General features: G+C 68.2%; 52 protein-coding genes, 1 tRNA gene, 1 pseudogene and 1 riboswitch (1 of these 55 cut by a window edge). Of the genes and pseudogenes, 38 read left to right on the top strand and 16 right to left on the bottom strand.

Features of this window, described 5'->3' with window-relative positions; translation table 11 throughout:
- Positions 1-744, top strand: partial view of a S1C family serine protease gene (locus tag MFF55_RS19085; RefSeq protein WP_238245689.1) — the 3' portion only. Its footprint begins 387 nt before the window's first position; the window shows 744 of its 1,131 coding nt (coding positions 388-1,131); the start codon falls outside the window, past its left edge; it ends in the stop codon at positions 742-744.
- 34 nt (positions 745-778) lie between these two features.
- The gene (locus tag MFF55_RS19080; protein WP_238245688.1) at positions 779-1,489 is read left to right on the top strand and encodes a J domain-containing protein; all 711 of its coding nucleotides are present in this window, start codon (positions 779-781) and stop codon (positions 1,487-1,489) included.
- Positions 1,490-1,582: 93 nt separating this feature from the next.
- On the opposite strand, the gene MFF55_RS19075 is transcribed toward MFF55_RS19080, so the two are convergent.
- Positions 1,583-3,061 (bottom strand): serine hydrolase, encoded by a 1,479-nt coding sequence (locus MFF55_RS19075; protein WP_238245687.1) that lies wholly within the window; start codon positions 3,059-3,061, stop codon positions 1,583-1,585.
- 274 nt (positions 3,062-3,335) lie between these two features.
- Here MFF55_RS19075 and MFF55_RS19070 point away from each other — a divergent pair, with 274 nt between their 5' ends.
- The 4 genes from MFF55_RS19070 (at position 3,336) to MFF55_RS19055 (ending at position 7,171) form a co-directional block, all read left to right on the top strand.
- A complete protein-coding gene (locus MFF55_RS19070; protein ID WP_238245686.1) occupies positions 3,336-3,689 on the top strand; it encodes a phasin family protein in 354 nt (117 codons plus the stop codon).
- 247 nt (positions 3,690-3,936) lie between these two features.
- The gene (gene clpS / locus MFF55_RS19065; RefSeq protein WP_373874837.1) at positions 3,937-4,311 is read left to right on the top strand and encodes an ATP-dependent Clp protease adapter ClpS; all 375 of its coding nucleotides are present in this window, start codon (positions 3,937-3,939) and stop codon (positions 4,309-4,311) included.
- Between the two features lie 23 nt (positions 4,312-4,334).
- A complete protein-coding gene (gene clpA, locus MFF55_RS19060; RefSeq protein WP_238245685.1) occupies positions 4,335-6,800 on the top strand; it encodes an ATP-dependent Clp protease ATP-binding subunit ClpA in 2,466 nt (821 codons plus the stop codon).
- A gap of 110 nt (positions 6,801-6,910) precedes the next feature.
- Positions 6,911-7,171, top strand: coding sequence for a hypothetical protein (locus MFF55_RS19055; protein ID WP_238245684.1), 261 nt, complete (start codon positions 6,911-6,913; stop codon positions 7,169-7,171).
- 220 nt (positions 7,172-7,391) lie between these two features.
- Here the strand turns inward: MFF55_RS19055 and trpE are convergent, their stop codons facing one another.
- Both trpE and MFF55_RS19045 read right to left on the bottom strand, forming a co-directional pair.
- A complete protein-coding gene (trpE, locus tag MFF55_RS19050) occupies positions 7,392-8,909 on the bottom strand; it encodes an anthranilate synthase component I (RefSeq protein ID WP_238245683.1) in 1,518 nt (505 codons plus the stop codon).
- A 7-nt stretch (positions 8,910-8,916) separates the two neighbouring features.
- Entirely contained in the window at positions 8,917-10,818 is a 1,902-nt protein-coding gene (locus MFF55_RS19045; protein ID WP_238245682.1) for a peptidylprolyl isomerase, read from the bottom strand.
- Positions 10,819-11,006: 188 nt separating this feature from the next.
- Between MFF55_RS19045 and tpiA the strand changes: the two genes are divergently transcribed.
- The 8 genes from tpiA to MFF55_RS19005 all read left to right on the top strand — a co-directional run bounded on the left by tpiA (position 11,007) and on the right by MFF55_RS19005 (position 18,899).
- On the top strand, positions 11,007-11,771 hold the full coding sequence (tpiA, locus tag MFF55_RS19040) for a triose-phosphate isomerase (RefSeq protein WP_238245681.1): 765 nt from the start codon (positions 11,007-11,009) through the stop codon (positions 11,769-11,771).
- A 116-nt stretch (positions 11,772-11,887) separates the two neighbouring features.
- Positions 11,888-12,307, top strand: coding sequence for a preprotein translocase subunit SecG (secG, locus tag MFF55_RS19035; protein ID WP_238245680.1), 420 nt, complete (start codon positions 11,888-11,890; stop codon positions 12,305-12,307).
- 151 nt (positions 12,308-12,458) lie between these two features.
- Positions 12,459-14,087, top strand: a complete 1,629-nt coding sequence (gene pyrG / locus MFF55_RS19030; RefSeq protein ID WP_238245679.1) for a CTP synthase — start codon at positions 12,459-12,461, stop codon at positions 14,085-14,087.
- 14 nt (positions 14,088-14,101) lie between these two features.
- Positions 14,102-14,500 (top strand): DUF350 domain-containing protein, encoded by a 399-nt coding sequence (locus MFF55_RS19025; RefSeq protein ID WP_238245678.1) that lies wholly within the window; start codon positions 14,102-14,104, stop codon positions 14,498-14,500.
- Between the two features lie 76 nt (positions 14,501-14,576).
- On the top strand, positions 14,577-15,191 hold the full coding sequence (locus MFF55_RS19020; RefSeq protein WP_238245677.1) for a DUF1190 domain-containing protein: 615 nt from the start codon (positions 14,577-14,579) through the stop codon (positions 15,189-15,191).
- A 399-nt stretch (positions 15,192-15,590) separates the two neighbouring features.
- Positions 15,591-16,763 carry a glutathionylspermidine synthase family protein gene (locus MFF55_RS19015; RefSeq protein ID WP_238245676.1) on the top strand — a complete coding sequence of 391 codons (1,173 nt, stop codon included), beginning with the start codon at positions 15,591-15,593 and terminating at the stop codon, positions 16,761-16,763.
- A gap of 56 nt (positions 16,764-16,819) precedes the next feature.
- The gene (locus MFF55_RS19010; RefSeq protein WP_238245675.1) at positions 16,820-17,272 is read left to right on the top strand and encodes a DNA polymerase III subunit chi; all 453 of its coding nucleotides are present in this window, start codon (positions 16,820-16,822) and stop codon (positions 17,270-17,272) included.
- Positions 17,273-17,321: 49 nt separating this feature from the next.
- Entirely contained in the window at positions 17,322-18,899 is a 1,578-nt protein-coding gene (locus tag MFF55_RS19005) for a S10 family peptidase (RefSeq protein ID WP_238245674.1), read from the top strand.
- Positions 18,900-18,910: 11 nt separating this feature from the next.
- Here the strand turns inward: MFF55_RS19005 and MFF55_RS19000 are convergent, their stop codons facing one another.
- Together MFF55_RS19000 and MFF55_RS18995 are read right to left on the bottom strand one after the other, a co-directional pair.
- A complete protein-coding gene (locus MFF55_RS19000) occupies positions 18,911-19,819 on the bottom strand; it encodes an alpha/beta fold hydrolase (RefSeq protein WP_238245673.1) in 909 nt (302 codons plus the stop codon).
- Between the two features lies 1 nt (position 19,820).
- Positions 19,821-20,837, bottom strand: coding sequence for an SDR family oxidoreductase (locus MFF55_RS18995; protein ID WP_238245707.1), 1,017 nt, complete (start codon positions 20,835-20,837; stop codon positions 19,821-19,823).
- 235 nt (positions 20,838-21,072) lie between these two features.
- On the opposite strand from MFF55_RS18995, the gene MFF55_RS18990 reads away from it, so the two are divergent.
- The 5 genes from MFF55_RS18990 (at position 21,073) to MFF55_RS18970 (ending at position 26,070) form a co-directional block, all read left to right on the top strand.
- Positions 21,073-22,170, top strand: coding sequence for an OpgC family protein (locus MFF55_RS18990; protein WP_238245672.1), 1,098 nt, complete (start codon positions 21,073-21,075; stop codon positions 22,168-22,170).
- Complete coding sequence (locus MFF55_RS18985; protein ID WP_238245671.1) at positions 22,131-23,018, top strand: SGNH/GDSL hydrolase family protein; 888 nt, start codon at positions 22,131-22,133, stop codon at positions 23,016-23,018. Before MFF55_RS18990 ends, MFF55_RS18985 begins: the two co-directional genes overlap by 40 nt.
- 67 nt (positions 23,019-23,085) lie before the next feature.
- Positions 23,086-24,438, top strand: a complete 1,353-nt coding sequence (locus tag MFF55_RS18980) for a lipopolysaccharide biosynthesis protein (RefSeq protein WP_238245670.1) — start codon at positions 23,086-23,088, stop codon at positions 24,436-24,438.
- Entirely contained in the window at positions 24,435-25,583 is a 1,149-nt protein-coding gene (locus tag MFF55_RS18975; protein ID WP_238245669.1) for a GNAT family N-acetyltransferase, read from the top strand. Before MFF55_RS18980 ends, MFF55_RS18975 begins: the two co-directional genes overlap by 4 nt.
- A gap of 67 nt (positions 25,584-25,650) precedes the next feature.
- Positions 25,651-26,070: an FKBP-type peptidyl-prolyl cis-trans isomerase gene (locus MFF55_RS18970; RefSeq protein WP_238245668.1), complete on the top strand. Its 420-nt coding sequence runs from the start codon at positions 25,651-25,653 to the stop codon at positions 26,068-26,070.
- A 149-nt stretch (positions 26,071-26,219) separates the two neighbouring features.
- On the opposite strand, the gene MFF55_RS18965 is transcribed toward MFF55_RS18970, so the two are convergent.
- The 4 genes from MFF55_RS18965 to carA all read right to left on the bottom strand — a co-directional run bounded on the left by MFF55_RS18965 (position 26,220) and on the right by carA (position 30,375).
- The gene (locus MFF55_RS18965; RefSeq protein WP_238245667.1) at positions 26,220-27,695 is read right to left on the bottom strand and encodes an amino acid permease; all 1,476 of its coding nucleotides are present in this window, start codon (positions 27,693-27,695) and stop codon (positions 26,220-26,222) included.
- Positions 27,696-27,788: 93 nt separating this feature from the next.
- A complete protein-coding gene (locus tag MFF55_RS18960; protein ID WP_238245706.1) occupies positions 27,789-28,451 on the bottom strand; it encodes a DJ-1/PfpI family protein in 663 nt (220 codons plus the stop codon).
- Between the two features lie 213 nt (positions 28,452-28,664).
- A complete protein-coding gene (locus MFF55_RS18955; protein ID WP_238245666.1) occupies positions 28,665-29,042 on the bottom strand; it encodes a hypothetical protein in 378 nt (125 codons plus the stop codon).
- A gap of 103 nt (positions 29,043-29,145) precedes the next feature.
- Positions 29,146-30,375: a glutamine-hydrolyzing carbamoyl-phosphate synthase small subunit gene (gene carA, locus MFF55_RS18950; RefSeq protein WP_238245665.1), complete on the bottom strand. Its 1,230-nt coding sequence runs from the start codon at positions 30,373-30,375 to the stop codon at positions 29,146-29,148.
- A 170-nt stretch (positions 30,376-30,545) separates the two neighbouring features.
- Between carA and MFF55_RS18945 the strand changes: the two genes are divergently transcribed.
- From MFF55_RS18945 to MFF55_RS18910, 8 genes are all read left to right on the top strand, one after another.
- A complete protein-coding gene (locus tag MFF55_RS18945; RefSeq protein WP_238245664.1) occupies positions 30,546-31,007 on the top strand; it encodes a GatB/YqeY domain-containing protein in 462 nt (153 codons plus the stop codon).
- Between the two features lie 116 nt (positions 31,008-31,123).
- On the top strand, positions 31,124-33,037 hold the full coding sequence (dnaG, locus tag MFF55_RS18940; protein ID WP_238245663.1) for a DNA primase: 1,914 nt from the start codon (positions 31,124-31,126) through the stop codon (positions 33,035-33,037).
- Positions 33,038-33,231: 194 nt separating this feature from the next.
- On the top strand, positions 33,232-35,229 hold the full coding sequence (gene rpoD, locus MFF55_RS18935) for an RNA polymerase sigma factor RpoD (RefSeq protein ID WP_238245662.1): 1,998 nt from the start codon (positions 33,232-33,234) through the stop codon (positions 35,227-35,229).
- 117 nt (positions 35,230-35,346) lie between these two features.
- Entirely contained in the window at positions 35,347-36,606 is a 1,260-nt protein-coding gene (locus MFF55_RS18930; protein ID WP_238245661.1) for an adenylate/guanylate cyclase domain-containing protein, read from the top strand.
- A 27-nt stretch (positions 36,607-36,633) separates the two neighbouring features.
- Positions 36,634-36,762: riboswitch (TPP riboswitch) on the top strand.
- A 74-nt stretch (positions 36,763-36,836) separates the two neighbouring features.
- Complete coding sequence (thiO, locus tag MFF55_RS18925; RefSeq protein WP_373874836.1) at positions 36,837-38,051, top strand: glycine oxidase ThiO; 1,215 nt, start codon at positions 36,837-36,839, stop codon at positions 38,049-38,051.
- On the top strand, positions 38,048-38,260 hold the full coding sequence (thiS, locus tag MFF55_RS18920) for a sulfur carrier protein ThiS (protein ID WP_238245660.1): 213 nt from the start codon (positions 38,048-38,050) through the stop codon (positions 38,258-38,260). The genes thiO and thiS overlap by 4 nt, the downstream gene beginning before the upstream one ends.
- A 3-nt stretch (positions 38,261-38,263) precedes the next feature.
- A complete protein-coding gene (locus MFF55_RS18915; protein WP_238245659.1) occupies positions 38,264-39,049 on the top strand; it encodes a thiazole synthase in 786 nt (261 codons plus the stop codon).
- A 149-nt stretch (positions 39,050-39,198) separates the two neighbouring features.
- Entirely contained in the window at positions 39,199-39,846 is a 648-nt protein-coding gene (locus MFF55_RS18910) for a thiamine phosphate synthase (protein ID WP_373874840.1), read from the top strand.
- Here the strand turns inward: MFF55_RS18910 and MFF55_RS18905 are convergent.
- The 6 genes and pseudogenes from MFF55_RS18905 to map all read right to left on the bottom strand — a co-directional run bounded on the left by MFF55_RS18905 (position 39,825) and on the right by map (position 45,725).
- Complete coding sequence (locus MFF55_RS18905; protein ID WP_238245658.1) at positions 39,825-40,574, bottom strand: proteasome-type protease; 750 nt, start codon at positions 40,572-40,574, stop codon at positions 39,825-39,827. The two genes, MFF55_RS18910 and MFF55_RS18905, sit on opposite strands and share 22 nt — an antisense overlap.
- Before the next feature lie 126 nt (positions 40,575-40,700).
- The gene (locus tag MFF55_RS18900) at positions 40,701-41,528 is read right to left on the bottom strand and encodes a transglutaminase family protein (protein ID WP_238245657.1); all 828 of its coding nucleotides are present in this window, start codon (positions 41,526-41,528) and stop codon (positions 40,701-40,703) included.
- 35 nt (positions 41,529-41,563) lie between these two features.
- Positions 41,564-42,507 (bottom strand): annotated as a pseudogene (locus MFF55_RS18895) (alpha-E domain-containing protein).
- 72 nt (positions 42,508-42,579) lie between these two features.
- Positions 42,580-44,019 (bottom strand): circularly permuted type 2 ATP-grasp protein, encoded by a 1,440-nt coding sequence (locus MFF55_RS18890; protein WP_238245656.1) that lies wholly within the window; start codon positions 44,017-44,019, stop codon positions 42,580-42,582.
- Positions 44,020-44,134: 115 nt separating this feature from the next.
- Complete coding sequence (radC, locus tag MFF55_RS18885; RefSeq protein ID WP_238245655.1) at positions 44,135-44,884, bottom strand: RadC family protein; 750 nt, start codon at positions 44,882-44,884, stop codon at positions 44,135-44,137.
- A 10-nt stretch (positions 44,885-44,894) separates the two neighbouring features.
- Complete coding sequence (gene map, locus MFF55_RS18880; RefSeq protein ID WP_238245654.1) at positions 44,895-45,725, bottom strand: type I methionyl aminopeptidase; 831 nt, start codon at positions 45,723-45,725, stop codon at positions 44,895-44,897.
- 181 nt (positions 45,726-45,906) lie between these two features.
- On the opposite strand from map, the gene MFF55_RS18875 reads away from it, so the two are divergent.
- From MFF55_RS18875 to MFF55_RS27200, 11 genes are all read left to right on the top strand, one after another.
- Positions 45,907-46,164: a zinc-finger domain-containing protein gene (locus MFF55_RS18875; protein WP_238245653.1), complete on the top strand. Its 258-nt coding sequence runs from the start codon at positions 45,907-45,909 to the stop codon at positions 46,162-46,164.
- A gap of 14 nt (positions 46,165-46,178) precedes the next feature.
- On the top strand, positions 46,179-47,360 hold the full coding sequence (locus MFF55_RS18870; RefSeq protein WP_373874839.1) for an FAD-dependent monooxygenase: 1,182 nt from the start codon (positions 46,179-46,181) through the stop codon (positions 47,358-47,360).
- Between the two features lie 209 nt (positions 47,361-47,569).
- Positions 47,570-47,645 (top strand) — tRNA-Glu (locus MFF55_RS18865).
- A gap of 79 nt (positions 47,646-47,724) precedes the next feature.
- Complete coding sequence (locus MFF55_RS18860) at positions 47,725-48,144, top strand: hypothetical protein (RefSeq protein ID WP_238245651.1); 420 nt, start codon at positions 47,725-47,727, stop codon at positions 48,142-48,144.
- Between the two features lie 35 nt (positions 48,145-48,179).
- A complete protein-coding gene (locus MFF55_RS18855; RefSeq protein ID WP_306421461.1) occupies positions 48,180-48,440 on the top strand; it encodes a helix-turn-helix domain-containing protein in 261 nt (86 codons plus the stop codon).
- On the top strand, positions 48,440-49,210 hold the full coding sequence (locus tag MFF55_RS18850; RefSeq protein ID WP_238245649.1) for a hypothetical protein: 771 nt from the start codon (positions 48,440-48,442) through the stop codon (positions 49,208-49,210). Before MFF55_RS18855 ends, MFF55_RS18850 begins: the two co-directional genes overlap by 1 nt.
- Before the next feature lie 102 nt (positions 49,211-49,312).
- Positions 49,313-49,594 (top strand): hypothetical protein, encoded by a 282-nt coding sequence (locus MFF55_RS18845; RefSeq protein WP_238245648.1) that lies wholly within the window; start codon positions 49,313-49,315, stop codon positions 49,592-49,594.
- 48 nt (positions 49,595-49,642) lie between these two features.
- Entirely contained in the window at positions 49,643-52,189 is a 2,547-nt protein-coding gene (locus tag MFF55_RS18840) for an AAA family ATPase (RefSeq protein ID WP_238245647.1), read from the top strand.
- Between the two features lie 225 nt (positions 52,190-52,414).
- Entirely contained in the window at positions 52,415-53,026 is a 612-nt protein-coding gene (locus tag MFF55_RS18835; protein WP_238245646.1) for an HGGxSTG domain-containing protein, read from the top strand.
- Positions 53,023-53,337, top strand: coding sequence for a hypothetical protein (locus tag MFF55_RS18830; RefSeq protein ID WP_238245645.1), 315 nt, complete (start codon positions 53,023-53,025; stop codon positions 53,335-53,337). The genes MFF55_RS18835 and MFF55_RS18830 overlap by 4 nt, the downstream gene beginning before the upstream one ends.
- Positions 53,338-54,365: 1,028 nt before the next feature.
- Positions 54,366-54,779, top strand: coding sequence for a ComEA family DNA-binding protein (locus MFF55_RS27200; RefSeq protein WP_373874838.1), 414 nt, complete (start codon positions 54,366-54,368; stop codon positions 54,777-54,779).
- Positions 54,780-54,865: 86 nt separating this feature from the next.
- On the opposite strand, the gene MFF55_RS18825 is transcribed toward MFF55_RS27200, so the two are convergent.
- Positions 54,866-55,990 (bottom strand): 2OG-Fe(II) oxygenase, encoded by a 1,125-nt coding sequence (locus tag MFF55_RS18825; RefSeq protein WP_238245644.1) that lies wholly within the window; start codon positions 55,988-55,990, stop codon positions 54,866-54,868.
- Positions 55,991-56,131: the final 141 nt, after the last annotated feature.

The raw sequence follows: 56,131 nt of genomic DNA, 5'->3' as shown, positions 1-56,131 counted from the left end.
GTGGTGACCGCCACCGTCGTCGGCACGGCACAGAGCTACGACCTCGCCGTGCTCCGTCTCGGACGGGGCGCAGCCATCCCGCCGCCCCTCGCGATCGGCACCTCCGCCGACCTCAAGGTCGGCCAGTCGACCTTCGCCATCGGCAATCCGTTCGGCCTCGACCACACCCTCACGACAGGCGTGATCAGCGCGCTGCAGCGCCGCCTGCCCACGGGGGAGGGACGCGAGCTCTCCGGCGTCATCCAGACCGACGCGGCGATCAATCCGGGCAATTCCGGCGGTCCGCTCCTCGATTCCGCGGGCCGCCTCATCGGGGTGAACACCGCGATCTTCTCACCCTCGGGGGCGAGCGCCGGCATCGGCTTCGCCATTCCGGTCGACGTCGTGAACCGGGTGGTGCCGGAGCTGATCCGCAACGGGCGCATGCGCAACCCCGGCATCGGCATCATCGCCGGCCAGGAAGCCACGGCCGCCCGGCTCGGCATCGACGGTGTCGTGGTGCTGCGGGTCCTGCCGGACTCGCCGGCCGCCCGGGCGGGCCTGCGCGGCGTCGATCCCCAGACCGGCGTCATCGGCGACGTCATCGTCGGGGCGGGAAACCGCACCGTTCACCGCCTGTCGGACCTCACCGCCGTCATCGCGGCGGCGGGCCTCGATCAAGCGATTGAGCTGACCGTGGAGCGGGACGGACGGGTCCGAAAGGTTCGGATCACGACGGCGGACGTGGCCGAGGCCCGGCTTTGACCCTACTCTCCTCGGCGCCCGATGGTGCGAACTCGTGACCCTTCTCCTTGGGGGGCTGGCGATCCTCGCCCTGTGGTGGCTCGGCCGCAACGCCTCGCGGATCAATCCGGCCCTGACCGCGCGCGTGCTCAAGCGGTTCGGCAGCTTCGCCGCGACGGGGCTCGCCCTGCTCTTCGCCCTGCGCGGCCGCATCGATCTCGCATTGCTCTTCGGCTTCGCCGGGATCTGGCTGCTCGAAGGAGCGGTCGGCGTGACGGGGCGCCTGCGTCGTCTGTTCCGCCGTCCCGGCGCGGGCCCGAGCCGATACCGCTCGGCCACGATTGCGCTGTCCTTCGACGCGGAGGGGCGGGTTCGCGACGGAATGGTGATGATCCCGCCCTTCGACGGCCGGGCGCTGTCGAGCCTTCCGCAAGAGGCTCTGCTCCAGCTCCTCGCGGCCTGCCGGTCGCGCGACCCCGGCGGCGCGCAACTCCTAGAGCTGTATCTCGACAGCCGGCACCCCGGCTGGCGTGTAGACACTCAAGGAAACTCCAACCCGGGGCCGCGCCGTCCGCCGAACCCAGGGGCGATGACGCAGGAGGAGGCGTACAAGATCCTGGGGCTTCAGCGCGGGGCGACCCTGGAGCAGGTCCGCGCGGCTCACCGCACGCTGATGAAGCGGGCTCATCCCGACCGGGGCGGAACCGTCGAGGGGGCGGCGCGCGTCAACGCGGCCAGGGACAGGCTGACGAACCGACATCGCTGATACTCCACGCGCGTTGCCAGAGAGGATTTTCGATGGTTCCGCCGCAACTCACGACGGTGGCTTCCAGGGCGCCGAGGACGGCGCCCGAAGGGGTCAGCTTCGCGTGGCGAAGCAGCTGAATCCGCTCCGCTTGAGCGCCTTGCAGGCGTCCTGCGCGTCGTCCTGCTCGGAGAAGCCGGAGAAACGCGCCCGGTAGAGGGTGGCGCCGCCGTGCTCGACCTTCACCGTGTAGGGGGCGGCCTTGCCGAGCATGCCGCCGGCCCGGGCCCGGGCTTCGGCCAGCATCGACTTCGCCTTGTCCTCGTCGTCCATGGCGCCGAGCTGGATCACCCAGGCCGTCGGCGTGATGCGGGGGGTGGCGACGGAGCGCACCGGCGCCTCGACGCGGGACGGCGCGTCCACCGAGGCGAGACGGGCCTCCGACTTGCCGCCGGCCGGGAAGCTGGGCTGGATCGCGGCGGGGGCGTAGGCCTGGGCGGAGCTCGGCAGCGGTGAAGCGGGGCGCCTCATGCCGGCACTGCCCGGTGTCGTCGTGCGGCTCGGCATGATGTCGAGGGGCTCGGAGATCGCCGTCGAAGCGGTGGTCTCGACCTCGTCGGCATCGGCGGAGGCGACCTGAGTCCGGGTCCGCGAGGCCGCGTCGGCGACGACGGCGGGACGGGCGCGCTCGGCCACTTCGACAACCGCCGGGGTCTGGCGGTTGCCGGCATAGGCACGGGGGAGGGTGGAGCGCACGAGGTCGGCCATGATCCGGTCGCGGCTGGCGCCCGACTTTCCGCCGAGCACGATCGCCACGATCTGGCGGTCGTCGAGCCTCGCGGCCGTCATCAGGTTGAAGCCGGAATCGCGGGTGTAGCCCGTCTTGATGCCGTCGACGCCCTGGACCGCGCCGAGCAGCCGATTGTGGTTGCCGATGGTGCGCCCGCGGAAGGCGAAGGAACGGGTCTGGAAGTAGCGGTAGTAGCGCGGGAAGCGGTCCTGGATGGCCCGTGCCAGGATGGTGAGGTCGCGAGCCGTCGTCACCTGATCCGCGTCCGGGAGGCCGGAAGCGTTGGCGAAGTTGGTGCGGCTCATGCCGAGCGACCGGGCCTTGCGCGTCATCATCTCGGCAAAGCGCGACTCGGAGCCGCCGATGTTCTCGCCGATCGCGCAGGCGACATCGTTGGCCGACTTCGTCACGAGCGCCTTGATCGCGTCCTCGACCTCGATGGTCGATCCAGGGCGCAGACCGAGCTTGGACGGTGACTGCGCCGCGGCGTAGGCGGAGACCGTCAGCTCGGAATCGAGCGCGAAGCGCCCGCGCTCCATCTGCTCGAACAGCATGTAGAGGGTCATCACCTTGGTGATCGAGGCGGGGTGACGCAGCGCGTCCTCGTTCACGGCGTGGAGCGTCCGGCCCGACTTCACGTCAACCACCATCGCGGCGTAGGGCGGGTTGTACCCGCCGGCCGGGCGGTGATGACCGCGGCGACGGGCGTCGGCCGGCTCGGTCAGGGCGACGGCGAAGGCCGTGGCGACGAGCGCGACGGGGAGCGCACGGGACGGCTGGAGGCGACGAAGAACGCTACGCATCACGAAAGACTGCCCTCGCCAGGCACGGCACCAGCAGGTGCGCACCGCAACATCCCTCGCGGGGCGACGGCGCCGCCGTGCCTCCGCAACATCTGTCAATGAGGCTAGGTGGACGCGGTTACGGCGGGGTTAATACAGTCCGATTGCTTTCGCGGCATGTACCGCAGCGCAGCAGCAAGCTTGACGGTCCTTGTTGCGGTGCACATGATCCGGTGTCGGGCGGATCTTCCGCTCCAGACGGCCGCCTGCCCATGCAGGCCCGGGACTTTCCGAAATGATGCAGCGCTTCGACAAGATGCCGGGCTTCGACAAGGCTCGTGAACTGGGTCAGGCCGGGACGGAGGGCATGATGAAGAGCGTCGCGGCGGTCTCGAAGACCGCCCAGACCCTCGGGATCGAGTGGAGCGACTTCGCCAAGCAATCCTACGAACAGGGCATGGCGGCGGCGCAGAAGCTTGCCCAGGCGACGTCGCCCCAAACGGCGCTGGAAATCCAGACGGAGTTCCTGAAGGCCTCCTACGAGCGTCTGGTCGTCCAGGCAAAGGTCACGGGCGAACTCTATTCCGGTCTGGCGAAGGAGATGACGCAGCCTTTCGCAGCCTTGGTGCCGAAGGCGCCTGCCGTCTGATTTTCTCCATCCACCAATCGATTCTCCCCCGGACCGTCGAGGCGCCTTCGCACAGCGGTCCGGGGAAGATCCTGCCCGCCGCGACGACGGCTTTCGGACGAAGTTCGGACAGTTGCGCGCATCCGACTGGCGAAGTCGGGTATCGCCCTATAGATTGATCCCGAAGCGAGCGCGCCTCGCCGGCGCGCCCCGCGGACCACGCAGCTTCACGAGCAGCATGCCGCCAGATGGGGTCGGTACGATTCATATGCAGGATGTCCTGATGCGGGGCGGCCGGCCAACGGTTGCGGCCTCGGACCCGCGCGAGCCGGGAGGCGGCGATGGCCGATCCGGCACGGCGATCATCACGCGGACCAAGCCGAAGACGAAGCGGCCGAGCCTCTACCGCGTGCTACTTCTCAACGACGACTACACGCCGATGGAGTTCGTCGTTCACGTCGTCGAGAAGTTCTTCAACAAGTCGCAGGAAGCTGCCTACCAGATCATGATGCACGTCCACCACAACGGCGTAGGGGAGTGCGGGATTTTCACCTACGAGGTCGCCGAAACCAAGGTGACCCAGGTGATGGACTTCGCACGCAAATACCAACATCCTCTCCAGTGCGTCATGGAAAAGAAATAGGCACCCCACACAGAGGCCCCGCTTTGCCCAGCTTCTCTCGCAGCCTAGAACAAGCACTGCACCGCGCCCTCGCGCTCGCCGGCGAGCGCCGGCACGAATATGCGACGCTAGAGCATCTCCTGCTCGCTCTCGTCGACGACCAGGACGCGGCGGCCGTCATGCGGGCCTGCAACGTCGAGGTCGACACCCTCAAGCGCAGCCTCGTCGAGTACGTCGACAACGAGCTCTCGAACCTGATCGGGGACGGTCGCCAGGACGCCAAGCCGACTGCCGGCTTCCAGCGCGTGATCCAGCGCGCGGTGATCCACGTCCAATCCTCCGGCCGCGAGGAGGTAACGGGGGCGAACGTTCTCGTCGCGATCTTCGCCGAGCGCGAGAGCCACGCCGCCTATTTCCTGCAGGAGCAGGACATGACCCGCTACGACGCGGTCAACTACATCAGCCACGGCATCGCCAAGCGCCCCGGCGCCTCCGAATCGAAGCCGGTGCGCGGCGCCGAGGAGGACAGCCCGTCCGAGCGTCCGAGCGGCGAGGAGGGCGAACGCCCGAAGAAGAAGGGCGACGCGCTCGAAGCCTATTGCATCAACCTCAACAAGAAGGCCCGGGACGGTAAGATCGACCCGCTGATCGGCCGCGAGGCGGAGGTTCAGCGCACGATCCAGATCCTGTGCCGGCGGCAGAAGAACAATCCCCTGCTGGTCGGCGAGCCGGGCGTCGGGAAGACCGCGATCGCCGAGGGGCTCGCGCGCAAGATCATCAATGGGGAAGTCCCCGAGGTGCTGGCCGACGCGACCGTCTTCTCCCTCGACATGGGGACGCTGCTCGCCGGGACCCGCTACCGCGGCGATTTCGAGGAACGCCTCAAGCAGGTGATGAAGGAGATCGAGGCGCACCCGAACGCGGTGCTCTTCATCGACGAGATCCATACGGTGATCGGCGCCGGCGCGACTTCGGGCGGGGCGATGGACGCCTCGAACCTGCTCAAGCCGGCGCTCGCCAACGGCTCGCTGCGCTGCATCGGCTCGACGACCTACAAGGAGTACCGCCAGTACTTCGAGAAGGACCGCGCCCTCGTGCGCCGCTTCCAGAAGATCGACGTCAACGAGCCGTCGATCCCGGACGCCATCGAGATCGTGAAGGGGTTGAAGCCGTACTTCGAGGAGTTCCACAAGCTCAAGTACACGACCGAAGCCGTGAAGGCGGCGGTCGAGCTCTCGGCTCGCTACATCAACGACCGCAAGCTGCCGGACAAGGCGATCGACGTCATCGACGAGACCGGCGCCTCTCAGATGCTCGTGCCAGAGGCGCGCCGCAAGCGCACCATCGGCATCAAGGAGATCGAGGCGACGATCGCCACGATGGCCCGCATCCCGCCAAAGACCGTGTCGAAGGATGACGCGGTGGTGCTCAAGAACCTGACCGAGAACCTGAAGCGGGTCGTCTACGGGCAATCGAACGCCATCGAGGCGCTCACCTCGGCGATCAAGCTCGCACGGGCCGGCCTGCGCGATCCCGACAAGCCGATCGGCTCCTACCTGTTCGCGGGTCCGACCGGCGTGGGCAAGACCGAAGCCGCCAAGCAGCTCGCCGCCTCGCTCGGTGTCGAGATGCTGCGCTTCGACATGTCGGAGTACATGGAGCGACACACGGTGAGCCGCCTCATCGGCGCGCCCCCCGGCTATGTCGGCTTCGACCAGGGCGGCCTTCTCACCGATGGGATCGACCAGCATCCGCATTGCGTGCTGCTGCTCGACGAGATCGAGAAGGCCCATCCGGACCTGTTCAACATCCTCCTGCAGGTGATGGACCACGGCAAGCTCACCGACCACAACGGCAAGCAGGTCGATTTCCGCAACGTGATCATCATCATGACCACGAATGCGGGCGCCTCCGACCTCGCCCGCTCGGCCTACGGCTTCACGCAGACCAAGCGCAGCGGCGACGACGTGGAGGCGATCAACAAGCTGTTCGCGCCGGAATTCCGCAACCGGCTCGATTCGATCATCTCCTTCGGACACCTCCCGAAGGAGGTCGTGGCCAAGGTCGTCGACAAGTTCGTCCTCCAGCTCGAGGCGCAGCTCGCCGACCGCAACGTCACGATCGAGCTCTCGGACGAGGCCCGCGAGTGGCTGGTCGAGCATGGCTACGACGACGCGATGGGCGCCCGCCCGATGGCGCGTCTCATTCAGTCGACCATCAAGACGCCGCTCGCCGACGAGGTCCTGTTCGGCCGCCTCAAGGACGGCGGGGCGGTGCGCGTCGTCGTCCGCAAGGCCGAAGCCGGCGAGAAGGATGCGCTCGGCTTCGAGTTCCCGGCGGGTCCCGTGACGCCCAAGCCCGAGAAGGACGTCACCAACGCCGCCAAGCGCCACAAGCGGGCCAAGCCGCGCGCGGCCGCGCCTCGCAAGAAGGACGACAAGGGCGGCGGCGGTTCGAACAGATCCGGCGGCGTCCGCACGGTACCGAAGGTGCCCCTGGTTCGAGTTTGAGACGCGCGAGGATCGACTTCGCGCGGATCGACCGCTAGCAAGCGCCACGCCCGGCCCCGTTCAGGGGTTCGGGCGTGGTGTTCGTGGGCAGGAACGAGGGGATCATCGGGATGAGCGACTTGCATGAGGGTCCCCTCACGCCCGTCTCGACCCCTGCGCCGCCGCAGAAGCTCACCCGCCGCGAGGAGCGCCGGAGGCGCCGCACCCGCCGTCACCGCGGCGAGGAGCTGCTCGGCTGGGTCTTGGTGCCGATCATCGTCTACGGCATCTACTGGGGCATCAACGCCGGCTTCGACGCGCTCGGCACCACGCCGGGCACGGTCTGGGACCAGCTGATGCAGGTGAAGCAGATGATGGAGAAGCGGACCTGACCATGTCAGCCGCGGTCGACGACTCTGGTCGGCAAACCCGTGTTGTCATCCTGGGGCGCGCAGGCGAGCCCGGCACCCAGAGCCGCTGACAGTGCAGAATGGATCTCGACCTGTGGTTCTGGGTTCCGGACTCCGCTCCGCGGCTCCGGAATGACAAAGGTGGATTGTCCGTCCCCAGCTTGACCGGTCCGATCGCATCGGCCGTTACCAGCCACCGGCACTATTGCCCACGTCGTGCCCGGCTTGCAAAGGTCACTGCGTCCTCGGCCGCCCGGAACTGCGCGCGAGCCTTGTTCACGCATTCCTGCTGCTCGGAGGCCGGGTCGGAATCGTAGACGATGCCGGCGCCGGCCTGCACGTGCATGCGCCCGTCCTTCACGATCGCGGTGCGCAGGACGATGCAGGTGTCCATCTCGCCCCGCGCCCCGAAATAGCCGATGCAGCCGCCATAGGGCCCGCGCTTCTCGCGCTCCAATTCATCGATGATCTGCATGGCCCGGACCTTGGGCGCGCCCGAGACCGTGCCGGCGGGAAAGCCCGCAGCGAGTGCGCCGAGCGCGTCGTGAGCCGGGTCGAGCTCGCCTTCAACGTTCGAGACGATGTGCATGACGTGGCTGTAATATTCGAGGAAGAACGAGCCAGTCACGGTCACGCTGCCGATCCGCGCGACGCGCCCGACATCGTTGCGGCCGAGGTCGAGCAGCATCAGGTGCTCGGAGCGCTCCTTGGGATCGGCGAGAAGTTCTTCCGCGAGCGCCCTGTCCTCGGCCGGCGTGGCGCCGCGGCGGCGCGTCCCGGCGATCGGCCGGATCGTCACGCGGCCGTCTCGCACCCGCACGAGGATCTCGGGCGAGGAGCAGACGATCTGAAAATCCTCGAAGTCGAGGTAGCATAGGAAGGGCGCCGGGTTGGTCCGGCGCAGTGAACGGTAGAGGGCAAAGGCGGGCAGCGTGAAGGGTGCCTCGAAGCGCTGCGAGAGCACGACCTGGAAGATGTCGCCCGCGACGATGTACTCCTTGGCCCGCGCCACCATCGCCGCGAAGTCTTCCGGCGCGGTGTTCGAGACGGGCTCGGGCTGGGCGATCGCCTGCGGGTCGAGGCGCGCCTCGATCGGTAACGGGCCCTCCAGCACCTCGGCCACCCGGTCGAGGCGGGCGAGCACGGCCTCGTAGGCCGCGCGCGCGCTCACGCCCGGTGAGGGTCGGACGGGAGCCACGACAGTAATGAGATCGCGCACCGCGTCGAACACCACCATCACGCGGGGACGCACCAGAATCGCGTCCGGCACGCCGAGGGGGTCGGGATTGGGCGCCGACAGGCTCTCCATGGCCCGGACCATGTCGTAGCCGAGATAGCCGAACAGGCCCGCCGCCATCGGCGGCAGATCGCCGGATTCATCGTCACCGATCGCGCTCTCCGCGATCAGGGCGCGCAGGCTTTGAAGCGGCGCAGCATCCTCGGGGGAGAACCGAGCCGTGTCGCCGCGCGCGATCTCCGCCCGTCCATCCCGACAGCGCCAGACGAGATCCGGGTCGAGACCGATCATCGAGTAGCGGCCGCGCACCGCACCACCCTCGACGGATTCGAGCAGGAAGGCCGAGCCCGGATGCACTGCCCTAAGCTTCATGAAAGCCGCGACGGGCGTCTCGAGATCCGCGACGAGCGTCAGGTTGAGGAGACCAGGGCGCCCTGCCTCGTAGCTGCGTGCGAACGCGTCGTAATCGGGGGCGCCGGCCATGACGGCGTCAGAACTCGCCGCCGATGGTGCGCCGGAACGCCGCCTGGTTGACGGTGATGCCGACGTTCTTCTGGACCTCGGCGATGTACTCGCCGAGCACGTCGTCGGCGAGCACCGTCGCGAAGCGCTTGCCGATGGCGTCGTCCGCGGGCGAAGCCGTAACGAAGGCCGGCATCGTGGCCGTGTTCACCTTGAACAGGGCGCGGGACTCGCCGGCTTCGGCCGAGGCCGCGGTACCCACCGCCGTGGCGAAGACGCGGTTGACGATATCGGCCGACAGGCCGTCCTGCGGCTGGTTGCGCGCAAGATCGCCGATCTCCTGGACGTTCAAGCCGGCTTCGTTCGCAACCGTCTCGACGGGCTCCCCCTTGTCGAGACGCCCGACCATTTCCTTGGCCTTGGCGCTCAGGCGGCGGGCCACCTCGGCTCTGCGCCAGCCGGCCTCAACGGAATCGCGCACCTCGTCAAGAGGCTTGTCGTAGGCACGCTTGATGTCCGTGAGGTCGTACCAGACGTAGCCGCCCGACTTCGTCCGAAGCGCCTCGCTGTCGCTGCCGACTTCCGACCGGAAAAGGGCCGAGAGCGTGGTCTCGCGGTCGGGAAGGCCTTCCACGGTCTTGCCCCCGGGATCGGTGCCCTGGGCGCTGATAGCCGGAATGGTCGCGAGCGGCAGGCCGCGCTCCTTGGCGATGTCGGCCAGCGGCTTGGTGGCGGCGCGCTGGTCCTCGATGGCGTCGTGGGTCTTGTCGAGATCGGCATTGGCGCGCTCGAGGGCGATGGACTTGCGGATCTCGCCCTCGACCTCGGCGAGCGGCTTCAGGCTCTCCGGCTCGATGGCCGTGACGCGCAGGAGCACGGTGCCGAAGCGGCCCTTCACGGGGGCGCTCACGGTGTTCGGCTGGAGTGCGAAGGCGGCCTCCGCCACCGCGGGGTCGAACAGCTCGGCCTTCGAGAGTATGCCGAGCGACAGGTTCTTGGGGTCGTTGCCGCGCTCGGCCGCCACGGCCTCGAACGGCTTCTCGCCGGATTCGACCTGTTTGCGGGCGGCCTCCGCCGAGGCTTCGTCAGGGAACACGATCTGCTGGATGTTGCGGCGCTCGGGCGAGCCGTAGCGCGAGCGGTCGCCCTCGTAGCGCTTGCGCACGTCCTCCTCGCTCACGGCCTCGGGCTTGGCCAGCGTCTGCGGATCGAGCACGAGGAGGTTGACCGAGCGGAATTCCGGGGCGCGGAAGCCGGACTTGTTCTCCTCGTAATAGGCCTTCAGCTCTTCCTCGCTCGGTGCCGGGATGTCGCCGGCGAGCGAAGGCGGCAGCATCGCGAGGGAGATCGACCGCCGCTCGGTGGTGTAGCGATGCACGGCCTCGCGCAGGGCGGCCGGAACGTGAAGGTCGGCGGCCACCGCCTCGGCGAGCTGGAGGCGCGCGGCCACCGCACGCTGCTCGCGCACGAAGGTCGCTTCGGGGATGCCGGCCCGCTGCAGCGTCTGGAAGAACAGGGACTGATCGAAATTGCCGTCCGTACCCTTGAAGCTCGGCTCCTCGCGGATAGCGCGAAGCACCGCGCTGTCGGGGATCATTAACCCGAGGTCGCGGGTCTGCTGGTCGAGGGAGGCCTCGCTGATCAGTTGCGACAGCACCTGCCGATCGATGCCGAGCGCGCGGGCCTGGTCCGGCGTCAGGGTGCGGCGGGTCTGGCTCTGATAGCGCTGCAGCTGGTTCTGGTAGGCCGTGCGCACGGCGTCCGCCGTGATCGGCGTCTTGCCGACGGTGGCGACCGACGTGCTCGACCCGCCCCGGAAGAAATCCTCGACGCCGAAGATCGCGACGCCGGCGATCAGGAAGGTGAAGACGATCGAGAGGACGATCTTGCCCAGCCAATGCTGGCTGGCGTTGCGCATGTTCTGCAGCATCGAAGGCTCGGGTGCTCTTTGGTCGTGTGCCTGGCAGGGCCCGGTCTCGCGCCTGGCGGGACGGGTTTTCGCGATAGCCCATCCGCTCCTCCGCGCAAAGGCCGGCGCGGCCGCGGCGGCGGGTTTGCACGGCCAAGCCCCCTCTGTTACGGCCGGCCCCGCGGGACGACGGCTTGCGAGGGACATCGATGACGGGACACGGACGGCGGCCGCTGGTTGCCGGCAACTGGAAGATGAACGGCCTTCGCAAGTCCGTTTCCGTGGTCGAGAGCGTGCGCGCCAGGCTGACGCCGGACCTCACCGACCGGATCGACGTCCTGATCTGCCCGCCCTCCACGCTCATCGCCTCCTGCGTCGCGGCCGCCTACGGCTCGCCTATCGCCATCGGCGGCCAGAACCTCCACGCCAAGGCGAGCGGCGCCTTCACGGGCTCGATCTCGGCCGAGATGCTGTCCGATCTCGGCGCGCGCTACGTCATCGTCGGCCATTCCGAGCGTCGGGCGTACCACCACGAGACCGACGACGGCGTCCACGCCAAGGCGCTCGCCGCCCGCCGGGCGGGCCTCTGCGGCATCATCTGCGTCGGCGAGACTCAGGAAGAGCGCGAGGAGGGCCGCACCCTCGACATCGTGCGGGCGCAGCTCGCCATCGGCGTGCCGAAGGGCGCCACCGCCACCGACACCGTCATCGCCTACGAGCCGGTCTGGGCGATCGGCACCGGCCTCACCCCGACCCCGGCCGACATCGCGGAGGTCCACGCCTCCTTACGCGAGATGCTGACCTCCCTGATCGGTCCCGAGGCAGCCCGCGTACGCATTCTCTACGGCGGCTCCGTCAAGCCGGGGAACGCCCGGGAGCTCATGTCCGTCGAGAACGTCGACGGCGCCCTCGTCGGCGGCGCGAGCCTCGTGGCGGAGGACTTCCTGGGGATCGCTCAGGCTTACGCCCGATAGCTCGGAAGGTTGGCGTCCGGACCCAACTCGTGTAACAGCCCGGGGGTTATGCGGCCGGCCTCATGGAGGCGCGGCCCTATCTCCTTTCGGCGCCCAGAGGCGCTCGCGGATACTCGATGCACACCGTCCTGATCGCCATCCATCTGATCGTCGTCCTGGCCCTCATCGCCGTGGTGCTGCTGCAGCGCTCGGAGGGTGGGCTCGGTCTCGGCGGTGGGGGCAGCGGCGGCGTGTCCGGCTTCATGACCGGCCGCGGCCAGGCCAATGCCCTGACCCGCGCCACGGCGATCCTCGCCGCACTGTTCTTCACCACGAGCATGACGCTGGCGGTGATCTCCCATCGCAGCGCCGCCCCGCGTTCGATACTCGAAGGATCCGGCACGCAGCAGCCCGCGAACCAGCCGAACGCCGACAACCTGCTCGACACCCTCCGCGGCGGTTCGGCCGGTCAGGCTCCTGGCGCCCCCGCCGCTCCGGCCCCGGCGCCCGCGCCGGCCGCTCCCTCGGCGACCCCCGAGGCGCCGCAGTCGCGCTGAGACGGGACGCTCGACGACGGCGACGGCCCGCCCGGGCCGAATCCAGACGACTTCCTCCGCAGTTCCGGCGTCGGCCCCTCCCGCGGGAAGGTGCGCACGACGCCCTGAGCGGTTTGGCGAATCGCCCACCCTTGTTTATGGACCGAGGCCCATGACGCGGTACGTTTTCATCACCGGCGGCGTGGTCTCCTCGCTCGGCAAGGGCCTGGCCTCGGCGGCACTCGCCGCGCTGCTGCAGGCGCGCGGCTACAAGGTCCGCCTGCGCAAGCTCGACCCCTATCTCAACGTCGATCCGGGGACGATGAGCCCGACCCAGCACGGCGAGGTCTTCGTCACCGATGACGGGGCCGAGACCGACCTCGACCTCGGCCATTACGAGCGCTTCACCGGCCTTCCGGCGACCAAGGCCGACAACATCACGACGGGGCGCATCTACCAGGACATCATCGCCAAGGAGCGGCGCGGCGACTACCTCGGTGCCACAATCCAGGTGATCCCGCACGTCACCAACGCCATCAAGGCCTTCGTGCTCGACGGCAACGATTCCTTCGACTTCGTGCTCGTCGAGATCGGCGGCACGGTGGGCGACATCGAGGGCCTGCCCTTCTTCGAGGCGATCCGCCAGCTCGGGCAGGAATTGCCCCGCGGCACAGCGGCCTTCGTCCACCTGACGCTCCTGCCCTTCATCCCCTCGGCCGGTGAGCTGAAGACCAAGCCGACGCAGCACTCGGTGAAGGAGCTGCGCTCGATCGGCATCCAGCCCGACATCCTGCTCTGCCGCTGCGATCGGCCGATCCCGGAGGAGGAGCGGCGCAAGCTCGGCCTGTTCTGCAACGTGCGCGCAAGCGCCGTCATCGAGGCCCGGGACGTCGCCTCGATCTACGACGTGCCGCTGTCCTACCGGGCGGCCGGGCTCGATCGCGAGGTCATGGCGCATTTCGGCATCGAACCGATGGGCGAGCCTCAGCTCGAGCGCTGGCAGACCATCTCCGAGCGGGTGCGCAACCCGGAGGGCGAGGTCTCGATCGCCATCATCGGCAAGTACACGGGCCTCAAGGACGCCTACAAGTCGCTCACGGAAGCGCTGACGCACGGCGGCATCGCCAACCGGGTGCGCGTCAACCTGGAGTGGATCGAATCCGAGGTCTTCGAGCGCGAGGACCCCGCTCCCTTCCTGGAGGGGATCAACGGCATCCTCGTGCCCGGTGGCTTCGGCCAGCGCGGCGCCGAGGGAAAGATCCGCGCGGCCCGCTTCGCCCGCGAGCGGAAGATCCCGTATTTCGGCATCTGCTTCGGCATGCAGATGGCCGTGATCGAGGCGGCCCGCTCGCTCGCCGGTATCGAGGCGGCGAATTCGACGGAGTTCGGCGAGACCTCGGAACCCGTCGTCGGCCTGCTGACCGAATGGCTCAAGGGCAACGAGCTCGAGCGCCGCGCGGCCGAAGGCGACCTCGGCGGCACCATGCGGCTCGGCGCCTACCGGGCGGACCTCCGCCCCGGCACGAAGATCGCGGACATCTACGAATCGACGGAAATCTCGGAGCGCCACCGCCACCGCTACGAGGTCAACATGGCCTATCGTGAGCGGCTCGAAGCGCGGGGTCTGCGCTTCTCCGGCCTCTCGCCCGACGGACTCCTGCCGGAGACGGTGGAGCACGAGGGCCATCCCTGGTTCATCGGGGTGCAGTTCCACCCCGAACTGAAATCGCGGCCCTTCGAGCCGCATCCTCTGTTCCGGAGCTTCATCGCCGCAGCGATCGAGCAGAGCCGGTTGGTCTAAGGGGGCTCCCGGCGATGGTCTCAATCTCAGGACTTCCGGGATTCCTCGCCTATTTCGCCGTCGCGCTCGGCCTCGTCGCCCTCTACCTCCTCGTCTACCTGACGGCGACGGCCCACCGCGAGATCGCCCTGGTCCGCGAGAACAATACGGCCGCCGCCCTAGCGCTCGGCGCGAGCCTCTTCGCCTACACGCTGCCGCTCTCGGTCGCGATCTTCAACGCGCAGACGATCCTCGACTGCATCATCTGGGGTCTCGTCGCGCTCGTCGTGCAGATCCTGATCTACTGGCTCGTGAGGCTGGCGCTGCCGGACCTCTCGAGCCGGATCGAGCGGGGCGAGATGGCCGCGGCGACGCTGCTCGCGGCGGCCTCGCTGGCCGGCGGCGTGGTGGATGCCGCCTCCATGACCTACTGACGGGCGGGCCACTATCCCGCGCCGCCGCGTGCGGCATCTTCTTCTTGGATCGGCTCGCGTCATTGGGGGCGGAACGATGTCGTCAGGGACCGCTGCGTCTGAGGGTCCGGCCTCGCCGAAGACCAAGCGCTCGCAGACCGTGTCGCTGGTGCTGCTGGCGACGGCCGGCGCGGCGGCCGTGTCCCTCGGCGCCGTCGACCCCTCGCAGCGCGAGGAGGACGTCCTCGTCTATCCGAATCCCGAAGCCTGCATCGCCGGTCGCATCAGGCCGGAGAGCGAGTGCCGGAGCGAGTACGAGATCGCGCGGCGTGCCTATCCGGAGGCCGCTCCGCGCTACTCCACCCGAAGCGATTGCGAGGCGCATCACGGGTTGGGCCACTGCCTGAGCGGGGAGACCGTCAGTTCCACCGCGCGGGGGCGCCACGTCCCGGTCATGGCCGGCTACCTCATCGGGCGGTCGGCGGCGCAGGGCCTGACACCCCAGCCCGTCTATGATCACGCGCCGAACAAGGCGGTCCAGGCCCATTCCGGCACGACGAGCGGCGGCTACTGCACGAGCTCGGGAAGCCGCATCACCACGGCGGGCGGCGGCAGCTCATCCAGCGCCCGGGTGTCCTCGGCCGCCGTCCGGCCGGTCGCCTTCGGCGGCTTCGGCAACACCGGGCGGTCGTTCTTCTCGCACGGCAGCTAGAAGGCTCGGTAAGACGATGGTGGGGGGCAACGTCCAAGCTTCGAGCGCTGCAAGCTCGCATTCGTTCCCGCGCGGGTTCCCTCTCCTACAAGGAGAGGGGCAGGGTGAGGTGTGGGACCTTTCCGAAGAAGGCACCCTTCCCCGAACGGGTGGAGCGCAGCGGAACCCGATCCGGGGCCCAGCGCGAGAAGCCGCGAAGCGTTCGAACCTCGACGCCGTCCGTAGGGAGCCGCTGACGCGGCGAGTTCGTGCGCTGGGTCCCGGATCACCTTCCGCTTCGCTCCAGGCGTCCGGGGGAGGGTGGCGGTGGGGTGAGCCGTCCGGAGAGGTCTCACACCTCACCCCAACCCTCTCCTTTCAGGAGAGGGTGAACGCCTCCCACCCTCTCCGAGCCGCCTGATGCGCCGGATCGCGATCGGCGAGCGCCCGGATTGGCGCGCCACGGCTGAGGCCAACGGCTTCACCTTCCATACCCTCGACGGCGCGCCCTATTGGGACGAGAGCCATGCCTATGCCTTCAGCCTCGCCGAGATCGAGGAGGACATCGAGGGGCCGAGTGCGGAGATCCACGCGCTCTGCCTCGCCTTCGCCGAGAAGGCCGTCGAGGACGAGACTATCCTGACCTCGCTCCAGATCCCGGAGACCGTCTGGGACGCGGTACGCGCGAGCTGGCGACGGCGCGATTCCTCGCTCTACGGACGGCTGGACTTCGCCTATGGCGGCGCCGGAGCGGGTCTGGCCAAGCTCCTGGAATACAATGCCGATACGCCGACCGCTCTCTACGAGACCGGCGTCTTCCAATGGCTGTGGTTCGAGGAGCTGCTGGCTTCCGGAAGGCTGCCGGCCGGGTCTGACCAGTTCAACTCCGTGCACGAGCGCCTGATCGAGCGCCTCCGCGGGCTGCCGGGTGAGAGGGCGCTCGCGCTGACGGCCTTCTCGGAAGCACCGGAGGACCACGGCACAGTCGCCTACCTCCAGGATTGCGCGGAGCAGGCGGGGCTGGCCGCCCGCTTCCTCGACATCGGCGATATCGGCCTCGATGCCGAGGGCGGCTTTGTCGACCGTGCGCGAGAGCCGATCCACACCCTGTTCAAGCTCTACCCTTGGGAATGGGCCTTCGCCGATGCCTTCGGCACCGCGATCGGCCGCACCGCGACCCGTTTCCTCGAGCCGCCCTGGAAGGCGCTTCTCTCGAACAAGGGACTGCTCCCCCACCTCTACGACATGGAGCCCGGGCACCCGAACCTGCTGCCGGCCTATTTCGAGAGCGATCCGAAGAAGGCGCAGCTCGGGCGCTCGTTCGTGAAGAAGCCCATCTACTCGCGCGAGGGCGCCAACGTCCTGATCGTGCGCGACGGCGCCGTGCTCGCCCACGATCACGGCCCCTACGGCGCGGAGGGCTACGTCCGGCAGGCCCTGGCCGAGCTGCCGGATTTCGACGGACGGCGTCCGCTGGTCGGGTCGTGGATCGTCGGCGATGCGCCGGCAGGGCTCTGCATCCGGGAAGCGGCCGGGCCGATCACCACGGACCGCGCCCTGTTCGTCCCCCATTTCATCCAGCCCGATGCCTGAGGATCGGGCGATCGGGCGCAGGTGAAACCTGCCCCGCGGCGACTATCTACCGGGTCGTGACCGAGATTCTGTTCTACCACATGCAGCGTCAGCCCCTGGAGAAGGTGCTGCCGACCCTCGTGGAGCGGTCGCTCGCGCGGGACTGGCGGGCCGCGATTCAGGCCTCGAGCGAGGAGCGGCTGCAGGCCCTGGACGACGGGCTCTGGACCTATACCGACGAGAGTTTTCTGCCCCACGGCACCGACCGCGACCCCGATGCCGGGAGCCAGCCCGTGGTGCTGACGCTGCGCGAGGACAATCCGAACGCCGCCTCGATCCGCTTCCTCGTGGAGGGCGCGCCGCTGCCGCCCGACGCCGCCGAGTACGACCGCATCTGCATCCTGTTCGACGGCACCGATCAGGACGCGCTGCTGAGGGCTCGCGAGCAATGGCGGGAAGCAAAGGAAGCCGGCCACGCCGTCGCCTATTGGCAGCAGGACGAGGCCGGCCGCTGGCAGAAGAAGGCCTGAACGGGCCGCGTCATCATCGCGAACCGGTTTCGCGAAGGGAGGATTCGAGATGAAACCCTACGCGATCGTCGTCGCGGCGCTGGCGTTCGCCGTTGCCTCCCCCCCGGTCGGGGCGCAGCCTTCGCCGCATGGCGGCGCTTCTCCCGAGGCGCGCAGGTCCGCGGAAGCGCGGGGACTGGAGGGCCGGAAGCTGCCGGCGGATGCCGTCACCGAACACAGCCTGGCTCTGCCGGACGGCCGCATCCTCGCCTTCAAGGCGACGGCGGGCAGCCTTCCCCTCGTCGACGAGGCCGGTAAGCCTCAGGCCGAGATTGCCTACATCGCCTATACGATGCCGGCGAAGGACGGCGCCGCGCGTCCCGTCACCTTCGCACTCAACGGCGGCCCGGGCGCCGCTTCGGCGTATCTCAATATCGGCGCGATCGGCCCCTGGCGGCTGCCGCTGGAGGGCACCAGCATCAGTCCCTCGGGCCCTGTTGCGCTCGTGCCGAACGACGGTACCTGGCTCGACTTCACCGATCTCGTCTTCATCGACCCCGTCGGCACCGGCTACAGCCGGGCGGCGGATGGCGACGCCAAGCGCTACTGGAGCGTCGATTCCGATGCTTCCGTTCTCTCGGCCGCGATCGCGCGCTACCTGCGGGCGAACGACCGCATCGCCGCGCCGAAGTTCTTCGTCGGCGAGAGCTACGGCGGCTTCCGCGGGCCACTCATCGCGTCGAAGCTGCAGGAGGAGGTCGGTGTCGGGCTTTCGGGCCTCGTCCTGCTCTCGCCGGTGCTCGATTTCGCTTGGCTCCAGGCGCCGCGCACCACGCCCTGGGGCCACGTCACCCGGCTGCCCTCTTTCGCCGCTGCGGCTCTGGAACGGGCGGGCAAGACTCCGACGCGCCAGGGCCTCGCCGAGGCCGAGGCCTACGCCGTCGGCCACTACCTGACGGATCTCCTCAAGGGCCCAGCCGATTCCGCGGCTGTCGCGAGGCTCGGCGATCGGGTCAGCGCACTCACCGGGCTAGACCCTGCCACCGTCCGCAGGCAGGCGGGACGCCTGACCAATGGCAGCATCCAGCGTGAGGCCTCGCGCGACGAGGGCCGCGTCGCCAGCGCCTATGACACCGGCGTGACCGGCTGGGACCCGGACCCGACCGCGCCCTATGCCGGCTTCGAGGACCCGCTGCTCACCGGCCTGCAGGCGCCGCTCACCAGTGCGATGCTCGATCTCTACGCGACCAAGCTCAATTACCGGGTGCCGGATCTGCGCTACGAGCTCCTCAGCAACAGCGTCAACCGCGGATGGAGCTGGGGGTCCGGTCGCTCGGCGCCCGAAGTGGTCGGCACCCTGCGCGGCGTGCTGGCCCTCGACGGCAACCTGCGCGTCCTCGTCGCCCACGGCTTCACCGATCTCGTGACCCCTTACTTCGCCTCGAAGCTGCTGATCGACCAGATGCCGAGCTTCGGCGGACGCGACCGGCTCGACCTCGCGGTCTATCCCGGTGGGCACATGTTCTACTTCCGCGCCGACTCGCGGGCGGCCTTCCACAGGGATGGTATGCACCTCTACGCGAAGGCGCTGGGGGCGCGCGCCGCGAACAATGGCGGCGTGGGAGAGACACGGCAGGGTGAGCGTTAGGAAGGGCGGACCTATCGACGGCTCATGCCAAGGGCTGCCTCGACCAGCGTTTCGATCTCGAAGTGGTGGAGCATGTGCCCGACTCCCGGCAGGAGGTCGAAGCGCGCGCTGGGGATGAGCGCGGCGGCGTTTCCGCCGTGGAAGAGGCTGTTCACGACGATGTCGGAGTCTCCGCCGAGGACGTGAACGGGAACTCGGCAGGTCGGATAGGCCAGGGCGCTGCGGCTCAGCCCGGCCCAGAGAGCGGCGGCGTCCTCGCCATTGGCGATCATCGGCGCCGGGCGACGGGCCCAGTGGAAGGGGAACTCGGCGGCGAAGCGCTCAGGCATGGCCTGCGGCAGGAACATCGCTCGCCAGAGCAGGGGGAGCAGGGCGGTGTCCACCACCGGGCCCCAGCTATAGGCCAAGGCATCGCCGACGATCGGCACCGCCCGCGGCCCGAACAGGATCTGTTCGAGGCGAACTTCCGGGAAGCAGATCGGCGCCACGGCGACGATGCCGGCGACCTCCTCGGGGAAGCTCAAGCCGTAGGCGAGCGCCACCGCGCCGCCGAAGGAATGTCCGAGGATCACCGGGCGGTGCAGCCCGAGGCTCTGGATCGCGTCGCGTAGGATCGCCGCCTGCTCCCAGGGCGAGCCGTCGCTGAAGCGGACGCGGTCGCTGGCGCCGTGTCCCGGCCGGTCGACGGCGATGACCCGGAAATGCCGGGCAAGCGCCGTCATTGGCCCGAGCCACATGTCCTCCAGCGTCATCAGGGAGCCGTGGATGAGCACCAGGTCGGGCCCGGAACCGGCCTCGACATAGGCGATCCCGCGGCCGCCCGCGCCGCGCACGATGCGTCGGTCCGGTTCGGTCACGTGTCCCTTGCGAGGGGGCAGGTTCAGGATCGTGGCGCCCCCGTCGAGGGTTGCGGGCTCCATCTCAGCGCCTCGGCCCGCGCGTGCTTGCACGCACGAGCAGGGCGGCCGCGGCCCCCAGCCCGGCCACGAGGGCGGTCGTCGGCAGCGGGTGCAGGGTCGAGCGCGTGTAGGCGCTCGTGCGCATCACGTAACCGGGATGGGTGCCCCGAGCCGCCCCGTCCGGCCGGGAGGGTGCGTGAAGGGCGTCCTGCGCGTCCTGCGGCGGGTCGCCCCGCTTCTGCAGAGCCGTGACGACGGGTGCCAGCGCATCGTAGGCGCCGGGGGCGAATTCCTTGAAGCTCGCCAGCGCCTTGGCGCCGCCGCCGACGTAGATGTCCCGCTGCGGGTGCACCGCCGCGTGCAGGATCGCGTTGGCGACCTCCTCGGGCCGGTAGACCGGCGGCGGCAGCTTCGGCTCGTGGTCGGTGTAGTTCTTCGCTCGCTGCGGCAGCGGCGTGTCGATCGAAGCCGGCTTGATCAGGGTGACGGAGACGGGCGCGCCGTCCTCGAACAGCTCCATCCGCAGGGCGTCGGTAAAGCCTTTGATGGCGTGTTTGCTCGCGCAGTACATGCCCTGGAGCGGGAAGGCGAGATCGGAGCCGACGCTGCCGACATTGATGAGCGCACCGCCATTCCTGCGCAGGTGCTCGACCGCGACCAGCGAGCCCAGCACCGTGCCCCAGAGATTGGTCCTCAGCAGGCGCTCGTGGTCGGAGTCGCTGACCTCCCAGAGACGGCCGTAGATCGTGAGCCCGGCATTGTTGACCCAGGTGTCGAAGCCGCCGAAGGCCGCGACGGCCGCATCGGCGATGGCCTGGACTTGCGCACGCTCGCCGACATCGGCGACGACATGGATCGCCTTGCCGCCCACCCCCTCGATCTCCGCCTGGACCCTGGCCAGCACCGCGCCGTCGCGGGCAGCGAGGACGACACGCGCGCCGGCCTCCGCCGCCATGCGAGCCGTTGTCAGGCCGATGCCGCTGGAGGCGCCGGTGATCACGATGACCTGATCGTGAAGGGGCTTGTGAGTATGGGCCATGTCGGTCCCGATCGAGGATCGTCCTTGCGCCGCGCGGTCCGCGCGGGCTGCGTCGAGGCGGTAACGCCGCAGCGCAGCCCCGGGTTCGCGGCCGCTGCGCGGCGATTGCGCCCGGGTGCCCTCGGCGCAGGCTTTGCAGATCGGATCGGGCACCTTATCAGAGCCCGCCTTCGCAGCACGGAGCCCGGGCGCTCGCGTGCGCGGACGCCCTCAACAACGCCGGAGCCGAGCCCCGATGCGCGAACCGAACGCGATCGATTTCTGGCGCGGCCTGGCTCTCGTCACCATCTTCGTGAACCACATCCCGGGCAACACCTTCGAGCGCTACACCTACTCGCAATACGGCATCTCGGACGCGGCCGAACTGTTCGTCTTCCTCGCCGGCTGGTCGATCGGGATCGCGACGCGGGAGCGGGACGGACGCCCCGAGCCGCGCCTTCGGAGCGTGCTGCGGCTTCTGTCGCGGACGGTGGAGGTCTACCGGGCGCAGATCACGATCATGGCCCTCGCGCTCGCCATGATCGCTGGCACGGCGCTCGTCCTCGACAACCCGCTCATCCTCGAGTGGCACAATGCCGGCGGATTCTTCGCCGACCCCATCCAGACGACCGTCGGCTTCGTCCTGCTCACCCACCAGCTCGGCTTCTTCAACATCCTGCCGCTCTACGTGGTCCTGCTCGGGATGGCGCCCTTCTTCGTCCTGCTGGCGCGCTTCAACCGGCTGTTGGCACTCGCCCTGTCCTTCGGGCTCTACGGCTTGAGCCTCGTCATGGAGTGGAACTTTCCCTCCTGGCCGGGGGAGGGCGATTGGTTCTTCGATCCGCTGTGCTGGCAGCTCCTCCTCGTTCTCGGCTTCCTCGCCGAGGATGTGAGCCGGGAGGCGCCGCGCCTTCGCCTCTGGGCTCGCCGCCTGATGCCGCTCGGCATCGCGATCGTCGTCCTGGGCGCAATCCTCTCCGTGCTCGAACTCCGGCCGGACCCGCTCAGAGTGCCCGAGCCGCGCCTTATTTTCACCTTTGACAAGACCTATCTCTCGCCCGCGCGCCTCGTTCACTTCCTCGGAGTCCTGCTAGCCTTTCAGACCGTCTACGGCTTCGTCGCCGGGCGAATTCCAGCGCTGGCCGATTATTTGGCGGGACTGGGCCGGAACTCCCTCGCGGTGTTCTCGATGGGGTCCGTCCTCAGTCTTGCGGCACAACTCGTGCGGTTCTGGACTGGCGGCGGTACTCTTGTTGACGTTTTGGTCGTAGGGTTCGGTCTCGTTGGTTTGAGTTTCACCGCATGGTTCGTCGAATGGCGCTCCCGCAGGCCACGGCTTCCCTCCTCGGCGTGATCCTCGGCGCGACCGTCGCGCTGGCGCAGGGAGCACCCACCGTCGTCTCGCCGCCGAACCCGCCGGCCGGGCCGCAGGGCACCGAGATGCCCGATCCGTCCCTATCGCCCGAATGCCGTGTGCCGGGTTCGAAGCTCTACACCCTGAACAAGCTCAAGGCCGTGAAGACGGCGCTGAAGGAGAAGCGCCCAGTGCGGGTGCTCGCGATCGGTCCGACCTCGGCCGGGACGGGCGCCTCGGCGACCTACCCGGTCAAGCTCGAGACCGCGCTGGAGCGCTCGCTGCCCGAAGTCGACATCGAAGTCGACAGCCGGGGACTTCAGGGCGAGATCGCCTCGGGCGCGGCCGAGCGCCTGCGCGGCATGGTCGCCGAGATCGAGCCGGACCTCGTGGTCTGGCAGGTGGGGACCCACGATGCCCTGGCTCGCGTCGAGGTGGAGGCCTTCGGCTCCGCCCTCGACGACGCCGTGAAGTGGATCAAGTCCCACGACATCGACGTGGTGCTCGTGAACCCGGTCTACACCGCGAGCATGGCGGACGACGCCTATTACACCAGCATCGTGCAGAAGGTGCAGGAGGTCGCGGGCCGCGAGGGCGTTCCTCTCGTCCAGCGCTACGAGGCGATGCGCTACCTGTCCGGCAGCAGCGACAAGGGCGAGGGACACATGTTCGGCCGACAGTTCCGGCTGAACGATCTCGGCCTGCGCTGCATGGCCGAACACGTCACCCGGGCGATCACGCTCTCCCTGCTCCAGCCCGATACCGCGGTCACGGGCACGCCCCAACCCGTGCTGAAGACCCTGCCCGGGTCGCCGCCCGCCGCACAGGCCGGTTCCGCCGCGCAATAGGGCTATCCGCTTAACCTGCCCGCAAGCCCCGCCGGCCTAACCTGCCCCGGCAAAGGGGTTCATCGGCATGGCAGCGGGCGCGTCGCTCGGATCGACATTCGCGCGTCTGGCGACGCTGCGCTCCGGCGCGCCCCGCGCGGCCATCGACGTGTTCGCGATCCGTGTCGCCGCGGCGGGCTTCGCCTACGGCGCCCACGCCCTCATGGCGCGGCTGATGGGCGGGTCCGAGTACGGCATCTTCGCGGCGATCTGGGTCTGGATTGCGATCCTCGGGCATTCGGCGACGCTCGGCTTCTCGCAGGGCGCGTGCCGCTTCCTTCCGACCGATGCCGCCCGCGGCGACCTCGACGCCGTCCGCGGCTTCCTCGTCGCGGGCGCCGGCCTCACGGCGATCGCGGCGATCGCGGTGGCGCTCGCCGGGCTCGGGCTCGCGGCCCTGCAGGGCTCGCTGCTCGCGGGCCCCTACGCCGCGCCCCTCCTCGTCGCAGCGCTCGTCCTGCCCCTCTTCGCACTGCAGGATTACCTGGAGGGCGTCGCGCGCAGCCAGAACTGGGCGGTGCTCGCGATCGCGCCGCCCTACCTGCTTCGGCAAATCCTGATCGTGGCCGCGATGCTGGCCGCGATCCGCTTCGGGGCGCCGGCCGAGGCCTGGGTGGCGGTGGCCTGCACCCTCGTCGCCACGGGGATCGCGGTGACGCTGCAGGCCGTGTGGCTGCTGGCGCGTCTCCGGCGGGCGGTCGGTCCGGGACCGCGACGGCGACGCTGGCGGGAATGGTTCCGCGCCTGTCTGCCGATCGCGGCGGGGGATCTCGCGGCCGCGGCCTTCAACGTCGTCGACGTCGTGATCCTGAGCCTGCTGGCGCCGCCGGCCGTCGTCGGCCTGTATTTCGCGGCGACGCGCCTCCAACAATTCGTCGTCTTCGTGCAATTCGCGGCCTCGGCGGCCACCGCCCAGCGCTTCGCGGCGGCCAAGGCGGCGGAGGATGCGACGGCGCTCGCCCGCCTCGTGCGCCTTCAGGCGCAACTCACCTTCGCGGCCACGACCCTGATCGGCGTCGCGGCGATCGCGGCCGCGCCCCTGCTGCTCGGCCTGTTCGGCCCCGAGTTCCGGGACAGCCTGCCCATCCTCGCAATCCTCGTCGCCGGAACCGTCGCGGCGAGCCTGTTCGGGCCGGGTGAGGATCTGCTGACCATGCTCGGCGGGGAGCGGCTCTGCGCGGCCATCACCCTGGCGAGCCTCGTCATCGCCGGCCTTCTCTGCTTCGCGCTGATCCCGGGGCAGGGGGCGCTCGGCGCCGCGCTCGCGATGGCGCTGGCCTCCGCCGCCAGGGGCTGGGCGATGGCCCTCGCGGCCCGCCGGGTCCACGCCATCGCGACCCCGATCTACTCCCATCGCCTTTCCGAGGGGCCGACACGATGATCCCGCAGCGCGTCCCCGACACGGGCTCCTTGCGGGTCGAGATCATCCCCGTCGCGAGGCTCGCGGCCGATCCCGCCGGTTGGGACGACCTCGTCGCGCGGGCGGTATCGCTCCACCCTCATTACAGCCGCCGGTCGGTCGAGGCGCACCGCGCCTGCGGCCTCGCGCCGGCCAACCTCGCCTGCGTCGCGGTTCGGCGCGGGGATCGCCTCGACGCCCTGCTCCCCTTCCGGATCACGCGCGACGTCAGCGCTCTCGGGATGCCGGTGGCGCAGCCCTTCCGCTCGCCCTTCGTGACAGCGACCGCGCCCCTCGTCGCGGACGACTCCGATGTCCCAGCCACCCTGGCCGCTCTCGTCGCGGGGCTGGCGCAGGCGTCAAGCGGCCGCGCCTGGCGCTGGCCCATGCTCTCGACCGAATCCGGCATCGGCCCCGGGCTCCTCGCCGCCATGGCGGAGGCAGGCTGGCGGACCGGCACGGTCGCCGCCTTCGAGCGTCCGGTCCTGCATCGGCGCGGCGACCACGAGGCCTTCCTGAAGGACCATCCCAACCGCGGCCGCTTCAAGGATCTGCGCCGCCGCCAGCGGCGCCTCGCGGACGCCGGGACGATCGACCTCGACACCGTCACGGACGGTCCAGCCCTGACCGAGGCCGTCGAGAGCTTCCTCACCCTGGAGCGGGCAGGATGGAAGGGCGAGGCCGGCACCGCGCTCGCCTGCCGTCCGGACCATGCCGCTTTCGCGCGGGCCCTGTTCGCGCGGGGCGACGGGCCCGTCCAGGCCCGCGCGGACATCCTGCACCGGGGAGGCAAGCCGCTGGCGATCAGCCTCGCCCTCGTCGCGGGCGGGACGGCCTGCCTCCTCAAGACGACCTACGACGAGGAAGAACGGTCGAACGCGCCGGGCCTCGTCCTCGAGGCCGAGATCGTCCGGCTCCTCCACGAGACCGCCTTCGCCAAGACTCTCGATTCCGCGACGCTCCCCGGCTCGGCCCTGGAGAGCCTCTATCCGGACCGCGAGACGGTCGCGGAGATCGTGGCCCTGCCGGGCGGGGAGGGCGGATTGTCCCTGGACCGCCGCCTGCGGCTCGCCCGGTTCGAACACGCGGCCCGCGCCGAGGCGAAGCGGGTCCTGCGACGGCGCTGACGCCCTCTCGGCATTCCGATGCTGGCCGTGCTATCGGGCCTCGGCAAGCCAGAGAGGACACACCGGCATGCGTCGCTCGATCCTCGCCCTTACCGGAGCCCTCGTCATCGCCATGAGTACAGCCGCTTCCGCCGAATTCACGACGACCCCCTCCGGCCTCAAGTACCAGGACGAGGTGGTGGGCACCGGGCCCGCACCGCAGGCCGGGCAGAAGGTCAACGTCCACTACACCGGCTGGCTCGACGAGGGCGGCAAGCCGGGCAAGAAGTTCGATTCCTCCCGCGACCGCGGCCAGCCCTTCACCTTCACGCTCGGCGCCGGCCAAGTCATCGCCGGGTGGGACACGGGCGTCGCCACGATGAAGGTCGGCGGCAAGCGCCGCCTCGTCATCCCGCCGGACCAGGGCTACGGCGCCCGCGGCGCCGGCGGCGTCATCCCGCCGAACGCGACGCTGATCTTCGACGTCGAGCTGCTCGGCGCGAAGTGAGTTCACGCCTCTCCTCCCCCTTGTGGGGAGGAGGGGAGGTGGGGGTGGCTGGGTGACCCTGCCACTCACCAGACGGAACAACCCCCACCCCGAACCCCTCCCCACAAGGGGGAGGGGATAGGCTTGCCGATTTCCGTGCAGCCAAAATCCTATCTGGCGACCGCCTTCTCCCGCCCGACCCGGCTGTGGCGACGGCTCCACGCGAAGTAGATGACGAGGCCGATGGCAAGCCAGATCAGGAGGCGAAGCCACGTCTCGCCATCGAGCGAGACCATCATGGCGAAGCAGCTCAGGATGCCGAGGATCGGCACGAGCGGAACCAGCGGCGTGCGGTAGTCGCGCCGGGCATCCGGCTGGGTCCGGCGCAGGATGATCACGCCGACGCAGACGAGGATGAAGGCCAGCAGGGTGCCGATGCTCGTCATGTGACCGAGCTGGCTGATAGGCAGGAAGCCGCCGAGCCCGCTCACGAAGACCATGAAGAACAGGTTCGAGCGGTAGGGCGTCTTCCAGACCGGGTGCACCTTCGAGAAGAAGGCGGGCAGGAGCCGGTCCTGGCTCATCGTGTAGAAGACCCGGCTCTGGCCGAGCAGCAGCACCAGGATCACGGTCGAGAAGCCGGCGATGACGCCTAGCGTCACCAGGGACTTCAGCCAGGGGAAGGGCGTCTGGGCGATCGCGGTGTTCACCGGCGCGGCGTCGCCCTTCATGGCCGTGTAGGGGACCATCCCGGTCAGCACGCCGGCGAACGCGATGTAGATGACCGTGCAGATGGCGAGCGAGCCGAGGATGCCGATCATCATGTTGCGCTGTGGGTTCTTGGCCTCCTGCGCGGCGGTGGAGACCGCGTCGAAGCCGATATAGGCGAAGAAGACCACGCCCGCCCCGCGCATGATCCCGCTCCAGCCGTATTCGCCGAAGGTGCCGGTGTTCTCGGGAATGAAGGGCACGTAGTTCTGGGCCTTCACGTAGAAGAGGCCGACGCCGACCACGACCGCGACCACCGCCAGCTTGATCGCGACGACGACGGCGTTGACCCGCGCCGATTCGCGGATGCCGACCATCAGGAGGAGCGAGGCCGCCACGATGATCAAGATCGCGGGCAGATTGACGATGCCCGTGGCCGTGGTGCCGTCGGCGAGCGTGAAGGTCTCGAAGGGCGAATGGATGAGACGGCCGGGCAGGGTGATGCCGACCCCATCGAGGAAGCGGGCGACGTAGCGCGACCAGCTCACCGAGACGGTCGCCGCGCCGACCGCGTATTCGAGGACGAGGTCCCAGCCGATGATCCAGGCGATGAACTCGCCCATCGTGGCGTAGGCGTAGGTGTAGGCCGAGCCGGCGACCGGGATCATGCCGGCGAGCTCGCTGTAGCACATGCCGGCGAAGACGCAGGCCAGCGCCGCGATCATGAAGGAGATCACCACCGCAGGCCCGGCATGCTCGGCAGCGGCGATTCCCGTCAGCGAGAACAGGCCCGCGCCGATCACCGCGCCGATGCCGAGCGCGATCAGGCTCCAGGGTCCCAGCGTGCGGGCGAGCTTGTGCTCGCCGACATCCGCATCGCTGTTGAGTCGCTCCAGCGATTTCGTCCGTAGAAGGTCGCCCGCGAGGCCCGCCGCCATCGTGTCCGCTCCGTTTCGCCTGCTTCGCCGCCGATCAAGCCGGCAAAAGGGGGCGCATGCAACAGGAGCGTGCAAGTCAGGGGCCGGACGGGTTCAGCGTTGGGCGATGGACTCCGCCGCGGCGCGACAGCCGGCGGTCAGGTCGGCCAGGATGGCGTTCGCCCTCGCCGTGGTCGCCGGACCGGCCGCCGCCGGCGTCCCGGCTGCGAAGGGCGGCTGGGGCGCATATTCCGCGACGAGCTGGCTCGTGCGGGCATATTCCTCGCCGCGCAGCCGGGCGGCAAGCGCCAGGGCTAAGTCGAGGCCCGCCGAGATCCCGGCCGCGGTGACCCTGTTGCGATCGAAGACCACGCGCTCGTCCAGCGCGACGGCGCCGAGGAGCGGCAGAACGGCGTCCCGCACGCACCAATGCGAGGTGGCGCGATAACCCCTCAGCAGCCCCGCGGCGCCGAGGATCAGCGACCCGGTACAGACGCTGGTCACCCAGGTGGCGCGAGCGCCCCGGTCGGCCAGGAACGCCAGCGTGGCGGCGTCGCGCATCTGGGCCGGCGTGCCGTCGCCACCCGGGACGAACAGCACGTCGAGCTCGGGCGGACAATCGTCGAAGCCGGACGTTGCGACGAGCGAGAGACCTGTATCGGTCGCGACAATCCCGTGCGCCTTCGCGACGAGGTGAAGACTCCCGCCCGAGAGGCCGGACAGCACCATCTGCGGACCGACGAGGTCGAGCGCGGTCATGCCGGGGTAGAGAAGCATGGCGATCCGCACGGGGCGGTTCGGATCGACGGAGCCGCCGGGCCCGGACGGGACGCCGAGGGCGCGCGCCGCACCTGTCGGGGCGGCGCCTGCGGCGAGAAGGGCGGCGAACTGGCGACGGTTCATCAGGGCCTCGGCCCGGCGCGAATCGCGCCGTCGGGCCGATCTAGCGCCTCACCAAGCTCCTGCGAGCAACAAGCTTCCCCGGCGTCGTCAGAGGCCGATGTGGAGCGCGGCGACCGCACGGTCGATCGAGAGGTAGAACACGCCGAAAGCCACCATCGCGGCGGCGGAGAACTCGAGCGTCAGGTTCGAGAGGGTCTGGCAGCGGCGCAGCATCTCGCGCCCGAAATAGAAGCTGACCCAGGCGATGGTGAGAACCACCGGCATCGCGAACAGGAAGGACCAGGTGCTCTCGACCCGGTCGAAGCCGCCGGCCGGGTCCAGCAGCGCGCGGATGTTGCGCACCCACGGCGCGTGGCAGGCCGAGTAGATGGCGGTCATCCAGGAGAGGCCGACGGCGACGCCGAAATGGAAGCTGAAGAGCCCGTGCAGGCGCGAGAACTCGTCGCGTGCGTCGTCCACCGTCATCGTCAACCCCTGAGGTACCGCTGATGGGCCCGCCGACGATCTTTCGCGCGTCGTCGTTAGCGGGCCGTTAACGGTGCGGGGGTGCCGGCGAAACCCGGACTTTTTATGACCGGCCGATCTCGGTCTCCGGCTTGCCCGCGCGCATCAGCGCCACGAAGCGCTCGAACAGGTAGTGGCTGTCGCGGGGGCCCGGCGAGGCCTCCGGATGGTGCTGCACCGAGAAGGCCGGGCGGTCGGCAAGGGTCAGGCCGCAATTCGAGCCGTCGAACAGCGAGACGTGGGTCTCCACCGCGGTCTCGGGCAGGCTCGCCGGGTCGACGGCGAAGCCGTGGTTCATCGAGACGATCTCGACCTTGCCGGTGGTCTTGTCCTTCACCGGGTGATTCGCGCCGTGATGGCCCTGTGCCATCTTCACGGTGCGGCCGCCGAGCGCGAGGCCCATGAGCTGGTGGCCGAGGCAGATGCCGAAGGTCGGCACCCGCTCGTCGAGGAGCTGCCGGATGACGGGGACGGCGTATTCACCGGTGGCGGCGGGGTCGCCGGGGCCGTTCGAGAGGAAGACGCCGTCGGGCTTCAGCGCCATAATCTCCTCGGCCGTGGTCGTGGCGGGGACCACGGTCACGTCGCAGCCGGCCTCCGCCAGGAGCCGGAGGATGTTGCGCTTCACCCCGTAATCGACGGCGACGACCCTCAATCCTTCGCCAGGCTTGCGGGTGCCGTAGCCGCCCTTCACCGCCCAGGTGGTCTGCGACCACTCGGACGGGGTCCGGCTCGTGACCGGCGGCACGAGATCGAGCCCCTCCATGGGCGCGAGCGCGGCGGCCCGAGCCTTCAGGGCCTCCCGGTCGAAGCGGCCGTCGGGATCGTTGGCGATCACGGCGTTCGGCATGCCGCGTTCGCGGATCAGCGCGGTGAGAGCCCGCGTGTCGACGCCGGTGATGCCGACGATGCCGCGGGCCTTCAGCCAGGCATCGAGGTGGCTCGAGGAACGCCAGCTCGAGGGATTGGTGACGGCCGAGGCGATCACCGCGCCGCGCACGCCGGAGGCCGGCGCCGCGTCGAGGCTCTCGAGATCCTCGTCGTTGGTGCCGACATTGCCGATATGCGGGAAGGTGAAGGTGACGATCTGCCCTGCGTAGGACGGATCGGTCAGGATTTCCTGGTAGCCCGTCATCGCGGTGTTGAAGCAGACCTCGCCGTCGGCGATTCCGGTCTGACCGATCCCGAAGCCTTCGAGCACGGTGCCATCGGCCAGCACGAGGAGCGCGGTGGCGACGGGCTCGGCCCAGGCCGCGGGTGTGGCGGGCGCGCTTGCGCCATCGTCTTGCAGCATCGGCGTGATCTCGCTTATGTCCGGCCGAGCCCGGCGCCGGGGCCGGCGCGTGCGGGTGGCTCCCGTTGCGGCGCTCTTAGCGAGGAGGCCGCGACAGGGTCAATGTGGCCCTGGGTGCCGTCCCGCTCAATCGCCGCCGAACGCAGACCACCCTTGATCAGGAGACGACCATGCTGCGCGAGCGCCTCACCGCCGAGATGAAGGAGGCCATGAAGGCCGGCGACAAGCCGAAGCTCGCCACGGTGCGGATGATCCAGGCCGCCCTGAAGGACAAGGACATCGAGTCCCGCGGCCTCGGCAAGGACCCGGCCTCCGACGAAGAGATCCTCGGGCTCCTCCAGAAGATGATCAAGCAGCGCAACGAATCCGCCGGCGTCTACGAGCAGGGCGGCCGACCGGAGCTCGCGGAGAACGAGCGGGCCGAAGTGGCCATCATCGCCGGCTTCCTGCCCCAGCAGATGGACGAGGCCGAGACCCGCGCTGCGATCGAGGCGGCCGTGGCCGAGACGGGCGCTGCCGGACCGAAGGACATGGGCAAGGTCATCGGCGCCCTGAAGGCGAAGTATGCCGGCCGGATGGATTTTGCGAAGGCGAGCGGGTTGCTGAAGGACGTCTTGAACGCGAAGGCGTGAGGATGGAGACGTTGCGGGGCAAGCCGGCTTATCCACCGACTTCGAACCTTCGGGACTCGCTAAGGCCTCCTGAGCTATAGGTCAGGGTTCCCGAACCCGATTGCTCGGCCTGCCGCGTGCGCTACCCGCCCCACCTCCTCGAAGAGATCCGGGCCCGCCTGCCGGCCTCCGACGTGGTCGGCCGGCGCGTGCGGCTCAAGAAGGCTGGCCGCGAGTGGCGCGGGCTGTCGCCCTTCAACGACGAAAAGACGCCGTCCTTCTACGTCAACGACCAGAAGCAGTTCTATCACTGCTTCTCCTCCGGCAAGCACGGCGACGTCTTCACCTTCCTGATGGAGACCGAGGGCCTGAGCTTCCCCGAAGCCGTCGAGCGGCTGGCGAGCGAGGCTGGGGTGACCCTGCCGGCGCCCAGCGCCGATTCCGACGCGATGGAACGCAGGCGCCGGGGCGCGATCGAGGTGATGGAGCTGGCCGCCGCCTTCTTCGAGGAGCAGCTGCGCGGCCGGGCGGGGGCAGGCGCCCGGCACTACCTCGACGGGCGAGGGCTCGGTCCCGAGATCCGGGCCCGCTTCCGGCTCGGCTACGCCACGGGCGAGCGCTACGGGCTGCGGGACTTCCTCGCGTCGAAGGACGTCGACAAGGGCCTGATGGTCGAGCTCGGGCTTCTCACGGGCGGCGAGGACGTCGCCGTGCCCTACGACAAGTTCCGCGATCGCGTGATCTTCCCGATCACGGACGGACGCGGCCGCGTCATCGCCTTCGGCGGACGGGCCATGCAGACGGATGCCAAGGCGAAATACCTGAACTCGCCGGAGACGCCGCTCTTCCACAAGGGCCGCGTCCTCTACAACCTCCACGGCGCCCGCAAGGCGGCCCGCGACCGCGGCAGCATCATCGCGGTCGAGGGCTACGTCGACGTCATCGCCATGACGATGGCCGGGCACCCGAACGCGGTGGCGCCGCTCGGAACCGCTCTCACCGAGGACCAGCTCGCCCTGCTCTGGCGCCACGCCGACGAGCCGATCCTCTGCTTCGACGGCGACGGCGCCGGGCAGCGCGCCGCCTTCCGGGCCCTGGAGACCGCATTGCCGGCGCTGGAGCCGGGCAAGTCCCTGCGCTTCGCGCTGCTGCCGGAGGGTCAGGATCCCGACGATCTTCTGCGCTCGGGCGGGGCCGCCGCGGTCACGCGCGTCCTCGAGGGGGCGCGGCCCCTCGTCGAGGTGTTGTGGTCGCGCGCGGTGGAGTCCAGCCCCGTCGACACGCCCGAGCGCCGGGCGGGCCTCGCGAAGACCCTGCGCGAGATGGTCGGCGCGATCCGCGACGAGACGGTGCGGCGGTTCTACCGCGATGAGATCGAGAGCCGCTTGCGCCAGCTCTCGCCGCAAGGGGCCCAGCCGCAGGGCCGCTACGGCGGCGGCGCTCCACGGAGCGGTTCGAGGCGCGGCTTCCGCGCAGACGATCCGCCGCCCTCGCCCCGTATCACGACGAAGCTCAACCCCCTCTATGCAGGGACGACGAACTCCGGCGGTCCAGTGCCCTTTCAGGATCGGGAGGCGATGATCATATCGTGCCTGCTGGTTCATCCTCAGCTTCTCGGAATCGAGGCGGAGGAGCTGTCGGCTCTCGAACTCAACGATCCGGACGCTCAGGCGCTGCGCTCCCTCCTGCTGGACGCCGCGGCGGAGACGGCCCATCCGGTCGGGGAAGTCCTGAGGGCGCGGCTCGACCGGGCCGGCATGGGCGAGGCCGCCGCCCGCCTCGCGGCGCATATCCGCCCTGGCGACCGCTGGGTGCTCGATCCGCATGCCGATCCGATGCGGCTCGAAGACGCATTGCGTCAGGCCGTGATCTTGCACGGCAAGTCGGGAGCGCTAAATAGCGAACTCCGTCTCGCCGAGCGAGCATTGGCGGAGGACGCGACCGAGGCCAATTTCGCTTGGCTGTGCGACGTGAAGGAACGTCTGGCCGTGATTGCCGGAGCCGAGGCTGAAGCGGACTTGCCGGATGCGGGCGAACCGCAGACGGCCTGACGCCCGGCTTGACGCGTCCCAGGCGGTCGATCAGGCCGCATAGTTAACAATCGGTCAAGCGTCTTGCTTGCATACCGGGATCTGACATCGAAGCGGTCGCCGCCCGCGCCCGCAACTCACACGAATTGCGGCGTCGACGACGCGGGGCGAATCAAGCGCCCTCACGACACGACCGCGACAACAACAGGCTGATCATGGCAACGAAGGCAACGGAACGGGACGAGGCGGATGTCGCTCCGGAGCAGCAGACCGACGGCCCGCTCCTCGACCTGACGGATGCCTCCGTCAAGCGGATGGTGAAGCTCGCCAAGAAGCGCGGCTACATCACCTACGAGGAGATCAACGAGGTTCTGCCCGAGGGCCAGTCCGACCCGGACCAGCTCGAGGACGTCATGGCCCAGCTCTCGGAGATGGGCATCAACATCGTCGAGGCGGAGGAATCGGACGAAGGCGCGGCCGAGCGGCCCGCCAACGGCGAGGCCTCGGAGGATGACGAGAGCGAGGGGGGCGACGTCGCCGAGATCGCGCCGGCGAAGCCGCTCGCGCTGCGCGAGACGACCACCAAGGAGCCGACCGACCGCACCGACGATCCGGTGCGGATGTACCTGCGCGAGATGGGCTCGGTGGAGCTGCTGTCGCGCGAGGGCGAGATCGCCATCGCCAAGCGCATCGAGGCGGGGCGCGAGGCCATGATCGCGGGGCTCTGCGAGAGCCCGCTGACCTTCCAGGCCATCATCATCTGGCGCGACGAGCTCGTCGACGGCCGCGTGCTCCTGCGCGACATTATCGACCTCGAGGCCACCTATGCCGGCCCGGACGCCAAGAACGCCCCGCAGATCGCCGAGGGCGAGGAGGCGGAGGATTCCGAGGCCGAGGCGCCGGTGCCGCCCGAGGGCGGCGACGACGACGACGACATGGAGAACAACGTCTCGCTCGCGGCGATGGAAGCCGAGATCAAGCCGCGCGTCCTCGAGACCTTCGACAACATCGCCAACAACTACAAGAAGCTGCGCAAGCTCCAGAACGAGCACGGCGAGCTGAAGGCCGGCGGCGGCACGCAGACGGCGGCGCAGGGCAAGAAGCAGGCGGAGCTGAAGGACACCGTCGTCGCCGACGTGAAGTCGCTGTCGCTCAACGCCAACCGCATCGAGGCGCTGGTCGAGCAGCTCTACGACATCAACAAGCGCCTTATCTCCCACGAGGGCCGCCTGATGCGCGTGGCCGAGAGCCACGGCGTCGCGCGCGACGAGTTCCTGCGCCACTACCAGGGCTGGGAGCTCGACCCGAACTGGATGACCCGTGTCGGCACCCTCGGCGGCAAGGGCTGGAAGAACCTGGTCGAGAAGGGCTCGAAGCAGGTCGCCGACCTGCGCGAGCAGATCCTGACGCTCGCCTCAGAGACGGGCCTCGAGATCGGCGAGTACCGCAAGATCGTCAACATGGTCCAGAAGGGCGAGCGCGAAGCCCGTCAGGCCAAGAAGGAGATGATCGAGGCCAACCTCCGCCTCGTGATCTCGATCGCCAAGAAGTACACCAACCGCGGCCTGCAGTTCCTGGACCTGATCCAGGAGGGCAACATCGGCCTGATGAAGGCGGTCGATAAGTTCGAGTACCGCCGCGGCTACAAGTTCTCGACCTACGCGACCTGGTGGATCCGCCAGGCGATCACCCGCTCGATCGCCGACCAGGCCCGCACCATCCGCATCCCGGTGCACATGATCGAGACGATCAACAAGATCGTCCGGACCTCGCGCCAGATGCTCCACGAGATCGGCCGCGAGCCGACCCCGGAGGAACTCGCCGAGAAGCTGGCGATGCCGCTGGAGAAGGTGCGCAAGGTCCTCAAGATCGCCAAGGAGCCGATCTCCCTCGAGACGCCCATCGGCGACGAGGAGGATTCGCATCTCGGTGACTTCATCGAGGACAAGAACGTCGTCCTGCCCATCGACGCGGCGATCCAGTCGAACCTGCGCGAGACGACCACCCGCGTTCTCGCTTCGCTGACGCCCCGCGAGGAGCGGGTGCTGCGCATGCGCTTCGGCATCGGCATGAACACCGACCACACGCTGGAAGAGGTCGGCCAGCAGTTCAGCGTCACCCGCGAGCGCATCCGGCAGATCGAGGCGAAGGCGCTGAGGAAGCTCAAGCATCCGTCGCGGAGCCGGAAGCTCAGGAGCTTCCTCGACAACTGATTCGCTGGCGCTGCGCTCTTTCCGTAAGACGGAAAGAGCGTTCGTCTACGATCGGCGATAAGAAAACTTCGCGGCCGATCGGTTGCCGTCCTCCCGTCCGAAACCCACCTTGGCTGTATGCTCGATCGCGGCCAACCCCTTCCGACGGCGCAAGCCGACGGTTCCGAGACCATCGACGTGCCGTTCGGCGCCCTGCAGGATTGCGTGGCGCTACGCGATTGGCTGCTAAGCGAGGGCGCGCGTCTCCCGCAAGCCGACGATCTCCTCGTCGGCCTGTCCGAACGGCTGAACGAGCTCGGCGTGCCCGTCGACCGCGCCTCGACCGCCATCGACACCCTGCACTCCGAATACTCCGGCGTCGGCCGCATCTGGACCCGCGAATCCGGCGCCACGACCCGCCTCTTCCCTCACGGCGAGGCCTCGGACGCGGCCTATCGCGAGAGCCCGTTCTACGCCGTCCACCAGAGCGGCGAGTGGCTGATCCTCGATCTCACCGAGACGCCCGACAGCCTCTACTCGGTGCTGCCGGAGCTGAAGGCGGCGGGCTACACGCACTACGTCGTGGCGCCGCTGTTCTTCACGAACGGGACGCATAACGGCATCACCTTCGCGACGCGCAGCCCGGACGGCTTCCGCGACGAGGACATCGCGATCCTGCGCTTCGTCATGCCGACGCTGGCGGCGGTGATGGAGATGCGGATCGTCAACAAGACCCTCGACCAGGTCCTGCGCATCTATGTGGGCGACGAACCCCACACCGCGATCCTGGCGGGCGACATCCGGCGCGGCCAGGTCCGGCGCATCCGCTCCGCGATCCTGTTCGCGGACATGCGCGACTATACCGGCCTCTCGGCCGACATGACGCCGGAGGAGGCCGTCGACCTCCTCAACATCTTCTTCGACTGCCTGGTGCCGGCGATCGAGCGGGAGGGCGGCGAGGTCCTGAAGTATCTCGGCGACGGCCTGCTCGCGATCTTCCGCGAGCGCGGGGACGACCTCGGCAGCGCCGCCAAGGGTGCCCTCACCGCGGCGCAGAGCGCGCTCGCCGCCATCGACGAGGCCAACGCCCTCGGCCGCTTCGCCGTGCCCGTGGCAGCCGGCATCGCGCTCCACCACGGGGAGGCGGCCTACGGCAACGTCGGCTCGGGCGCCCGCCTCGACTTCACCGTGATCGGCCGCGACGTGAACCTCGCCAGCCGGCTGGCCCGGCTCAACAGGGTTCTGGGCGAGCCGCTCCTGATGTCGCGGCCCTTCGTCGATTTTCTGTGGGGCCACCCCGAGCCGCTGGGCGACCACCCTCTCGACGGCTTTCCGGAGGCGATGACGGTCTATCGCCCGGCCCGGCGCCCCGTCGCCGAGAACTCCGTCGGGGATTGACCCAGCCGCCCGCCGGGGCCACATGAGGGTCGTTCCAGGGAGATCCCCGGCAAGGGGCTGAGAAACCGATGGCCGTCCAGGCATGGACGGCGGCGCGGAAATCCTTCGAACCTGAACCGGCTCATACCGGCGTAGGGATTGGACCGCGGGTTTTTCCTCCACGAAACCCGGCACGCTTCGGATCAGAAGCTTGATGGCCCCCGATCTCCGCGCCGCCCGCGGAGATCGCTTTGGCCTCATCGGCACCCTCTCTCATCGGCCTGCGCAGACGAATCGGCGAAGATGCGCCCTCGGCAGCGTTGCCAGGGCGCAGCGATGTCGTGATCGTCGGCGCCGGCGTGATCGGCCTCTCCATCGCCTGGCGCCTCGCCGAGAGGGGTCGATCCGTGACCGTCCTAGAGCGCGAGACGATTGGTGCCGGCGCGAGCCTCGCCGCGACGGGCATGCTCGCGCCCGCCGCCGAGCACGAGCCGGGCTCCGACCCGCTGCTCCCGCTGGCACTCGAGAGCCTGTCGCGCTGGCCGGCCTTTCGGGACGCACTCCAGGCTGCCTCCGGCCTCGACATCGATTACCGCGAGGAGGGCACCCTGGTCCTCGCCGTCGGCCGCGACGAGGTCGAGCGCCTGCGCTTCCGGCACGACCTGCAGCGGCGGTCGGGTATCGATGCGCATTGGCTGTCCGGGTCCGAAGTCCGCGCGCGCGAACCCTCGTTGCGGCCGTCGATCGGCGCCGGCCTGTTCTGCCCGCATGATCATCAGGTCGATCCCGCCAAGGTCATGGCGGCCCTCGTGCGCGCCTGCCGCACTGCCGGCGTGACCATCGTCGAGCGATGCCCGGTCGAGGCCCTGGACTGGGCCGGCGAGCGCGTCGCCGGGGTGCGGGCGGGAGGGGAAGGTATTGGCGCCGAAGCGGTCGTTCTCGCGGCCGGCGCCTGGAGCGGCGAGACCGGCCTGTTGCCGGAGGCGCTCGCCCTGCCGGTTCGCCCGGTCAAGGGGCAGTCGCTAGCCCTGCGAACCACGGCCCGCACCGGCACCCTCTCGCACATGGTCTGGACGGAGCAGGTCCACATGGCGCCGAAGGCCGACGGCCACCTCATCGTCGGGGCGACCGTGGAGGAATGCGGTTTTCGCGAAGGCGTGACGGCTGGCGGCCTCTACGCGCTGCTCGAAGGCGCCCGCCGCGTGATGCCGGCGATCGAGGAGATGGCGGTGGAGGCGGTCTGGAGCGGCTTCCGTCCGACTTCCGACGACGACGCTCTGATCATCGACGCGCTGGCGCCCGGCCTCGTCGTCGCGACGGGCCACCATCGCAACGGCTACCTGCTGAACCCTGCCACCGCCGACGCCGTGGCGGAACTCGTGACGACGGGGGAGCTCCCCGCCTTCGCGCGAGGGTTCGGCCTCTCCCGCTTCGCACCGGCCGAGGAGCGGAGGGCGTTTGCATGAAGCTCATCGTCAACGGCGAGCCGCGCGAGCGCGAGGCCGCCGACATCGAGAGCCTGTTCCGGATCGAGGCCGAGGAGACCGGCATCGAGACGCCGCAGGGCATCGCCATCGCGCTGAACGGGCAGGTCGTCCGCCGCCGGGACTGGGCCGCGACGCCGCTCGCGGACGGCGACCGCGTCGAGATCGTGCGCGCCATGCAGGGAGGTTGAGGAATGGAGCGCCAGGATACGGGCGAGGACGCCCTCGTCATCGCCGGGGTGCCGCTGACCTCCCGGCTCTTCATCGGCACGTCCGGCTATCCGACGCAGACGATCATGGCCGAGGCGGTCCGCGCCTCAGGGGCCGAGGTCGTGACCGCCTCGATCCGCCGCGTCTCGCTGCAGGGACACGGCTCGGACACCCTGCGCAAGCTCAAGGGCTACCGCTTCCTGCCCAACACCGCCGGCTGCGAGACGGCGCGGGACGCGATCCTGACGGCCGAGCTCGCCCGCGAGGCGCTGGATACCAACTGGATCAAGGTCGAGGTGATCGGCGACCGCGAGACGCTCTATCCCGATGTCGCCGAGCTGATCGAGGCCTGCCGCCATCTCGTCGACGACGGCTTCGTAGTGCTGCCCTATTGCAACGACGATCCCGTCGTGTGCCAGCGCCTCGCCGATCTCGGCTGCGCGGCCGTGATGCCGATGGGCTCGCTCATCGGCTCCGGCATGGGCGTCGCCAATCCGGCCAATCTCGAACTGATCTGCCGTCGCGCGAGCGTCCCCGTCATCGTCGATGCCGGCATCGGCACGGCCTCGGACGCGGTGATCGCGATGGAGCTCGGCGCGGCCGGCTGCCTCCTCAACACGGCCGTCGCGAAGGCCGACGATCCGATCCGGATGGCGCGCGCCATGCGGCACGCGGTTCAAGCCGGCCGCGAGGCCCATCTCGCCGGGCGCATCCCGCGGCGCGGCCGCGCCGAACCGTCGAGCCCGCAGCTCGGCCTCGTCGGATCGTGAGGTCGCTGCCCTCGCCGCTGCTGGTCGTGACTGACCGGCACGGCACGAACCCTCCCTCCTCTCCGGTGGAGGGTACCCTGCGCATGCAGGGGGGCAGAGGGGAACGCGACCTCTCCGGGGGGGGCGGCGCTCCCCGCTCCCGACCCTCGCTGACGCGAGGGTTACCCTCCCCGGCAGAGGGGGAAGGAGATGATCGTCCCAACATAGAGAGTGCCCGTCTTGGCGTCGTCGTAGGCCAACTCCTCCAGAGCGGAGCGCGCTGGTTCTGGTTTCGCGAACGTGACATGGAGGCGGACAGCCGGAAGCGCCTCGCCTGCGAGCTGCTTGCGATGGTGCGCATGGCTGGCGGCGTCTTCACGCTCGGCGGCAATATCGATCTGGCCGCCGCGATCGAAGCAGACGGCGTGCACCTCTCCGGCAATGCCGGATCGGCCGAGATCGACCGAGCGCGACGGGCCATGCCGAACGGTCTGATCGGCGTCTCGGCCCACAGCCTCGACGACATCGACACTGCCGCCGGGGCCGGTGCCGACTACGCCACCCTGAGCCCCATCTTCGCGACTCCGAGCAAGCCCGGATACGGCCCTGCGCTCGGCCTCGACGCGCTCCGCGTCGCCGCCCGATGCGACCTCCCGATCCTCGCGCTGGGCGGCATCACCTTGGAAACAGCCTCAGCCTGCCGGGAGGCCGGTGCCGCCGGCATCGCCGTCATGGGCAGCGTCATGCGGTCATCCGATCCGGCAGGGACGGCGGGCGCCCTGCTGGAAGCCTGGTCTCAGGCCCCCGAGGGCCCATAGGGCGGCCGGGGGATCGCGCGGTGCGCGGCCCGCAGCGCCGCCGACCAGCGCTCGCGCAGGTCGTGGAAGTAGCTCTCGCCCGCCTCGATCCGATGGTTCACCTCGGTGTCGAGGGCGCCGACCCGCGACACCGCGATGTCGATGGGCAGGCCCACGCCGAGATTCGAGCGCATGGTCGAATCCATCGAGACGAGGCCGACCTTCAGGGCATCGTAGAGGTCCGTCTCGTACTTCACGGCCCGGTCGAGGATCGGCTTGCCGTACTTGTGCTCCCCGATCTGGAGGAACGGCGCATCGCGGCTGCACTCGATGAAGTTGCCGGCCGAGTAGATCATGAACAGCCGCATCGGCTCCTCGCCGATCTGACCGCCGAACAGGAACGAGACCTCCATCCGCAGGTTCGCGGCTTCGAACCCCTCCCGCTCGATCTCGCGGACGCGGCGGATGGCGCGGCCGACGAGCTGCGCCGCCTTGAACATGGTCGGCTGCTGCATGATCGTCTGCGGCGGCTCGCCGTCCGAGCCGTCGACGCCCTCGGTCAGCATGCTCAGGACCGATTGCGTCATCGAAAGATTGCCGGCTGACGCGAGCATCATCACGCGCTCGCCGGCGACGTTGAACAGGTGGAGCTTGCGATAGGTCGAGATGTTGTCGAGCCCCGCATTGGTGCGGGTGTCGGCGATCATCACGAGACCCTCCTCGACGAGGAGCCCGACGCAGTAGGTCATCGTAGCCGTCCCTGTATCCGCGCGGCTCCGACATGGCACGGAGAGCTGGAATCCGGCGACCCGGAAACATCATGCGCGCGTAGAAAGCTAGACTATCCTGCCGCTTCCGCGAAATCCCGGCGTGAATTACGATTGGGAGGCTGCCTGCGCCTGTTCCACGCGGAGGCGGACGTCCAAGGTCTCGGTTCCGCCGCCCATGCGGCTGCCGCGGATCGGTGCCGCACCGAGATAGTCGAGGCCGATCGCGACGCGGATATGCGCCTCGGTCGTCGCGATGCCGTTGGCCGGATCGAATCCAACCCAGCCGAGATCGGGCACCAGGGCCTCGACCCAGGCATGCCCCGCCTCCTGATCGATGACCCCGTCCGCGCGATGGAAGTAGCCCGAGACGTAGCGCGTCGGGATTTCAAGGTGACGCGCGGCGGCGATGAAGATGTGGGCGAGGTCCTGGCAGACGCCCTTGCCCTGCTCGAAGGAGCGCGCCGCCGTGGTGCTGGCGCTGGTCGGGCCCGGCTCGTAGGCGATCCGGTCGTGAACGGCGTGCAGCAGGCGGTGCAGGCAGGGGAGGGCGTCTGCGTCTCCCGCCCTTGCGACCTCGCCGGCGAAGGCCTGAATCTCGGGCGTCGCGATGGCGAGGTCCGAATCGCGCAGGTAGAAGACGTCGGGCAAGCGCTCCACCGTGCCGCGCACGACGCCGTGCACCTCGTTGGTGTCGACCTCGCCGATGACCCGGATCGTCAACGCGTCCGCCGGCTCGTCGGCGGTGAACCAATGCACGACGTTGCCGAAACCGTCCTCGCGCTCACTGACGCGGCCGTCCACAGAGGGCTCGATCCGCCATTTCCGGACATATTGCCCGTCATGGTCGCGCGGCCGGAGACGCAGGACCTGGATGAGGCCACGGGCGGGATGCTCGTAGGTGTAGCAGGTCTCGTGGAAGACGCGGATTCGCATGCGGGGACCTTGTCGGGCCAGGCTTGACCGTAACCCTACAACAGATACTGCTCGATGACCGCCGCCCCAAGGCGGTTGTTCTCGGCGATGAAGGCCGTGACGAATTCGTGAAGGCCGGAATTGAAGATGCGCTCGATGTTCTCGCCCTCGAGCCGCGCCAGCATGTTGCTCGCCAACCGCTGGCTGGCGCCGCGCCGCCCATAGGCGTCCGCGATGAGATCGAGATGCTCGACGAGCATGCCGTAGCAATTCGTCAGCGAGCGCGGCATCTGCCGGTTCAGGATCAGGAGATCGGCCACGAGCAGCGGCTTGACGCTCTCGCGATAGACCCAGTGATAGGCGTTGAAGCCGAGACCTCGCGCAGGATGGTGGTCCACTGGAAGTAGTCGAGGCTGCCGCCGACGCGCTCGGTCGCGGGCAGCAGAATACGGTACTTCACGTCGAGGATGCGGGCGGTGTTGTCGGCGCGCTCGATGGCGGTCCCGAGCCGGGTGAACCAATAGGCGTCGTTGCGCAGCATGGTGCGGTAGGCCGAGCCATCGAAGGCGAGCGAGACGCCCTTCACCCAATCGAGGAAGTGGGAGAACTCCTCCCGGTTGAGGTCGCGGCCCTCGTAGTTGCGCAACTCGAGCCAGGCGCCGTTGATCGCGTCCCACATCTCGGTCGTGAGCGCCGTGCGCACGCTGCGGGCGTTCTCGCGCGCGGTCTCGATGCAGGAGCGGATCGACGAGGGATTGTGCGGACTGAAGGCGAGGAAGTTGCAGACCGTCGCCTCGTTGACGCTGTCGTAGAGCGGCTTGAACACCTCCGGGTCGCCGGCCGAGGCCAGCGCCGAGGCCCATTCGTTGGTCTCGCCGCCGCCGTAGCTCGAGGGCAGGGCGGCGAGCCGATGGGCCGCATCGAGGATGCGGGCGACGAACTCGGCCCGTTCGACGTAGCGGGAGAGCCAGTAGAGGTTGTCGGCGGTCCGGGAGAGCATGGGCTTCCGTTATGGGCCGGCCCGGCGAGGCCGGGGCCGTGCCTGTTCGGGTTGTGATGTGGTCGCCGACGCCTAGGCGTCGAGGACCCAGGTGTCCTTGGTGCCGCCGCCCTGGCTGGAATTGACCACGAGCGACCCTTCCTTCAGCGCGACGCGGGTGAGACCGCCGGGCACGATCCGGATCTCGTCGGCGCCGCAGAGCACGAAGGGGCGAAGGTCGACGTGACGCGGCGCGACGCCCGACGCCACGAAGGTCGGGCAGGTCGAGAGCGCGAGCGTCGGCTGGGCGATGAAGCCGTCGGGCGCGTGGCGAAGCTTCTTCCCGAAATCCGCGATCTCCCGCTTCGTCGCGTGCGGCCCGACGAGCATGCCGTAGCCGCCCGAGCCGTTGACCTCCTTCACCACGAGTTCCGAGAGGTTGTCGAGCACGTAAGTCAGGGACTCCTTCTCGCGGCAGCGATAGGTCGGCACGTTGTGCAGGATCGGGTCCTCGCCGGTGAAGAACTTCACGATCTCCGGCATGTAGCTGTAGACGGCCTTGTCGTCGGCGATGCCCGTGCCGACGGCATTGGCCAGCGTGACGTTGCCGCGCTCGTAGGCGTTCATCAGGCCGGGCACCCCGAGGACGGAATCGGGGCGGAACACCAGCGGATCGATGAAGTCGTCGTCGAGGCGCCGGTAGAGCACGTCGACCCGGCGCGGCCCCTCGGTGGTGCGCATGTAGACGACGTCGTCCTTGGTGAAGAGGTCGGAGGCCTCCACGAGGTCGACGCCGAGCTTGTCGGCCAGGAACGAGTGCTCGTAGAAGGCCGAGTTGTAGCGGCCGGGGGTCAGCAGCGCGACGGTCGGGTCGCGGGTCGCGCTCGAGGGAGCGAGGCTGCGCAGGGTCGCCAGCAGCGCGTCCGGGTAGTTCTCCACCGGCGCCACGTGGTGGCGCGAGAACAATTCGGGGAAGAGCCGCAGCATGACCTCGCGGTTCTCCAGCATGTAGGAGACGCCGGATGGGGTGCGGGCGTTGTCCTCGAGCACGAAGAAATCGTCCGCCCCGGTCCGGACGATGTCGATGCCGGCGATGTGGACGTAGAGGTCGTGCGGCACCCGGAAGGCGCGCATCTCCATGCGGTAATGCGGATTGCGGTAGACGAGGTCGGCGGGAATCACGCCCGCCTTGATGCATTCCTGGGCCCCGTAGATGTCCTTCAGGAAAGCGTTGATCGCGGTGACCCGCTGCGTGAGGCCGCGCTCCAGGAAGCTCCATTCCGGCTTGGTGATCACCCGCGGGATGATGTCGAACGGGATCAGTCGCTCGGTCGATTCATTGGCTCCGTAGACGGCGAAGGTGATGCCGATGCGCCGGAACAGGAGCTCCGCTTGGCTGCGGCGGGTGTTGAACTGCTCGGGCGGGGTCGTGTCGAGCCACTTCTTCAGGCTGTCGTAGGCTTCGCGGACGGAACGCGGGCTCGTGCCTCCCCCGGGCAGCCCATTCATCTCGTCGAACGCAGCGAGCGCCATTCGCGCCTCCTTGTTACTCTGCGAACGCATCGCAAGACACGCGCCACCGGCCAAGTCTGGTGGGACGCTTCACGTTCCCTGGCAGGGTCGCCTGAAACCGTCCGGCGCGCCAGCCTCAGATCAACTTCAGTCCCTTGAGGCTTGCATGCCCTTCGCGCCCCAGGATGACGTGATCGTGGACGATGATGCCGAGCGGGTCGAGGACGGACACGATCTCCCGGGTCATCCGGATATCGGCGGCCGAGGGCGTCGGGTCGCCCGAGGGATGGTTGTGGGCGAGGATGATCGCCGTGGCGCCGAGTTCGAGCGAGCGCCGGGCAACCTCGCGGGGATAGACCGGCGTGTGGTCGACGGTGCCTCGTCCCTGGATCTCGTCGGCGATCAGGTGGTTGCGCTTGTCGAGGAACAAGACGCGGAACTGCTCGCGAGGCGAGAAGGCCATGGTCGCGCGGCAGTACTCGAGCACGGCCGCCCAGGACGAGAGCAGGGGCCGTTCCGCGATGGCGCCGCGCGCGAGCCGGTGACCCGCGGCCTCGATCAGCTTGAGGTCGGCGACGACCCCCGCGCTGACCCCGTCGACCTCGGCGAGCCGCGCCGGCTCGGCGCTCAGGACCTCGGCGAGGCTGCCGAAGCGGCGGATCAGAGCCTTGGCCAGGGGCTTCACGTCGCGCCGCGGGATCGCCCGGAACAGGTCGAGCTCGAGCAGTTCGTAATCGGGAAGGGCGTCCGCCCCTCCTTGCGCGAAGCGGGCGCGCAGGCGGTCCCGGTGGCCGACGTAGTGGACCGCGTCGTTCGCAGCCTCCGTCGACGAAGCCGCGCTCGGCGTCGCGGCCGAGGGAGGGGGTATCGGCGCCCGCCGCTTCATCGCACGGCTTTCACATGCCGATGTCGACGGGCTGATGCATCCCCTTCGGCGAGAGCGTGAAGATCTCGACGCCGGTCTCCGTCACGGCGACGGTGTGCTCGAACTGGGCGGAGAGCGAGCGATCCCGCGTCACCGCGGTCCAGCCGTCGGACAGGACTTTCACCGCCGGCCGGCCGAGATTGATCATCGGCTCGACGGTGAAGAACTGCCCTGGCCTGAGGCGCACGTCGTAGCTCGGCTCGACGTAGTGCAGGATCGTCGGCGCGTCGTGGTAGCTTCGGCCAAGGCCGTGGCCGCAAAAGTCGCGGACCACCGAGCAGCGCTCGGCCTCGGCATAGGCCTGGATCGCCCGCCCGATATCGTTGGTCGAGCCACCCGGCCTCACCGCCGCGATGCCGCGCATCAGCGCCTCGTAGGTGATCTCACATAGGCGGGCGGCCTTGCGCGGGACCTCGCCGACATAGGCCATGCGGCTCGAATCACCGTGCCAGCCGTCGAGGATGAGGCAGATGTCGAGGTTGACGATATCGCCCTCGCGCAGCGGCTTGTCGTTGGGGATGCCGTGGCACACGACGTGATTGATCGAGGTGCAGATCGATTTCGGATAGCCGCGGTAGAACAGCGAGGCCGGGTAGGCGCCGTGGTCCATGGCGAAGGTGTAGGCGAGCCGGTCCAGCGCCTCGGTCGTCACGCCGGGCACCGTCGCCTCCATGAGGAGGTCGAGGGCCTCCGCGGTCAGGCGCCCGGCCCGGCGCATGCCGGCAAATCCTTCCGGCCCGTAGATCGGCGGTTCGGGAGCGCGGCGACCGGTCTCGGTCGCGGCCTGATCTTGCTGGGTCATGGGGAGAATTTCGTGAGCGCGGCGCGGCTGAGGGCCCTTTCTATGACGCGCCGCGCCCGACGCCAACCCGAACCTGCATGCGCACTAGGATTGGCAGGCCCGAGCGGCTAGAGGCTAGCGAGACAGGCAGGGCGGGGTTCGGCCGGACCCGGGCCCGCGCCGAAGCAGGGCCGGAGCGCAAATGGCTGACAAGGCGGTACCGCATTTCCACAACGAGCCCGGTGTCGCCGTCATCCATGTTGGCTCGCGCGAGTTCATGTGCATCGGCGCGCTCCCGCCCTTCGACCATCCCCACGTCTTCATCGACATGGGTACCGACGACGAGGCGATCTGCGGCTATTGCTCGACCCTGTTCCGCCACCGCGCCGGACTGAAACCGGGCGCCGCCGATCCGGCCGCCTGCGTCTGGGACGATCGCACTCGGGCGGCCGCCGAATAGAACCCGTGACGAACCTGCACGTCGCCATCGTCGGAGCCGGAATCGGCGGTCTCACCGCCGCCCTGGCGCTGGAGGCGGCCGGGCATCGCGTCAGCCTCATCGAGCGCCGAACCGGCTTCAGCGAGGTCGGCGCCGGCCTGCAGCTCTCGCCGAACGCAAGCCGCGTGCTGATCGGGCTCGGCCTCGGCAACGCCCTGCGCCGGGCCGCGACGGAACCGCCGAGCGTCACGGTGCGGGCGCTCGGCACGGCCCGCGTCATCGGCGGCGTCAAGCTCGGCGCCGCCGCCCGGGAGCGCTTCGGCGCGCCCTACTACGTGATCCACCGGGCCGACCTCCAGACCCTGCTCCTCGACGCCGTTCGCGCCCGGGCCGGCATCCGTCTCCTCATGGGCCGCGACGTCGTCGCGCTCGCCGAGGGTCAGGACGGGGCGAGCCTCACCCTGGAGAGCGGGCAGGGGACGAAAACGGAAGAACTCCCCGCCGACCTCATGGTCGGAGCCGACGGCGTCCGCTCGCGCTTGCGCCAGCACCTCGACGCGCAGCCGCTGCGCTCCCTCGGACAAGCGGCCTGGCGGGCGATCCTCCCGCGCGAGGCGGCACCGCCCGAGCTTCAGGGCGACGAGACCGGGCTCTGGCTCGGGCGCGGGCGCCACGTCGTCCATTACCCGATCTCGGGCGGAACCCAGATCAACGTGGTCGCCGTCGTGCCTGAGAAGCTCGGCAGCGAGGGCTGGGGCCAGCTCGGCGAGCCGGCGATCGTGCGGGCGCAGTTCCGGGACGCGGCGCCGGCGCTCACCGCGCTGCTCGGCGTGCCGGATTCCTGGCTGGTCTGGTCCCTCGTAGACCGGCGGCCGGCCCGGCCGATGGCACGGGGGCGGATCGCCCTGATCGGGGACGCCGCCCACCCCGTCCTCCCGTTCCTGGCGCAGGGAGCGGCGCTCGCGATCGAGGACGCCGCCGTACTCGCCCAGGGCCTGAGAGGCGGCGACATCGCCGCCTGCCTGGACGCTTACGCGGCGTCACGCTCCGCCCGGAGCCGACGCGTGCGGAACGCGGCACGGGCGAACGGCCGCACCTATCATGCCGGAGCGATCATGGGCTTTGCCCGCAACCTCGTCATGCGCCGGCTCGGCCCCTCCGGGATGAGCGAGCGCTACGCCTGGCTCTACGGCTGGACGCCGGACGGCACGGCCTGATCACGCGGCTAACGGTGGGCTTGTGGCGCAGCCGCTTTTTCGCTTTGCCGCTTCACAACCCCGGTGCGACTTCAATCTCGCGACGGAGGCCACACGGTCGGCAGCTATTTCCCGATGCGGACCCGGTGCGGCGTCGCATCGAAAGGTTTGCGCATGTGGAGCCGTTGCTACCGCGTGGGAAGCCGCTTATACGAGCCTCGCTCGACCACGCGCCCTTCGTCTAGCGGTCCAGGACGTCGCCCTTTCACGGCGAAAACACGGGTTCGATTCCCGTAGGGCGCGCCAATAAAATCAGACACTTAGATCTGATTTTCGTTGGCGTGGTGGGTTTCGTTGCTGATATCGTTGTCGAGCGGTGGCGGCTATGAGCGGCAAGAAATTGTGCCCTTCAGCCCCAATGGCGGTCAGCGCGCATCAGAAGCCGAAATCGTGGGCGGACCTGGAAGCGCAGGTCGCGGCTTGGGCGGCATTTCACGGCGAGCAGCCGAACGCTGCTTTGCGTGAACTTCGGCGAGGTGGCTCGCTCGCTCGGTTGATCTGCCGCGAACTCGGCGTTGACCGTCCCAAGAAGAAGCCGGGGCCCAAACCCAAGCCGGGGCTCGATGCGCTTGTGATTGCCGTTGCCGATGATCTCAAGCGCGGAGGAAGCAAGGGGTCAGCAAAGTGGTCTCAAGTCCATTCGCATCTCGACAATCGTGAAGGGCTGATGGGTGAGCTCCTGAGCGTAGAGCCAAGCGCGCTTGAGCAACGTTACCGTCGTGCCAAGCGGCGCAACCCGACCTGACACATTCTCTGCGAAGGAATTCGTCGCGAGACGCTATGGCGCCGCATGGCACAGTTTCGAGGTCTCCACCGCTTGTGAGGCCCGTCATGTCATCGACCATCACCTCTCGTGGCTCGGCTCCAGCGCCTGCCGCTTTCAGCATTGAGGCGAGTGCCGAGTACCTCGGCGTATCCCGCAGCTCGATCTGGCGTCTAATCAAAGCGGGAACACTGCCGTGCGTCCGTCTGGGAGGCCGAACGCTGCTTCGCCGCGTCGATCTTGATGCGCTTCTCGCGCATCATGTGCGAGCCGCCTGATGAGCGGTCACAGACACTACACCGCCTTCGTCAAAAAGCCGGTCGCGGGCACCGTCTTCGACTTCCACGTCGCAGCGACTGAGATCTGTGATGAGGAGCCGCTTCCCCCTCTTGGTGCGTCTCCGATGCCGATCACCGAGGGCATGGCCCATTGGCAGCGGAGCTACTGGGCACGCTGGAACCCGCTTCTCAGCCTCTTGGAAGAGCAAATGAGGACAGAGGCCGTAGCAGCCCTCGCCGCAGCCGGCCTACCTGCGTCGCGGCTGGTAGAGCCGTTCGCCCCTGCGGTCGAATTGCTGATCAATCAATATGTCCGCGGTTCGCAGCACGGCCTGCTTCTCGAGCACGAATACAGGAAGAGCAACCCGCCTCGGCGCAAGAACCCGTACGTCCAACCGCCCCATCGTCGCGTTATCGTAGCCGCATGGATGTGTTGCGGAGGACCGACTGGGGCTTGCCATGCCCTGAACGGCGGGCTGCCAACTGGCGTCGGCGGCGGTCTTACCCGTGATCACGTCGACCGCGTGATGTACGCCTACAAACGTGTGCCGGGCAGGACAAAATCGGTCCTTCAAGTCGAGCTCCTCCTCTATCGAACGAACTTCCTCGGGATGGAGCGGGTGAGGTTGAGCGCTGGCCTGCATCCCGAATTCAAGGGGCTCAGAGGCCGCGAACTGGCTGCGGCAATTCATGAGAGCCGCGACTTGTGGAACGTCATGAGTCGAGTGGTGTCAGAGATCCCGCGGTCTCAAGTTCCTCTCGTCGCCTGACCGGCAGGCGCGCGATTTCATGCCTGTTTCAGGCATCTCGCATCGCGCGCCCAGCTTCATCACCCTGCCTGCTCCCATCCCGCCGCATCAGCAGGACCGCGCATGACCGCACTACCGAACGACCTCAGCCCCCAGTGTGACCGCAAATCTCTCTCGGTTCGGGAGACTGCTGCCTTCTTCCGCCGCTCCACGACTTGGGTGCGCAATCGAGTCGCCGATCGCAGCCTCGCTGTAGTTCACCAGGCCCGCCGTGATCCAACCGAGATCACCGTGAGCAGCATCGCCGCACTGATCGACCGGCTTGAGGCTGAGAGGACTCAGGACATCCAACCGCGCCGTCGCGGAGCCTATCTGCGGCTCGTCGTCGACAACACCACTTCATGAAGAAACGGCCGGCGCCTCTGCAAAGGCAACCGGCCGGAAAGGATCTCGATGTCCGACGCAAGTATAAACGGGTCAGAGCGCCCGACGCAACATTTCGGTGATCTTCTTCCCCCTCGAATGAACGGGCATGCTCAACCGGCGATGCTTGCGCCGCTGGCGCAGGAGCATCCGGCTGTCGAGTTCCTGATGTCCTTCGATCCGAGCGGACGGCACAACTTAGTCCTGGGCGGTCAGGATTGGCCTGGCAAAACGTTCGAACCAGGGGACCGCGCTGGCATCGACGCTTGGCTGAAGCAGCACGATGGAAAGCGAAACCTCTACTTCCACGTCAATGAGCCTGCCCCGGGGGCCCCGGACAAGAAGCTGAACAAAGAGGACATCGTGTCGATCCGCGCCATCTGCGCCGATCGCGATCTCAAGCCACATGAGCCTCTCGTCAGCGGAAAGGCGCGCCTGGCAGCGCTCGCTGACGTCGTCAACGCCAAGATCCCGGCGACCTATACGCTCGACAGCGGGGGCGGCGTCCAATTCTTCTGGTGCCTAATTGAGAAGGTGCCCGCTGCGGAAAAGCAGGCTTGGGCGGAGGCTCAGAACCGCGGCATGGCTGATCTCGTCGGCGGTGACGCGGTGATCGACATCAGTCGTGTCATGCGGCTGCCGTTCACGCAGAACATCCCCGACGCCAAGAAGCAGAGTTGGGGACGTGTCCAGTGCGAGGCTCGCATCTTGGACGAGCGGAACGTGGCCTACACCCCCGCTCAACTCGCAGACGCCGTCACGCCTGTCGCCAAGCCGGCCGAAGATCTGAGCGGCGCTATCGCGGAAGCAGCCGAGGCCCTGGACCTCGGCGAGGCGGTGCAATGTGAAAGCCTCGATGCACTCCCCGGAGATCTATCGCAGCGGTTGATCACGGCGCGTGCGGCGAATCCGAAGCTCGACGAGCTGCTTCGGGAAGGTGCGGCGGCGAAGAAGGATGGCGACGTCACCCCATCCGGCCTGCGTGCGTCGCTGGTTGCGCACCTGTCCCGGGGCGAGTTCGAGGCGCAGGACTACGCGTGCATCGCCCACGCGTGGGCGCCGGGCTGGCCCACTAAGGGCGGTTTCGACGGACTTACCGAACGCGTGCTTGCCCGCGACTGGGGCCGCTGCAGCGTCTCGCCACTCATTAACGGCGAGACCTGGTTCGACCCGGACGCGACTGCGTCACCCGATTCTCCCATCGCTTCAGTAGCGGCATCGAAGCCGCCCAGCGTGAATGTTGAACCTCATCCAAGGCCTGTACCGCTCACGCGCAAACCGGACGTCTCGACAATTCCAATTCGGCAATGGCTTGTCGACCCGCTGCTGCCGCTCGGCGACGTGGCGCAGCTCGTCGGCGAACCTGCGATCAACAAGTCGACCTTCGCACTCCTCGTCGCCTTCTCCGTCGCGAATGGCGATAGGAGATACCTTTGTGGCGAGGGCAGCAATACCCCATTGAGGCTGCGCAGCAGCGGCCCGGTGATGGTCTACAACGCGGAGGACAGCCACGACGAAATGCGTCGCCGGCTCTCTGCGTTGATGAGCCGGTTCGGCGTCGAGGAACTGCGCCACCCGATCATCCTCTGGTCAGGCCTCGACCACGGCGAGATCGTGATCATGCGTCGCGACGGCGGCGGTGCGAATGCGCCGGTGAAACGCGCTCCCGGTGCCGGCGAGCTCGAGGCGTTCGTCGCGGAGCACGGGATCAAGCTCGTGATCCTGGATCCGCAGGTCAGCCTGGCCCGCGGGCTAAAGGAGAACGACACCGACGACATGAATGCGCTGACGCAGGAGCTCGCGCGCATGGCGGCACGTCTGCGGATCTCGATTCAACTCGTGCACCACACGTCCAAGACGACACGGGAGAAGGCCGGCGACATGGGCGCTGGTCGTGGTGCTTTCGCGCAGGCCGGCAAATTCCGCAGCATGACCACGCTCACCCACGTGAGTAAGGATGATGCCGAGGTGCTCGGCGGCCTACCCCACGACTTTGTATGTCTCGCCTTCGCGAAGGTGAGCCACAGCCGCAAGCCAACCGAGCCGCTTATCTACAGGCGTGTGTCTGTCCCGGTTGGGAATGGCCGCCTAAACATGCCGACCGCAGGCAGCCTGTTCAGCGACGATCCGGTTCTCATGGGCGACTACGCGCCTGTTCTGGAGCTCGTCGACTCTTCTGAGTCTCGCCAGCACGGCGATGGTCCAACCGATCGGAAATCCGAGGCTCGCAATACACCTGAGCGGATCGGACAAGCCGTCGCTCACGTGATGGGTGATCGCTCCGACGTTCGTCTGACGGACATTTTGTCCAAGCTCTACGATCGCCTCCGACACGACGGCATCTCCCGTTCGAAGGATCGCTCTCAAGTCACTCGTCTGGTCACGAAAGCTATCGGTTCGGGGATGACGGTCGTTGTCGAAGGACAAAATGTTCGGCTGCGCACCTATCAGAGCGGCGTAGGCATCAAAGCGCCCTGGCACGTCGCTCTAAGCCCTGTCGAAACGGCCGGGTCACCGCATTGCTGCGCAGGCGATGCGAACGATGCGAACGATGCGGATCAGGACGTGTTCGCATGATCCTCATCGTTGAAATCATTCATCAATTCGGTTTGTCGGCGTCGATGCGAGCTATGCGAATCGCAGAGACGGATTCGCATCGGAAAAAAGCTCAATGATTTCAACGATGAGAATGATGCGAACGATGGGACTCCTACGGAGAGGGGAGGCGCTTACGCGCCCCTCCCATGTAGTCGTGGGCTGGGCAGGCAATTGGAAAAATTGGATAGTTCACGGGACCGCAACATGAAACGCGGGTTCGGGACGAACGCGCCCGCGTCGCTGCGCCAGATCGCTTGGCGCCGATCCGCTCGCTTCCGAGCGATGGGCCGGGCTGCCTGCCTACGGTTCAATGCTCTTCGCAGGGCCGGCCCGAAGTGCGAGGCCACCAAGCGGTCGGACGGCCAGCCCTGCCAGAACCCGCCGCTCGCGAACGGGTCTGGTCGTTGCCGGCTCCACGGGGGCGCCACGCCCTCGGGCAAGAAGTGGCACGTCGTTCAGTACCCGTCGTCCGACACGCCGGTGCGCGCGGCCAAATCGGACAGGAAGGCGAACGATCAGGTGCGGCGAGCGCGGAAGCTCGCCAAGCGCCTCGGCGCGATGACGCCCGAGCAGCGCGCCCGCTACGACGCCTGGCAGCGCACGCACCAGCCAGGCCCGCCGGGCGCACGATCCGCGGCCCGGTACGCGGCCGATCAGAACCGAGCCATTCGGGAGATCCTCGAGCGGCCCGACGCACCAGATGCGCTCGATCCCGAGATGGCCGAGCTCGACGGGCTTCTGACCGAACTGAAGCGCCAGCATGCCGCCGCAGCCGAGCAGCCAGCCGACCTATACCTGGGAGCCATCTTCGAATGAACAGCGACCGCGATCTCACACCGGAAGAAGTCCGTCGGCACCTTCAAGAGCGCATGGCAACCGAGGGAGCCTTGCTCGCGTACGAGACTGCCATCGGCATCTGCCGTGATCCGAAGGCCTCCGCGACGGCCAAGGCGTCGGCGCTCAAGGCGCTGCTGTTCGTCGGCGGGTACGACGGTAAGCCGCCACCGGACCGGGACAAGCCTGTATCCGAGATGACCCGTCCCGAGATCGACGCGATGATCACACAGTTGAAACGGGAGAACGCGGCCGCGCAAACCGACGTTGGCCTGCCTGACGTCTTTGCCTAACGTGCGGGTGCGAAGCTGATTGGAACTTCGAGACGCGGCTCCCAGGTCGAGTGAGCCGCTTTTCCTGGAAGCCTGCGGCTCGTTGGGCACCGCATCGCGGCTAACGGCCCAGCAACTCGATCCAGCTGGACACAGAATCGACGACGTAAGCCGCGACCGAGGCAATCCACCCTCTGGCTCGCGCCGGTAAGGAGGTGCCGGACTGACGACCTGCCTTGTCCTTCCGCGCCTCGACCACCAACGCCGCTACGAAGGCGTCTTCTTGCTCCTTGCACTCATCCAGCGCGTTGCGCTGTGAGCCAGCCCTGCTCTGTATCGCAGGCTGATGAGCAAAGGCCTCACGAACGCAGCTATGCCACGCCTGCTCCAGAGCTGCCGGATCGGCAGCAAATGCGGCTGAGTTCGCCAACATACTGAGCCCGAGGACCATGGATGCAGCGGCGATAAGGGCTGATCGAGTGGTGTCTGTCGCCACGCTCAGGCCATGACCCAGGCCAGAAGCAGGACGGCCAGAGTGAACGCCCCATAGGTGGCGATGACGGCTGCAGCTTCGCAATGGCGATGGAGGAGCAATCGAGGTGCGAGCAACATGAGGGGACCAGCCTTCGGGCGACACTCGCAACCTGGCCCATCAACGAGCCTAGTTCGAGAGCAGGGCTGGTGAGAACGAACGAGAAACATCGGCTGTCGCTCGCCGGCAACAGATACGTCAGGCGGTAGGAGGCGCTCGCGTCTTCCTCATCGCTTATCTGCATTCAGGTTGGGTGAGGACCGGTTGTGCGGAGTTGGTTCAGCAGGCCGCATGTAATCGGCCCAATTAATTGTGCCCTGCCAGCCTAAGCTCCTTGCACAATCGAAGCCTCGCTCTACGCTCAAGCTCTGGTTTCTGACTTTACCGCCTTGAGGTTGTTCACGTGATTAGCAAGTCCGTCGGCATCTCAGCCGTGATCATCTCTGGCCTGCTCGGGCTCGCAGCTGCGGCATTGGTAGGTACAGGTGCGCTGCAGCTTGGCGGCGGAGCAGCTCCTATGCCCATAGGCGGGCAAGCGATGCGAACACCGCTTCCGGTACAACCAGAAAGTCCTGTTCCTACTCCGCCGCCCAGCGCGCCGCCTCCAAGTTCCCCACCGGCCTCGCCGCCTGCGGTCACAGCAGAGCCCGCACCACCGCCCAAGACAACTGCCCCGCAGAGCCAACCTGCTGCAGTCATCGAGCAGAGCGGCGCTGCTGAAGCGCCGAGTTCCCCAACTGCTTCATCACAGCGGCTCGACCTCAACACTGCAGACGTTAGGACCCTAAGAAAGCTGCCCCAGGTCACACGCTCCCGAGCGCGCGCCATCGTCAAGGGTCGGCCCTATGAGAGCGTGGCGGACCTTGTTGGGCGTAAGGTGATCTCCAAGAAAGCTTATGCGGCCATCAAGGATCTCGTTGAGGTCCGCTAAGCCAGCGCCTGCGTAGAAGCCGCACATGCTCGTAGACTGGATATTATGGCACCAAGGATTGGCACGCCTGACAGATGATGCGGCTCTCACGCACGGTAAGCGCTGCCAGCTGCAACCATCGCTGCGTTAGCCTCACGTATTTTTGCAGCAGCATCATCGTAGAGGAACGGCAGGAAGGCATAGCGCTGTCCTGAGGTGACCCGCGCCACCGCGTGTAGGAGCGAGCAGGAGAACACCACTGCGCCACCAGGCGGAGGCTTGAAGCCCCGCGATCCATACTCAGGAAAGCTGACCTCGCCACCCTCGAACTCGGCATTCAGGTTGATCGACACAGCGAAGCGCCGGTGAGCTGTCCCCGCTGTGGTGTTGTCACGATGGGCCCTGAAGTGCCCACCCTCTTCCGCTGCGTAACAGGCCACGAGGTAGCGCTCCATACGGGTGGGCGTGAAGCAGTGCGCCTTCTCGATCTGCGGAACGATACGATGGAGAATGCGTCTTTGGACAAGTTTCTTGAGATCGCTGTCCTCGACAAGGTAATCTCTTCGAACCTTGTGGTTGCGATCACGAACTTCGACGGTCACACCATCGACATCACGCATGAACCCGCTTTCGTACCCACCTTGGTCGTTATAGAGCTGGATCAGCTTGCTACAGAGTTCAGGTTCGAACACGTTGGGTAGAACAAGGATCGGAGCTTGAACCTCAAAACCAGCAACGTGCTCTGGAGACGGCAGATTTTCAAGAAACACAAACACTGCTGTGTGATCGTCAAAGGGAAAGACCTTGAGCACACGAAGGGTCGGATCAAGGATCACCCAGAGCCGACGTATAGGACAGGCTGTGCCCAGCTTCTGATCCTGCGGCACGGCGCCGTATAGACTGCTCACCTTGATGTCGAAGTCATAGAAGTGGTGAATGCCAGGGAGGTCTTCCTGAACTCGCCCCTGATCCTTGTCGGTAGGATCGATGCTGACGCCGAAGCAGCTTACGCGAGCGTCGTCGAACAAAGGGCGGTTTACTCTTATGGCTTCTATCGCCGTGCGACCCTCGGCATCCGCAGCGGAACCGTAGAAGCACAGGGCCACGTAACGTCCCGCTACGGTATCAAAGGCAAAGTTTGGATTGCTGGCTGTGCGCTGGTGGAACCAGGGCGCAGGATCGCCTGGCTGGAGTTGCACGTAAGTGCGCGTCGATGCGTTCGTTGCAGTCATGTCTCAAGCCACCATGGCACCCGCTGCTAAGCTAACACATCGCGAGTGAGATCAGCAGCTAAGCCGCGCCTCGAGGTAGGCTGCAGACGCTCCATTAGGGCTTGCCCCAGTGGAACGTTCTGACCAGCCCCCATTTGGTGA

It is taken from the genome of Methylobacterium iners, from assembly GCF_022179305.1.
In the GTDB taxonomy this organism is placed as follows: domain Bacteria; phylum Pseudomonadota; class Alphaproteobacteria; order Rhizobiales; family Beijerinckiaceae; genus Methylobacterium; species Methylobacterium iners.
Note: the sequence above shows the minus strand (reverse complement) of the source record. Positions and strands in the feature narration are given on the sequence as shown.

What these genes read in the sequence shown, in the direction of transcription:
- MFF55_RS19075 (WP_238245687.1), bottom strand. Translation starts at nt 3,061, where the DNA reads ATGCGTAGCGTTCTTCGTCGCCTCCAGCCGTCCCGTGCGCTCCCCGTC.
- MFF55_RS19070 (WP_238245686.1), top strand. Translation starts at nt 3,336, where the DNA reads ATGATGCAGCGCTTCGACAAGATGCCGGGCTTCGACAAGGCTCGTGAA.
- clpS (WP_373874837.1), top strand. Translation starts at nt 3,937, where the DNA reads ATGCAGGATGTCCTGATGCGGGGCGGCCGGCCAACGGTTGCGGCCTCG.
- MFF55_RS19055 (WP_238245684.1), top strand. Translation starts at nt 6,911, where the DNA reads ATGAGCGACTTGCATGAGGGTCCCCTCACGCCCGTCTCGACCCCTGCG.
- trpE (WP_238245683.1), bottom strand. Translation starts at nt 8,909, where the DNA reads ATGGCCGGCGCCCCCGATTACGACGCGTTCGCACGCAGCTACGAGGCA.
- MFF55_RS19045 (WP_238245682.1), bottom strand. Translation starts at nt 10,818, where the DNA reads ATGCTGCAGAACATGCGCAACGCCAGCCAGCATTGGCTGGGCAAGATC.
- tpiA (WP_238245681.1), top strand. Translation starts at nt 11,007, where the DNA reads ATGACGGGACACGGACGGCGGCCGCTGGTTGCCGGCAACTGGAAGATG.
- secG (WP_238245680.1), top strand. Translation starts at nt 11,888, where the DNA reads ATGCACACCGTCCTGATCGCCATCCATCTGATCGTCGTCCTGGCCCTC.
- pyrG (WP_238245679.1), top strand. Translation starts at nt 12,459, where the DNA reads ATGACGCGGTACGTTTTCATCACCGGCGGCGTGGTCTCCTCGCTCGGC.
- MFF55_RS19025 (WP_238245678.1), top strand. Translation starts at nt 14,102, where the DNA reads ATGGTCTCAATCTCAGGACTTCCGGGATTCCTCGCCTATTTCGCCGTC.
- MFF55_RS19020 (WP_238245677.1), top strand. Translation starts at nt 14,577, where the DNA reads ATGTCGTCAGGGACCGCTGCGTCTGAGGGTCCGGCCTCGCCGAAGACC.
- MFF55_RS19015 (WP_238245676.1), top strand. Translation starts at nt 15,591, where the DNA reads ATGCGCCGGATCGCGATCGGCGAGCGCCCGGATTGGCGCGCCACGGCT.
- MFF55_RS19005 (WP_238245674.1), top strand. Translation starts at nt 17,322, where the DNA reads ATGAAACCCTACGCGATCGTCGTCGCGGCGCTGGCGTTCGCCGTTGCC.
- MFF55_RS19000 (WP_238245673.1), bottom strand. Translation starts at nt 19,819, where the DNA reads ATGGAGCCCGCAACCCTCGACGGGGGCGCCACGATCCTGAACCTGCCC.
- MFF55_RS18995 (WP_238245707.1), bottom strand. Translation starts at nt 20,837, where the DNA reads ATGGCCCATACTCACAAGCCCCTTCACGATCAGGTCATCGTGATCACC.
- MFF55_RS18990 (WP_238245672.1), top strand. Translation starts at nt 21,073, where the DNA reads ATGCGCGAACCGAACGCGATCGATTTCTGGCGCGGCCTGGCTCTCGTC.
- MFF55_RS18985 (WP_238245671.1), top strand. Translation starts at nt 22,131, where the DNA reads ATGGCGCTCCCGCAGGCCACGGCTTCCCTCCTCGGCGTGATCCTCGGC.
- MFF55_RS18980 (WP_238245670.1), top strand. Translation starts at nt 23,086, where the DNA reads ATGGCAGCGGGCGCGTCGCTCGGATCGACATTCGCGCGTCTGGCGACG.
- MFF55_RS18975 (WP_238245669.1), top strand. Translation starts at nt 24,435, where the DNA reads ATGATCCCGCAGCGCGTCCCCGACACGGGCTCCTTGCGGGTCGAGATC.
- MFF55_RS18970 (WP_238245668.1), top strand. Translation starts at nt 25,651, where the DNA reads ATGCGTCGCTCGATCCTCGCCCTTACCGGAGCCCTCGTCATCGCCATG.
- MFF55_RS18965 (WP_238245667.1), bottom strand. Translation starts at nt 27,695, where the DNA reads ATGGCGGCGGGCCTCGCGGGCGACCTTCTACGGACGAAATCGCTGGAG.
- MFF55_RS18960 (WP_238245706.1), bottom strand. Translation starts at nt 28,451, where the DNA reads ATGCTTCTCTACCCCGGCATGACCGCGCTCGACCTCGTCGGTCCGCAG.
- MFF55_RS18955 (WP_238245666.1), bottom strand. Translation starts at nt 29,042, where the DNA reads ATGACGGTGGACGACGCACGCGACGAGTTCTCGCGCCTGCACGGGCTC.
- carA (WP_238245665.1), bottom strand. Translation starts at nt 30,375, where the DNA reads ATGCTGCAAGACGATGGCGCAAGCGCGCCCGCCACACCCGCGGCCTGG.
- MFF55_RS18945 (WP_238245664.1), top strand. Translation starts at nt 30,546, where the DNA reads ATGCTGCGCGAGCGCCTCACCGCCGAGATGAAGGAGGCCATGAAGGCC.
- rpoD (WP_238245662.1), top strand. Translation starts at nt 33,232, where the DNA reads ATGGCAACGAAGGCAACGGAACGGGACGAGGCGGATGTCGCTCCGGAG.
- MFF55_RS18930 (WP_238245661.1), top strand. Translation starts at nt 35,347, where the DNA reads ATGCTCGATCGCGGCCAACCCCTTCCGACGGCGCAAGCCGACGGTTCC.
- thiS (WP_238245660.1), top strand. Translation starts at nt 38,048, where the DNA reads ATGAAGCTCATCGTCAACGGCGAGCCGCGCGAGCGCGAGGCCGCCGAC.
- MFF55_RS18915 (WP_238245659.1), top strand. Translation starts at nt 38,264, where the DNA reads ATGGAGCGCCAGGATACGGGCGAGGACGCCCTCGTCATCGCCGGGGTG.
- MFF55_RS18905 (WP_238245658.1), bottom strand. Translation starts at nt 40,574, where the DNA reads ATGACCTACTGCGTCGGGCTCCTCGTCGAGGAGGGTCTCGTGATGATC.
- MFF55_RS18900 (WP_238245657.1), bottom strand. Translation starts at nt 41,528, where the DNA reads ATGCGAATCCGCGTCTTCCACGAGACCTGCTACACCTACGAGCATCCC.
- MFF55_RS18890 (WP_238245656.1), bottom strand. Translation starts at nt 44,019, where the DNA reads ATGGCGCTCGCTGCGTTCGACGAGATGAATGGGCTGCCCGGGGGAGGC.
- radC (WP_238245655.1), bottom strand. Translation starts at nt 44,884, where the DNA reads ATGAAGCGGCGGGCGCCGATACCCCCTCCCTCGGCCGCGACGCCGAGC.
- map (WP_238245654.1), bottom strand. Translation starts at nt 45,725, where the DNA reads ATGACCCAGCAAGATCAGGCCGCGACCGAGACCGGTCGCCGCGCTCCC.
- MFF55_RS18875 (WP_238245653.1), top strand. Translation starts at nt 45,907, where the DNA reads ATGGCTGACAAGGCGGTACCGCATTTCCACAACGAGCCCGGTGTCGCC.
- MFF55_RS18860 (WP_238245651.1), top strand. Translation starts at nt 47,725, where the DNA reads ATGAGCGGCAAGAAATTGTGCCCTTCAGCCCCAATGGCGGTCAGCGCG.
- MFF55_RS18855 (WP_306421461.1), top strand. Translation starts at nt 48,180, where the DNA reads ATGGCGCCGCATGGCACAGTTTCGAGGTCTCCACCGCTTGTGAGGCCC.
- MFF55_RS18850 (WP_238245649.1), top strand. Translation starts at nt 48,440, where the DNA reads ATGAGCGGTCACAGACACTACACCGCCTTCGTCAAAAAGCCGGTCGCG.
- MFF55_RS18845 (WP_238245648.1), top strand. Translation starts at nt 49,313, where the DNA reads ATGACCGCACTACCGAACGACCTCAGCCCCCAGTGTGACCGCAAATCT.
- MFF55_RS18840 (WP_238245647.1), top strand. Translation starts at nt 49,643, where the DNA reads ATGTCCGACGCAAGTATAAACGGGTCAGAGCGCCCGACGCAACATTTC.
- MFF55_RS18835 (WP_238245646.1), top strand. Translation starts at nt 52,415, where the DNA reads ATGAAACGCGGGTTCGGGACGAACGCGCCCGCGTCGCTGCGCCAGATC.
- MFF55_RS18830 (WP_238245645.1), top strand. Translation starts at nt 53,023, where the DNA reads ATGAACAGCGACCGCGATCTCACACCGGAAGAAGTCCGTCGGCACCTT.
- MFF55_RS27200 (WP_373874838.1), top strand. Translation starts at nt 54,366, where the DNA reads ATGCCCATAGGCGGGCAAGCGATGCGAACACCGCTTCCGGTACAACCA.
- MFF55_RS18825 (WP_238245644.1), bottom strand. Translation starts at nt 55,990, where the DNA reads ATGACTGCAACGAACGCATCGACGCGCACTTACGTGCAACTCCAGCCA.